This window comes from Pseudomonas sp. 9_2_1 (assembly GCF_059295275.1).
In genome coordinates this window covers 4951276-5008182 of the sequence record NZ_CM181239.1, presented here as the reverse complement: position 1 = coordinate 5008182, position 56907 = coordinate 4951276, and the positions used below count along the sequence as shown (strand labels likewise).

Here is a 56907-nt window from a genome sequence, read left to right as displayed (position 1 = left end):
CTTGGTGTCGTCCGGGTTGTTGCTGTCCCAGTTCCAGACCAGGTGGCCGTCATGCACATCGTAGGCGCGGATCACGCCGGACGGCTCGTTGGTCGACTCGTTGTCGGTGACATGGCCACCGATGATCACCAGGTCACGGGTCACGGCGGCAGGCGAGGTGGAGTAGTAGCCGCCGGCCGTGAACGGGCCGATGCCGGTGGTGAGGTCGATCACGCCCTGGTTGGCGAAGCCTTCGCAGACCTTGCCGTTGTCGGCGTTGATGGCGATCAGGCGAGCGTCTGCGGTCGGCAGGTAGAGGCGGCGCGGGCAGGCCTGGGCCACGGCCTGGCCAGCGTCGGTGATTTTCGGTGCCGGGCTGCCGTCACGGCTGACGTAGCGGTTTTCGTCATAGTACGAAACGCCGCGGCAGGTCATGTGGGCGAAGCCTTTGAAGGTGCCGACCGGGCTCTTGACCTGTGGGTCGTAGCGCCAGATTTCTGCGCCGGTGTCCGGATCCAGTGCCAGCAGGCGGCTGTGCGCGGTGCAGGCGTAGAGCATGCCGTTGACCTTCAGCGGGGTGTTCTGGTTGGTCAGCTCCACCGGGTCATTGTCGGTCGGCAGGTCACCGGTGCGAATGCGCCAGGCTTCTTCCAGGCGATACGCATTCTGCGGGGTGATCTGGCGCAGCGGCGAGTAACGGTCGCCATGCTCGGTGCGGCCGTAAGCCTGCCATTCGCCGTCGGGCATGGCCGGTGCGGCACTGGCCATTTCGCTGCTGTCGCGGCCCACTTCGCCAAACACTTCACCGGGGTGGGTGAACTGGCTGCCCAGGGCGCAAGCACCCGACGCGACCACGGCAACGCCGAGCAGTGCAGTGTTGGCTTTGCTGCCTGGGCCGATCAGCGGGCGACGTGCCCACGGCAGCAACAGCACCACACCGATGGCGAACCAGATGGCCAGGCGCGGCACCAGCTGCCACCAGTCCAGGCCCACTTCCAGCAAGGCCCACACGGTGCTGCCCAGTAGCACCAGGCCGTACAGGCCGAGGCCGATGCGGCGCTGGGCCAGCAGCAGGATGCCGGACAGGGCAAAGCCGATACCGGCGATCAGGTAGTACAGCGATCCGCCCAGCTGGCTCAGCTTGATGCCGCCGGCCAACAAGGCCAGGCCCATCAGCAACAGCAACGCGCCGATCAGGCGCGGTAGCCAGCGGCTTCCATTGTTGGCACCTTCAGTGCTCATCGTAGGTTCTCCGTCAGGTCAAAAAGGGGTTAGAAACTGCTCTGGATCTTGAGGCCGCCGACCAGGGCGCCATCGACCTGCGACACCCCGCCCGGGTGGCGGATGTACTGCAGGTTGGGGCGTACCGTGAGCCAGTCGGCCAGGTGGATGCCGTAGTACAGCTCGGCGCTGTACTCGGTGTCCTGCACCGGCAGGAAGCCGGGGTTGTCATAATCGTCGAGGCCGGCGGCCTGGTTGGCCAGGCGGGCGTTCTTGCGATAGGCAGGGTTGACGTGCACGCGCGCGAGGGCGAAACCGATGTCGTCCTTGGCGCGGGCGTCGAAAGGCCCTTTGTATACCAGTCCTGCCTGCACATAGTTGTCGATGGCATTGGTCTTCTTGTCATGCACCGTGGCGTTGGCGAACAGGCTCAGGCCACGCGACTGGTCGGACGCCAGCGAGGTCACCTGCTGCTGGGCGCCGAGCCACAAGCCGTGCTTGCTCGAGCTGCTGCGGTAGGCGGCGCCGCTAAGGGCTGCCGGCTGGCCGCTGCTGTCCTTGAGAACATCTTGTGCCTTGGCATTACTGTAGTAGTAGCCGGCGCGATATTCCCCTTTCAGGCCTTGGATACGTGGGCTCCATACCAGTTCGATCGGCATTACGGCACCCTGGGTGCCGCTGCCGCTGAGCTTGAACCCGTTGCCCGATTCGAGGTTGGACGGATTCTGCTCGAACACCCCGACTTGGGCATAGAGTGCGTCGCTGAGGTTGTAGCGCACGCGCAATGCCCACTGGCTGACCGGCCAGTTGTACCAGATGCCACCTACCCAGTTGCCCACTTGCGAGCCGCAGAACGCCAGGTTCTGGAAGTCGCAGGGGAAGCTGTTGAAGTCCTCGCCTTCGCCGAAGCGGCCGAATTTCACGTCCAGCGCGCCGTCGAAGTACTTCTGCTTGATCCACATCTGCGTCAACCGCCAGGTTTCGCCACGGCCCCAGACTTCCTGGGCCGAGGTGAAGCCACCCACGCGCGGGTCGTTGATGCGGTCGTTGCTGATGTTGTCGCCGTGGCGCTCGGTAATGGTCAGTTGGAATTCGGAGTCTTCCCAGCCGAGGATCTTTTCCAGGTCCAGGTGGCTACCGAAGGTGAACTGGTCGCTGTAGCGCGCGGTGCGGTCGTGGTCGTAACCGCCGTGCAGGTTGCTGCCCATCTCGCCGGTGTAGCCGAGGGTGAAGTCGTAGCCTTTTTCCAGCAACTGGCTGCGGGTGCCGCCCCAGTCGCCGAGCATCCACGGGGAGTCGCTGGCGAACATTTCAGTGGCGCTGGCGGGGGTTGCCAAGGCGCCGAGGGCAAGGCCGATGTAGCAGGGTTTGGGCAGTTGGAACATGAGATAGCGCTATCTTTTGATTATTGAAAAAATGGCAAGCGTATCGAAGAGCGAGCTCCTCAATGGATAGGACGACAAGTTGGGGTCGATGAAGCGTTTCAGCTTGCGGCGGGGAGGATATAGCGGAAGTTGTAAGAAAAAAAGACAAATTGTCGCAGTGGATTGTTGCGGGTTTGGCAACAGTCCTGGTATTTGCGGGATGTACATAACCTGTGGGAGCGGGTTCACTCGCGAATGCGGCGGTGGCTCCACCATTGCATTCACGGGTGAACCCGCTCCTACACAGGCCGCGTCTGATCAGAAGGTGGTACGCAAGCCGACCTCCACACTACGCCCAGGGGCTGGCGCGATATCCCGCAGGATCGAACTGGCGTAGCGCACGGTCTGGTCGGTCAGGTTCTCGCCGCGCACAAATGCCAGCCACTGGCTTTGGCCGATGTCGAAGCGATAGCCGACGCTGGCGCCCAGGGTGGTGTAGCCATCGGTGCTGGTTTCATTGGCCGGCTTGCGCTGCTGCGAGGCGGCATGCTGGACATCCACCCGAGCCTGCCAGCGATCCAGCTCCCAGACCAGTCCACTGTTCAGCCGTAGCGGCGCGATGCGGGGCAGCGCCTCGCCACTGTCGAGGTTCTTGGCCCGGGTGTAGTCACCGGACAGCTCCAGGGCGAAGCTGCCATAGCGGTTCTCGGCCAGCTGCCAGCGGTCTTGGGCCTCGATGCCGTAGAAGCGCGCCCGCACGCCCTGGTACTGGTATTCCGGGAAACCGTCGTGGTCATGATCGTGGTCGTGATCATCGTCGTCATGGCCGTGGTCATGCCCGCCCTCGCGCAGGTTGCCGGTGCCGATCAGGCCGATGTAGTTGCGAAAGTGGCTGTAGAACACCCCGACACTGCCCTTGTGGGTGCCATTGTCGAAGCGCAGCGCGAGGTCGGCGGAAATGGCCTTTTCCTTGTTCAGGCTGGCGTCGCCCACTTCATAGGCACCGGTGGCCACGTGGGCACCATTGGCGTACAGCTCGTAGAAGGTCGGGGCGCGTTCGGTATAGCCCAGGTTGGCGGCCAGCGACCAGACCGGGTCGAGCTGGTACACCGCACCCGATGACAGGCTGAAGGCGTTGAAGCTGCTGGCGCTGTCGGCGTTGACGAAGTTCTCGTTGCCCTTGGCGTCCGGGTCGACCCGGGTGTGCTCCATGCGCGCGCCCAGGCTCAGGTTCAGGCGCTCGGTGGCCTGCCACTGCTCCAGCATGAACAGCGCCAGGCTGTCGGTATCGGTGTGCGGGACAAACGCTTCCTCGCCCAAGGCCGAGAACTGGTTGCGGCTGACCTGGGCCCCGATCACCCCTTCTACCGGCCCGAGCGGTTGATGACGGGCTTCGATGCGCGCTTCGTAGCCCTTGTTCTTGAACGTGGTGTGGACCTCACCTTCTTCTATTTCACTGTGCTCGTAGTCGGTGTAGCCGGCGTCGACCTTGATCGAACTGAACGGGCCGTTCAGGTCACGCAGCTCGGAGGCGAAGGCGTAGTGGTCCTGTTGCATGTCCAGGCGCACACCGGGTTCGGCCACTGAGCCGTAGTTGCTGTCATAGCGGCTGTACGACAGCCCGGCGTAACCATGATCCCAGTGGTAGGCGCCGCCCAGTGCGCCACCGTCCTGGCGGCCGTCACTGTTCTCCAGGCGGTGCTTGCTGCCGGGCTCTTCGGCATCGCGCACCTTGGCGCTACGGGCATAGCCGGGAATGCGCAGGTCGTTGAACTGGCGGCTGTTGGCATCCAGGTGCAAGGCGAAGGCACCGTTGCCGGCCTCCAGCTTGCCGGCGCTGCTGCGGGTGGTGTCGGCGCCGCCGTAGCGCAGCTCACCGGCACCGTGGATGCCCTCGATCGGCGCGTCCGGGATACGGTTGTCGAAGGTGTTGACCACGCCGCCAATGGCGTTGCCGCCGTACAGCAGGGCGGCGGGACCGCGGACGATTTCGACCCGGTCGACGGTTACCGGGTCCAGTGGCACGGCATGATCGTAGGAAAGCGACGAGGCATCCAGGGCGCCGACGCCATTGCGCAGGATGCGAATGCGGTCGCCGTCCAGGCCGCGGATTACCGGGCGGCTGGCACCAGGGCCGAACCAGGTCGAGGCGACACCGGGCTGCTTGTTCAGGGTTTCACCGAGGCTGCCATGCTGCTGTTGCAGCAGGTTGTCGCCTTCGAGCACGGTGCTGGGAGCGGCCAGTTGGCTATTGCCCAGCGGGTTGGCGGTGATGACCTGGGGTTCGAGTTCCACGGCCTGGCTGGGTGATGCGGCAAGCCAGAGCGCGACGGTGAGAGAGGAGAAGCGAAGGGGTGAATACAGCATGGGGGTCGGGCGTTCCTTGGCAGATGCTTTCATAGTGTTACAAGATAACATAACTATTTCAGCATAGAGGATTTGCGCCTGGCCAGCGATTTTTCTGTCGACCCGATTGATCCCACCCGCCACTACACTCGTGTAAGGTGCGCATCTTTCCTACGGAGCACAGCATGAGCACGGCCCAACACAACGCGCTGCACGGCAAGACCCTCGAACAGATCCTCACCGAACTGGTGGCGCACTACCAATGGCAGGGGCTGGCCGAGCGCGTCGATGTGCGCTGCTTCAAGAGCAACCCGACCATCAAGTCGAGCCTGACCTTCCTGCGCAAGACACCGTGGGCGCGGGAAAAGGTCGAGCAGCTGTACGTGAAGCTGCAGCGCCAGGCCTGACATGCCGCGGCGCCCGTGGCTGACCGGCATGGCTGTACTGGGCTGGTTCGGCCTGACCGTTCAGGTGTACCTGGTGCTGCTGGCGCGTTGGCACGATCAGGCCAGCCTGATCGGCGGTCTCATCAACGTCTTCGGCTATTTCACCGTGTTGACCAATACCCTGGTGGCAACGGTGCTCAGTTATGCGGCGTTCGGCCGGGAAGGGCGGGGCAAACGCTTTTTCCTGTCACCTTCGGTGAGTACGGCAGTGGCTGCCAGCATCGTGCTGGTGGCGCTGGCCTACAGCCTGTTGCTGCGCCATTTGTGGCAGCCGCAGGGCTGGCAATGGCTGGCGGACGAGCTGTTGCACGACGTGATGCCCGCACTGTATGCGCTGTATTGGTGGTGCGAAGTGCCCAAGGGCACCCTGCGGCTGCGGCATTTGGCGGTTTGGGCGTTGTACCCGGCTGTGTATTTTGCCTATGCGCTGTGGCGGGGGAGCGATATTGGCGTGTATGCCTACCCGTTCATCGATGTGGCGAGCCTGGGGATTGGGCAGGTGATGCTCAATGCGCTGGGGGTGCTGGCAGGGTTCTGGGGGATCGGGCTGGTGTTGTTGGCGGTGGACAGGTATATGGCACAACATTTTCAGCGTCTGTGAGATCGAGCGCCGCCCGCGCGGCGCTTGATCTCACAGACGCTGCATATCCTGTGGCGAGCACCTGTCAGCCCTGATGCAATCCCTGCTGCAACTGGCCTGCCGACGACAAAGCCAGTCCTGGGACTAACAGTCACTCGTCCTCCGCAGTCCCGTCAGCACGCCAGTATGCCGCAGCCTTCAGCGCATCCTCAGCCACGCCTTTCTCCAGCAGCACTGCCTTGGCCTGGCGGGTCAGGGCTTTTTCCAGCGCCACCCAGCCATACAGCCGGCCTTGCGGCAAGCTCAGGTTCTTCACCAGCGTCAGCAGGTCCTCTTGCCTACGGCGCACCCAGATCACTTCCACCTGGGCCTTGCTCGGCAGCGGCTGGCGCTCTTGCTCGTCTTCGATCTGGATAACCGCCAGAACCTGGCGGCCTGCGGGCAACTCCTCCAGCCGCCGGCCAATCGCCGGAATGGCAGTTTCGTCCCCGATCAGCAGATAGCTGTCGAAAATGTCCGGCACCACCAGCGAAGCCCGAGGCCCGGCGATGTTCAGGGTGTGCCCAGGCGCGGCCTGAGCGGCCCAGGTTGAGGCAGGGCCATCGCCGTGCAGCACGAAGTCGATGTCCAGTTCATTGGCCACCAGGTCGATGCGCCGTGGTGTGTATTCGCGCATGGTCGGGCGCGGGCCGCCGTCGGGGCGCAGGTTGCGCGCGTCGATGGCCTGCTGTTGCTCCGGTGTTTCGGCGAACAGCAGCTTGATATGGTCGTCGCTGCCCACGCTGGTGAAGCCTTCGAGTTCGGAACCACCCAAGGTGATGCGGCGCATGCGTGGGGTCAGTTCGGTCACCCGCAGCACCTGCAGGCGGCGCTGGCGAATTTCGTGGTTGACGCGGTGAATGGTGTCACTCATGGGGAGTCTCCTTGACGCGTTCGGCCGGCCCGGTGGCGATGGCCTTGGCGGTATGGTTGAGCAGATCGCGGACCCGCTCGATTTCTTCGGCGGTCCAGCGGCCGCTGTGCATGTGCAGTGCGTGGCGCAGGTTGCCGACCGCTTCATGGATTTCTGGTGGGCGATCGTGGCCGCGCAGGGCGCGCTTGCTGACTTCGATGCGCATGCGCACGCCGTCAAGGGCCACGGCCTGCTCAGCCAGGGCGCTGCGGCCGGCATCGGTGATGGCATAAAGGCGCTTGCTGCCTTGCACCTGGCCGCTGATCAGCTCGGCTTCCTCAAGAAAGTTCAGCGTGGGGTAGATCACCCCCGGGCTTGGGCTGTAGCTGCCATCGAACAGATTTTCGATCTGCCGGATCAGGTCGTAGCCGTGCCCGGGTTGCTCGGCGAGCAGGTCCAGCATCAGCAGCTTGAGATCACCGGGGGCGAAGACGCGGGGGCCACGCTCGCCGCGGCCTGGGCGCCGCTCGAACGGATCGTGGGGGGTGTGTTCACGCATGGGCATTGAGCTCCGTCGTTTGCGATATATCTTAAGATATTACTCAAGATATATCTAAAGACAAGCCCTTTGTTGCGGATGATTATCATCTAGTTAGTCGATAGGTTTCCTGAAGGTGCCGGGGTATGAACGGCCACCTGTGGCGGTTTGCACTCATTCGGATTGCCCGGCTGCAGGTAAGGCATCAGGATCGGCGCCATGCCCTTGAGCACCTGAACTGGCAGCGCCGAGGTAAATTTGAAGGCTTCTGCCGAGCGCCCAGGGACGAAGGCGGTCAAGGTGCCAAAGTGGTTGTCGCCCAGGAAGAACACGAACGTGGCGGTTCGGTTCAGCGAGCGGGAGCCGATCAGCCGCCCGCCGGCGCCAAAGCTTTCGATGCGGTTATCACCCGTGCCGGTCTTGCCACCCATTACCAGTGGCGTGCCGTCCTGCAGCTTGAAGCTGCCGGAAATCCGCCGCGCCGTGCCTGCATCCACCACCTGCGACATGGCGCCTTTCAGGGCTCGCGCCACCTCCACTGGCAAAATCCGCACGCCGCGGTCCGGGTCGGTGAGCAGCTTGGTTTCGTAAGGGGTGTTGGCCGCAAAGTGCAGGGTGTCGATGCGCAGCGTCGGCAGGCGAATGCCATCGTTCTGGATGATGCCGACCAGCTCGGAAAGGGCGGCAGGGCGGTCGCCCGAGCTGCCGATGGCGGTGGCCAGCGACGGCACCAGATGGTCGAACGGATAGCCCACGCGCTTCCAGCGCTGGTGGATGTCGAGGAACGCTTCGATCTCGACCATGGTGCGGATGCGGCTGTCGCGGGCGCCCTGATGGCGGCTTTTGAACAGCCAGCCGTACACCTCCTGGCGCTCGAAGCGGCTGGCATTGACCATCTCGGTCAAGGTCGAGCTCGGGTTCTTCAGCAGGTAACCCAGCAGCCACAAATCCAGTGGATGGACCTTGGCGATATAGCCCTGGTCGGGTAGGTCGTACTTGCCCGGGCCGTAAGCGTCGTACATCTCGGACAGGCGCCCGTCGGTGAGTTTGCCGAGGGTGATCTTGTCGCCCTTGAGGTGGGCCCGGACAAAGGCGTTGAAGGTTTCCTGGCCGGCTTCGGGAAACAGGTAACGGTGCACCGCGGCCAGCCGTTGCGGGGTGACACGCATGCTGTCGAGGAACGTGTCCAGGCGCTGCTGCGAGGTTTTGCGCTGGTATTTTTTCCAGAAGCGCATCAGGTAGTTAGTGCCCTCCTTGTCGGCGAAGCGGGCCAGGTATTCCTGGCGGCGCGGGTCGGCGTCGTCCTTCAGCAGCGGTACCCGGTTGAACGGCTGCTGGTACGTCACGTAGCGCACCAGGTCGCGCATCAAGCGGATGAACGGCAGGTTGATCGACTCGCGCAGGGCGTCCTTGAGCGTCGGGTTGCGGTTGTTGTCTTCCTTGCGGAAGTTGTTGAACACATGCATGCCGCCGCCGGTGAAAAAGGCTTCGCCGGTGTTGGCCGAGTACTTGCGCTCCAGCGCTGCGTCGAGCATGGCATCAAGGCTCTGGTTCTTGCTGTTCTGCGCCAGCCATTCCAGCGACCACTGGGTGATGCGGTCGAGTTCGGCGACCTCGACTTTCTTCAATTCGGCGGGGGGCTTGCCGGCGTACTTGTCATGCAGTTCGGCAATGATTTCCAGATAGGTAGTGAGTACTCGCAGCTTGGCAGTGGAACCCAGCTCCAGCTTGCTGCCCTCGTTGATGTCGAAGGGCTGGTTGGTGCTGTCGGTCTGCACCCGCACCCGCGAGCCATCGGCGGTGCGCTCGAACAAGGTGAAGCTGTAGCTCACCTGGTCGGTGGTCTTGGTGGTGAGCAGGCGTTCGCCGATCAGGCCCATTTGTGCGGCGAATGCGGGGTCGGCGAGGTTTTTCAGGTACTGGCTGACCTGCAACTGCAGGTCGGCCTGCAAGGTGCTGGTGGCTGACAGGTCGAGCCGGTCGAGGTCGTACAGTGGGCGGTTGAGCATGGCTGCCAAGCGGTTGCGCGCCAGGCTGATGCCCTTGTTGGTGACGATTGGGACGATGGTCGGTTGCGCGACCCAGTCACGATAAACCGCCTTGCTGGCCAGCGCGGCGTCGGCCAGCGGCTGTTCAATGACGTTGTTGGCGGCGAGCACGCGGATGTGTGAGTCGGTGAGCTCGGCCAGTTCGATCCGGCCTTTGGACAAGTAGTGCGAGGGCCGGCGCTGGGCAATCATCAGCGACAGCACCTGGCGCAGGGCCAGGCCGCGTGTGGCCAGGCTCTCGGCGTCGCTGGCGGTGGACGTCAGGGCCTGGTTGACCTGGTCGAAGTCGGCGCCGTACCACACCCGCAGCCCTTCGGCCATGCCATGCACCTCGCCATGCCCAGGCACTGCCGACAGCGGCACGCTGTTGAGGTAGTCGCGCACGATACGCTGGCGTGCCTCGGTGGTATCGGGGCCGCCCTGGTAGGCGCGAACGCTGGCAGAAACCATCTGGCGGATCTTCTCGGCGCCTGACACGGTCAGGCCGTCTGGCGAGTGGCGGTATTTCTCCAGCTGGGTGGCCAAGGTGCTACCGCCGGCCGACTGCCCCGGCAGGGCCAGGTATTTGGCGATCTGGCTGTAGGCGGCCTTGGCGAAGCGCGGCCAGTCCACGGCGGGGTTGTTGCGTGGGTCCTTGGCGTCGAGCAGGTCGCGGTTTTCGATGAACAGCAGGCTGTTGACCATCACCGGCGGGATCGCCGCAAAGTCCGGGTACAGGTGCTGCGGATAGTTGTACTGGTACAGCGTGTCGCCGCGGCAGTCGGTGATCGACAGGCCCGCCTGGATTTTCTCGATATACGGGGCGAACAGCCCATGATCGACGTAGTTCATCAACGCTGGCGAAAACCTCACCTGCTCGCTGATCAGGTAGTCGCGCTTGAGCAGGCGTGGCAGGAACTCGCCCAGCGCGCTGTAGCCCAGGCGTTTGTCGAACGGCCCTTCACCGGGGTAGACGATGGCATCGCTGGGGCCGGGCTGCAGTGAATAGGTGAGGGTGCCCGCCAGTTTGCTGAATTCCCGCGATTGCAGTTCGGACGTGCGAAATTCGTCATACGCGGCAAACCCGATGGCCACCAGCGCCACCAGCAGGATCAGGATGATCAGCCGCCACCATAGCCGACGCTGACGGGGTGACTGGGGTTGTGGCGTCTCGGCCGGAGGTATCTGGGGTGCTTCCGTTCTGCTTGGTTCCGATTGCCACAGTGCGCCCATAGTCTTCAATCCGGCCAGGTGTTTTCGTCTTGCTTGTCTGAAGCTTAGACGTTGAGCGCATCAGGTGAAAAATTTGTAGGACGCGACGGAAAGTGGCGTAAGGCTATGCGGCTTTGGTGTGGGTTTCCTCGTTCGCCGATATTGCTATGGTGCCCGAGTTTTGCGGCCGCTGCGCCCCGCTCGCAGGCAAGCCAGCTGCCAAAACCCCAGAGAACTCGCTGATTTTTCCTGTATATACAGCGAAAAACCCTACACCGAGCTTCCTATACTGCTCGCCCCCTTCGCCCCGCCGGGTGCTCTACACCGGCATACGGGCCGGCCCACGAGGCCAGCCTGGCAAGCCACCGCCACGCCTATCGGCATGGTCAGTGCTGCACGAAGGTCAAATCCAATAACAAAATGAGGTTGTATTGCTATGCCAGTCGGCAACCACCCTGCCCACGGCCAAGCCACTGAAGGCGGCCCGCTCAAGCGTGAACTGGGCGAACGGCACATCCGCCTGATGGCGCTGGGCGCCTGTATCGGTGTCGGTCTTTTCCTGGGTTCGGCCAAGGCCATCGAAATGGCCGGCCCTGCCATCATGCTGTCCTACATCATCGGCGGCCTGGCCATCCTGGTGATCATGCGCGCCCTGGGCGAAATGGCCGTGCACAACCCGGTCGCCGGGTCTTTCAGCCGCTATGCCCAGGACTACCTCGGCCCGCTGGCGGGCTTTCTTACCGGCTGGAACTACTGGTTCCTGTGGCTGGTAACCTGCGTGGCCGAAATCACTGCGGTGGCCATCTACATGGGCATCTGGTTCCCCGATGTACCACGCTGGATCTGGGCCCTGGCGGCCCTGGGCAGCATGGGTGCGGTCAACCTGGTGGCGGTGAAGGCCTTCGGCGAGTTCGAGTTCTGGTTCGCCCTGATCAAGATCGTCACCATCATCGCCATGGTCCTTGGGGGCATTGGCGTGATTGCCTTCGGCTTCGGTAACGACGGTGTGGCACTCGGTATTTCCAACCTGTGGAGCAATGGCGGCTTCATGCCCAACGGCATGACTGGTGTGCTGATGTCGCTGCAGATGGTCATGTTCGCCTACCTGGGCGTGGAAATGATCGGCCTGACCGCCGGCGAAGCGCGCAACCCGCAGAAGACCATTCCACAGGCCATCGGCTCGGTGTTCTGGCGCATCCTGCTGTTCTACGTTGGTGCACTGTTCGTGATCCTGTCGATCTACCCGTGGAACGAAATCGGCAGCCAGGGCAGCCCGTTCGTCATGACCTTCGAGCGCCTGGGCATCAAGACTGCGGCGGGCATCATCAACTTCGTGGTCATCACTGCGGCGCTGTCGTCGTGCAACGGCGGTATCTTCAGCACCGGGCGCATGCTCTACAGCCTGGCGCAGAATGGCCAGGCCCCGGCGGCGTTCGCCCGTACCTCGAAAAACGGCGTACCGCGCAATGCGCTGCTGCTGTCGATCGGCGCGCTGCTGCTGGGTGTGCTGGCCAACTACCTGGTACCGGAAAAGGTCTTCGTCTGGGTGACTTCGATCGCCACCTTCGGTGCAATCTGGACCTGGGTGATGATTCTGCTGGCGCAGCTCAAGTTCCGCGCTGGCCTGAGCACCGCCGAGCGCAAGGCACTCAAGTACCGCATGTGGCTGTGGCCGCTGAGCTCCTACCTGGCGCTGGCCTTCCTGGTGCTGGTGGTTGGCCTGATGGCGTACTTCGAGGATACCCGCGTGGCCCTGTACATTGGCCCGGCGTTCCTGGTGTTGCTGACGGTGCTGTACTACACGTTCCGCCTGGCACCGAAAGAGGTGCAGGGTGTGGCCAGTACCGCTTCCTGATCTGAGATAGCCGGGGCCGCTTTGCGGCCCATCGCCGGCAAGCCAGCTCCCACAGTTACAGCATATCGCTCCAGGGCAAAGCGGTCAGTGTGGGAGCTGGCTTGCCGGCGATGGGCTGCAAAGCAGCCCCAGGTGCCTGTCAGGCCGCCACCTCACTGTGCGGCTCAAAGCTGTCCGCCCGCGCCAGTTGCCACATGCGCGAATAGAACTGGCCATTCACCTCGCCAGTCAGCAACTCCCCCGGCTTCAGGAACACATGCATCTGCGAGAACAGCTTGATCTCGGTGGCCGATACCCGCCGTACCAGGTGCTTGGCTTCCAGCTGCTCGGGATGGTTCAATCCCGCCGCAGCCAGCATTTCGGCCAATGCACGCAAGGTGTTGTGATGGAAGTTCAACACCCGCTGGGCCTTGTCCGGCACCACCAGGGCGCGCTGGCGCAACGGGTCTTGCGTGGCCACGCCGGTCGGGCATTTGTTGGTATGGCAGCTTTGCGACTGGATGCAGCCAATGGCAAACATGAAACCGCGCGCCGAGTTGGCCCAGTCGGCGCCAATGGCCAGCACGCTGGCAATGTCAAAAGCACTGACGATCTTGCCGCTGGCCCCTAGCTTGATCTTGTCGCGCAGGTTCAGGCCGACCAGGGTGTTGTGCACGAACAGCAAGCCTTCGCGCAACGGCACGCCGATATGGTCGGTGAATTCCACGGGCGCCGCACCCGTGCCCCCTTCCTTGCCATCGACCACGATGAAGTCGGGCAGGATGCCGGTTTCCAGCATGGCCTTGGCGATGCCCATGAACTCCCACGGGTGGCCCAGGCAGAACTTGAACCCCACCGGTTTGCCCCCCGACAGTTCACGCAGCTGGGCGATGAACTGCATCATTTCGGTGGGGGTGGAGAAGGCGCTGTGGCGCGACGGCGAGATGCAGTCTTCGCCCATCAATATGCCGCGGGTCTCGGCGATTTCCTGGGTGACCTTGTGCTTGGGCAGGATGCCGCCATGGCCGGGCTTGGCGCCTTGGCTCATCTTTATCTCGATCATCCGCACCTGCGGGCTGCGTGCTTGCGTGGCGAAGCGCTCAGGGTCGAAACGGCCATCCGGGGTGCGGCAACCGAAGTAGCCGCTGCCCAGTTCCCACACCAGGTCGCCACCGTGCTCGCGGTGATAGGGGCTGATGCTGCCTTCGCCGGTGTCATGGTGGAAATTGCCCAGCTTGGCGCCCTGGTTGAGGGCGCGGATGGCATTGGCGCTGAGTGAGCCGAAGCTCATGGCCGAGATGTTGAAGATCGACGCCGAGTACGGCTGGCTGCACTGTGGTCCGCCGACGATGGTGCGGAAGCTGGACGGGTCGGCCAGCGGTGCCGGGCGCATGGAGTGGCCGATGAACTCGAAGCCGGACTCGTACACGTCGATCAAGGTGCCGAAGGGTTTGTCCGAAGCCTCGTTCTTGGCCCGGGCGTACACCAGCGAGCGCTGGGCGCGGGAAAATGGCAGGGCGTCGCTGTCGGACTCCAGCAGGTACTGGCGAATTTCCGGGCGTATGGCCTCGACCAGGTAGCGGATGTTGCCCAGGATCGGGTAGTTGCGGCGCACGGCATGGCGTTGCTGCAGCAGGTCGAACAGGCCGATCAGGCTGAGGATGCCGGTGGTCAGCGTGAACGGCCACAGCCATTCGTGGTGGGTGAAGGGCAGGCTCGCCAGGGTGAACAGTACACAGGCGGCGAAGAAGGCGTAGCGGCTGAGAAGTGACAGGCTCATACAGGGTCCTTGCGATGGCGCGGTCAGGCTCAGGGCCTGGGGCAAACCCCGACCATAGCCAAGTTGCCGGGCTGTGCAAATTAAAATCGGGGTAGCGAAAATCATTCTCGCCAAGCCATTGCTGCATCAACGGCCTTGGCGCCCGCGAGCCCGCTAGCATTTACCCCGCCGCAGCAAATACCGCTCAAATCGTGTTGCGCAACAGCATCTGTCGCCAGCCCTCCTGCTCCTGTACCGGCGCCTCGACCATGAATGTGTAGCGCCCGGCCACCCGCATCGCCACCGGCACCCCATCCCGATACAACAAGCGGTTGCCGCTCACCGCAGGTACCTTCGCCCCCGGCAGCAATGACCCGATCAGGTTCAGCGGGTCAGCGGCACTTACCACCAGCAGCGCCCCGTCGGGCTCGCGTCGGCGCACCTGCCGCAGCAACCCCACTGCTTCCGGCAAGGCGAACTGTTCGCCGGCCAGCCCGGCAATGAAGCGCCCGCCACGAATCTCGCCACGGGCTTCCAGCCGGTGATAGCAGCGCAACAGTTCACGCCAGGGCGGCAGCACGTCGCTCTCGCGCTCCAGCAGCCGCCAGCAGATCACCCCATAGCGGCGCAGCAGGCTGCGGGCAATATGCTCCAGGCGCTGTTCGTGGTCAGGAGGCGTATCGCTGCGGCGCAGCAGGGCCCAGCGCCCGGCATGCGCCATGCTGCTAGACAGCGGCGGGTGGCCGCGGCGGCTGTTGCGTGCAGTGCGCTTGGCCGCAGGCGTGATCAGGCTGCGCAAGCCGGTGAAGCTGTCAGCACCGACCAGCCCCGAGCCCACCAGCTCCTGCAGCGCATTTTCCAGTTCGCTGGGTAGCAGATGTGCCTCATGCGCCAGCTCATCGAAGAACAGCGCCCCGTGGGTTTTCAGGGCTTCATGAACCCGCTGCGCGCGCAGGCCGAGGGTATCGACGGCGGGGGCGGGCGCCAGGCTGCGCCAGCTGTTCAATGGGTCGCGCGGTAGCAGCACCAGTGGTGTGCTGAACAGCGTGCTGCTTGCCACCGTAGCCGCCAGCCGGCTCCAGGCAAACTGCCCGCTGCGGCAGGCTTCGTCGAGCCAGTGCGGGCTGTAGTCCTTGATACGCGCCGGCAGCAGCGCTGCTTCCCAGGCGCCGGCGGCACTCGGAAACCCCTGCAACTGCCCGAGCACCTCGGCCACCGCCTGCGGTCCGCGCAGGCGTTCGTCCGGGGCCAGGTGTTGCCAATCGAACAGAAACCGCATGAAGTCCTGCAGGCTGACCGGTTCGATCTCCCGGCGCAGGCGCTTGACCGTGTAGCGGTGGATGCGCGCCAACAGGTGGCGCTCGCACCATTGCAGGTCGGTCGCAGCGGGGCTGAAGTGCCCGCGCAGCACATAGCCTTCGGCTTCCAGGCGGGCCAGGGCCTGTTCGATGGCCTGCAGCGGTTGGCCAAGCGGTGCTGCGATCCGGGGCGCGGTTTGTGGACCATGACCGCTCAGGCGGGCCCGCAACAGTTCGACCAGCGCACTGTCAGGCTCCACGGCCTGATCGAAGCCTGGCAGTACCGGTAGCGCAGGCTCCAGCCGAGCGCCCGGGTATAGCACGTTCATCAGGCTCAGCCGCTCACGCGCCACCCACAGGTTTTCATCCACCACGCGCAACGCCCGTCCAGCTTTGGCCAGCTGCTTGAGCAGCAGCGCCCAATCGGGGTTGGCCTGCACTTCGTCCTGGCTGATACAGCCAAGCCCCATCAGCGCCTCGTGCATTTCATCGGCGTTGCCGGGTTCTGGCCAGGCCTCGGCCTCGACGGCCGCGATGGCGTCTGCGTCCAGCGCACCCAGGTCGTCACCACTGCGCACCTCGCTCCAGCGCCGGTTCAGCACCGCCTGGGTGCGCCGCTCTTCCAGCGGTGCATCGTCGAGGAAGGCATACGGCCTGGCATTGAGAATGGCCGCAGCCAGCGGAGAGGGGGCGGGCAGGTCACGGCACAGCAGACGCACTGCGCCGCTTTCCATGCGCCGCAACAGCGCCAGCCAGCCTTCGCAGTCCATCGCCTCGTGCAGGCAGTCATCGAGGGTTTGTTCGACCAGCGGGTGATCGGGTACCTGCCGCTCGCCGACAATGTTCTCCAGGCAGGCGATCTGGTCGGGGAACACGGCGGCCACCAGGTCTTCGCTTTTCATCCGCTGGATCTGCGGTGCCACCTTGCGCCCGCCGACGAAGCGCGGCAGGGCCATCGCCACACTGGCGTTCCAGCGCCAGCGCACGCCGAACAACGGCGCCTCGAGCACTGCCTGAATCAGGATTGGCTCGGCGCTGCGGCTGTTCAGGTAGCGCCACACTTCATCGAGCTCGAAGCTATGGCTGGTCGACAGCGACAGTACGATGGCATCCTCGCTGGCGGCGGCCTGCAGCTCGAAGTTGAAGGTGCGGCAGAAGCGCTTGCGTAGCGCCAGGCCCCAGGCGCGGTTGATGCGGCTGCCGTACGGCGAGTGGATGATCAGCTGGGTGCCGCCGGATTCGTCGAAGAAGCGCTCCATCACCAGGGTCTCCTGCGAGGGCAGGGCGCCAAGCGCTTCGCGGGTGCGGGCCAGGTAGTCGAGCAACTGGCCGGCGCTGTCTTCGCCCAGTTCGAATGCGCTCTGCAACCACGCCAGCACTCGGTCCAGGTTACCGTCAGCCAGTGCCAGTTGCTGGTCAACCTGCCCCTGCAAGCGGGCCACCGCAGCCGACAGCTCGTCACTGCGCCCCGGCGCTTCACCCAGCCAGAACGGGATGGTCGGCGGCAGGCCCTGGGCATCCTCCACCCGCACCCGGCCCGGCTCGACCCGCAGGATGCGATAGGAGGCATTGCCCAGCTGGAAGATATCGCCGGCAATGCTTTCCACGGCAAAGTCCTCGTTGACGCTGCCGATGTTGAGCGACTGCGGTTCGAGCAGTACCGAGTAGTCGGCGTTGTCGGGGATGGTGCCGCCGCTGGTCAGCGCCGTCAGCTGGCTGCCGCGGCGGCCACGCAAGGTGCCACTCACGGCGTCGCGGTGCAGGTAGGCACCGCGCACGCCCTGGCGGCCGTTGTAACCCTCGGCGAGCATGCGCAGCAGCGCCTGGTAATGGGCGTGGTCGAGTGCGGCATAGGGCGCGGCCTGGCGCAGGCAGTCGAACAGCGCCTGCTCATGCCAGGCCTGGTTGCTGGCTTCGGCAACGATCTGCTGGGCCAGCACGTCCAGCGGCGCCCGGGGCATGTGCAGCTCGTCCAGTTCGCCGCGGCGTACGCAGTCCAGCAGCGCCACGCATTCGATCAGGTCGTCGCGCGAGGTGGGGAACAAGCGCCCCTTTGGCACGCCGTCCACCTGGTGGCTGGCGCGGCCGACACGTTGCAGGAACGCCGCGATCGAACCCGGCGAGGCGATTTGACACACCAGGTCGATATCACCGATGTCGATGCCCAGTTCCAGTGACGCGGTTGCCACCAGCATCTGCAGCTTGCCGTTTTTCAGGCGCTGTTCGGCATCCAGACGCAGCTCCTTGGACAGGCTGCCGTGGTGCGCGGCAACGGCCTCTTTGCCCAGCCGGTCGCTGAGGTGGCGGGTGATGCGTTCCGCCAGGCGGCGGGTGTTGACGAATACCAGGGTGGTGCGGTGTTCCCTGGCCAGGGCGGCCAACCGGTCGTACACCAGGCCCCAGACATCGGTGGCCATCACTGCACCCAGCGGCACGGGCGGGACCTCGATGGCCAGGTCACGCTGGCGCGCATGCCCCACATCGACGATGGCGCAAGGCCGAGCGCTGCCGACCAGAAACTGCGCCACCCGCTCGACCGGCCGTTGCGTGGCGGACAGGCCGATACGCCGCAGCGGGCGGTTGCTCAAGGCCTGCAGGCGCTCCAGGGTCAGGGCCAGGTGGCAGCCGCGCTTGTTGCCAGCCAAGGCGTGGATTTCGTCGACGATCACCGTGTGTACGTTGGCCAGGCCTTCGCGGCCAGACGCCGAGCCCATCAGTACGTAAAGCGATTCGGGGGTGGTCACCAGAATGTGCGGGGCCAGCTTGCGCATGGCAGCACGCTCCTTCTGCGGGGTATCGCCGGTGCGCACTGCCGTGGTGATGCGCGGCGCTTTCAGGCCCTCGTCTGCGAGTGCCTGGCTGATGCCTTCGAGCGGCGCCTGCAGGTTCAGGCGGATGTCGTTGGACAAGGCCTTGAGCGGCGAGACGTAGACCACCTGCGTTTGCGCGGGCAAGTCGCCGTGGCGCTCCAGACCTTGGCGAAACAGCTCGTCGAGCACCGCCAGGAATGCGCTGAGGGTCTTGCCCGAACCGGTTGGCGCGGCCAGCAGCAGTGACTGGCCGGCATGGATCAACGGCCAGGCCTGCGCTTGCGCATCGGTGACGGTGGCGAAATGGCCACGGAACCAGGTACGCACGGCGGGGTGGAACAGCTCGAGCACCGGGTGGTGTTTGGCGGGCAGGTTCATGTTCTGGTTATGGCGGGTGCGGGGCGGGTTGGCAAGGGGCCGTTCGTCTGGGAGGTCTGGTGAAAACTGATGCGGCCTTTTTGCGGGCTTGCCCGCAAAAAGGCCGGGGACAGGAGGCCGTGGACTTGTCAGGCCAATGACCCCATGGGATCCTCCCCGGCCATTGTCCTTGGTGAGCCCAGCCCATGCCCAACACCATCCGCATCGCCGCTGCCCTGCTGATCGACCCTCAGGGCCGCACCCTGCTGGTGCGCAAGCGTGGGACCCAGGCATTCATGCAGCCTGGCGGCAAGATCGATGCCGGCGAATCACCCGTTCAGGCACTGGTGCGCGAACTGCATGAGGAGCTGGGCCTGCAGATCGACCCGGACCAGGCCGTGCACCTGGGACAGTTCAGCGCCCCGGCCGCCAACGAGCCAGGCTTCGAAGTACAGGCCGAACTGTTCCGGGTCGACAGCGCCGCAGCGGTGGTCCCGGCCGCCGAGATCGAAGAAGTGGTGTGGCTGGCCGGCGATCAGACGCCCGCGATGCCACTGGCGCCCCTGACCCGCGACCTGATCCTGCCGCTGTACCGCCAGGTGCTCAACGAACCGCGCTGACACCGTCCAGCGTGGCGAAAGAGGTGTCCTTGGCCGTCAGCAGGAAGTCGCGCATGTACGGCGCATCGAGCATGTCAGTGCGCACGGCGGCGTACAGCGTGGCAAACAGGCCCTTGTCGCCCAGGCGCTTGCCCTTCACATAACCGCGAGAGCTGTATTCATGCAGCGCCCAGTGCGGCATGCCACAGACGCCGCGGCCGCTGGCCACCAGCTGCATCATCATCACCGTCAGCTCGGAGGTGCGCACGGCTGCGGGCTCGATGTCTGCCGGCTCCAGGAAACGGGTGAAGATGTCCAGCCGGTCGCGCTCCACCGGGTAGGTGATCAGGGTCTGGTCGAGCAGGTCCTGCGGCACGATATACGGTTTGCTGGCCAACGGATGCTGGTTGGCCACGGCCAGCATCGCTTCATAGGTAAACAGCGGCACATAGGTGATGCTGGGCAGGTCCAGCGGGTCGGAGGTCACCACCAGGTCGAGGTCCCCGCGCGCCAGCGCCGGCAGCGGGGCAAAGGCGAAGCCGGAGGCCAGGTCCAGCTCCACTTCCGGCCATGCGTCGCGGAACTGGTCGATGGTCGGCATCAGCCACTGGAAGCAACTGTGGCATTCGATGGCCATGTGCAGGCGCCCGGCGGTACCTCCGGCAAGGCGCGCGATGTCGCGTTCGGCGCCGCGCAGCAGTGGCAGGGTGGCATCGGCCAGTTGCAGCAGGCGCAAACCGGCGCTGGTGAAGCGGATCGGTTTGCTCTTGCGCACGAACAACGGCAGGCCAAGTCGCTCTTCCAGTTCCTTGAACTGATGCGACAGCGCCGACTGAGTCAGGTGCAGGCGCTCGGCAGCCTCCACCAGGCTGTCGGCTTCGCGCAGGGCATGAAGGGTTTTCAGGTGACGGATCTCCAGCACTGCTGACTCCGGGGTGATGATATGAGAAAAGAGCAATAGAGTTGAGTTTCCCTCATGTTGCGGTCGCTGTCGACTGGACGTTCAGCTGCACCGCCTGGCGGGAGTCATCAAACTGTCACTGAACTGTGGCAGCGCGACCGAAAAGAATTCATCAGACTCGCGCTCTACTGGGTATCTGCATTCTGGTGTTTCTTCCATGCGGGCTTTTCTGCTTTTTGTTTTCTTCATATTCAGCGTACCTGCGAGTTTCGCCGATCAACGTTGTGACACCCACGTGCCGGTGCAGCGCGCCGAGCTGGGCGCGGTCAGCCTGGTGTACCAGAGCGTCGGCGCGTCGCGTGACCCGGTCCTGCTGTTGGTGATGGGCCTGGGTGGACAACTGATCCACTGGCCTGATGACGTGGTCGAGGCGTTGTGTCGCCAGGGTTTTCGAGTGATCCGCTATGACAACCGCGATGTCGGCCTGTCACGCTGGAACCAGCTGCCACCGTCAGCCAACCTCACGCTCGAACTGCTGCGTTACAAGGTGGGCCTGCCGGTGTCGGCACCCTACACGCTGACGGATATGGCAGATGACGGCTTGCGCCTGATGGATGCCTTGGGCGTGCGGCAGTTTCATGTGCTGGGTGTGAGCATGGGCGGCATGATCGCCCAGCACCTGGCGGCCATGGCCCCCGAACGCGTGCGCAGCCTGACGTTGGTCATGTCCAGTTCAGGGGCTGCCGGGTTGCCAGCGCCGGACCCGGCGCTGGTGCAGTTGCTGGCGCGGCGCAGTGCGCCGAACCGCGAAGTGGCCATCGAGCAGCAGGCCGACCTGCTCGCCGCCCTGGGCAGCCCCGAAGTACGTGACGACCGTGCGGTATTGCTGCAGCAGGCGGCTGTGGCTTACGACCGGGCCTTCAACCCGGACGGGGCCAAGCGCCAGATAATGGCGATACTGGCCGAGCCCAGCCGGGTGGAATTGCTGAACCAGCTTCGGGTGCCGACCCTGGTGGTGCATGGCACCGCCGACCCGTTGCTGCCGGTGATGCATGGTGTGCACCTGGCAGCGCATATCCAGGGCAGCCAGCTGCGCTTGATACCCGGGCTGGCGCACCGGTTTCAAGAGCGCTTCAAGGCACCGCTGCTGGGCGCGGTGTTGCCCTACCTGCAGGCGCATCGGCAGGATGTCACACATATCGCCGGGCTTTGAGGCAGGGACTGGCCCTCAGTGCATCCGCAGCCACAAGGTCACCAGCACGGTCGCGGCCATCAGCCAGGCCACCGTGGCCAGCGCCAGCGACGCCTCCAGGCGCAGGCGGTCGACCAGCACATACAGGGTCGCCAGGTACACGAAGTACGGAATGATCGACCACATGCCAAACAGGATGGTGGTCTTCAGGTCGGCAATGCTGCGCCCCTTGCCGACAATGTAGTGGGCAATCAGCGCAAAGGTGGGGAACAGCGGTACCAGCCCGGCGATGTAGTAGTTGCGCGTCTTCGACAGCATCGCCAGCAGCAGTACCACGCCAGCGCCAAGGGCAGCTTTGAATACCAGGTCCACATCGTCTTCCAGGTCAGGGTGCGGGGTCAGCCGAGGCCGTATTTTTTAACTTTGTCGAACAGCGTGGTCTTGGCCATGCCCAGCTCCTGGCTGGCCTGGCTGAGGTTGCCACCGGTGCGCTGCAGGGCATCACTCAGCAGGTTGCGCTCGAACGCTTCCACGGCCTCGGCAAAGCCCAGGCCCTGGCTGGCGGCCCCGCTGGGGCCTTTCTTGAATGCTGGCAGGCCGAGCGCATAGCGTTCGGCCACGTTGCGCAACTCGCGCACGTTGCCCGGCCAGTCGTGGGCCATCAGGCGTGACAGCGTCTGGCTGTCCAGCGTTGGCATCTCGCGGTCGAAGCGCAGGGCCGACTGCTGCAGGAAGTGTTCGAACAGCTGCAGGATATCTTCACGGCGCTCGCGCAGCGGGGGCAGCTCCAGAGTGACCACGTTCAGCCGGTAGTACAGGTCGCTGCGGAACTGGCCAGTCTGGCCCAGGGTGTCGAGGTCGGCCTTGGTCGCAGCGATCACCCGGCAGTCCACCGGGATGCTCTGGTTCGAGCCCAGCCGCTCCAGGGTGCGCTCTTGCAGCACGCGCAGCAGCTTGATCTGCAGGTTGATCGGCATGCTCTCCACTTCATCGAGGAACAGCGTGCCACCGTTGGCGTGTTCGATCTTGCCGATGCGGCGTTTACCGGCACCGGTGAACGCATTGGCCTCGTGGCCGAATATCTCGCTCTCGAACAGGTTTTCTGGCAGGCCGCCACAGTTCAGCGCCACGAACGGCTGCCCCTGGCGGCGGCTGAAGTCGTGCAGGCAGCGGGCGACCAGCTCCTTGCCGGTGCCGGTTTCGCCTTCGATCAGCACGTTGGCCGAGGTATCGGCAACGTTGACAATCAGTTCGCGCAAGTCCTGCATGGCCGATGAGCGGCCAATGATGCGCCCCTCCAGGCTGCTCTGTTCGGCCAGTTGCCGGCGCAAGGCCACCACTTCGCGGGACAGGCCACGGTGTTCCAGTGCGCGGCGCACCACGTCGACCAGGCGTTCCGGGGAAAACGGCTTTTCCATGAAGTCATAGGCGCCGTTGCGCATGGCGCCTACCGCCATGTCGATATCGCCGTGGCCGGTGATCAGCACCACCGGCAGGCTGCGGTCACGGGCCTTCAGGCGGTTAAGCAGCTCCAGGCCATCGATGCCTGGCAAGCGGATGTCGCTGACGACGATGCCGGCGAAATCCTCGCCGATGCGCTCCAGCGCCTGTTCGGCGCTGCCCACACCTTCGCAGGCGATGTCCTCCAGGGCCAGTGCCTGTTGGCAGCCGAGCAGCACATGCGGGTCGTCTTCGACGATCAGGACAGTAAGAGGCGCTTGGTTCATGGGTGCTCTGCCAATTCGCTAGGGGGGGAGACCAGCGGCAAGGCCAGGACAAAGGCCGTGCCGCCAGTGGCGGGGTGCTCGACGTTGAGGCTGCCCTTGGCGGCCGCCGCAAGGCTCGCCGACAGGGTCAGGCCCAGGCCCAGGCCATGCTCGCCCGGTTTGGTGGTGAAGAACGGTTCGAACAGGTGCTTGCGCGCTTCTGCGTCGATGCCGTGACCATTGTCGCGCACTTGCAAACGGTACTTGTCGCCCTGCAGTTCGCCTTCCAGCCACAGCTCGGGCGACGGCTGCGCGGCCATGGCATCCAGGGCGTTGCCGATCAGGTTGACCAGGATCTGCTCCAGGCGGGTCTGGTCGATGGCCAGTTGTTGGTCCTCGAACTGGTGATGCAATTGCAGGTGGCAAGCGCTGATGCGGTTGGCCAGCACCTGCAAGGTGGCTTCCACCGCCTTGGCCAGCGAGGCCTGGCCGCTGTCGTCACCGCGCCGGGCAAACGAGCGCAGGCTGGCGGTGATGCGGCCCATGCGGTCGATCAGGTCATTCATGGTGCGCAGGTTGGTACTGGCAGTGTCCAGCGCCCCGCGTTCCAGGAAACGCACGGTGTTGCCGGACAAGGTGCGCAGCGCGGCCAGCGGCTGGTTCAGCTCGTGGGCGATGCTGGTGGACATCTGCCCGATGGCCGCCAGCTTGCCGGCCTGTACCAGCTCGTCCTGGGCGTGGCGCAGGGTCTGCTCGGCATGCCGGCGCTCGCGAATCTGGCCTTTCAGGCGTTCGTTGCTGGCGCGCAGGTCGGCGGTGCGTTCGGCGATTCGCCGCTCCAGCTGACTGTTGGCTTCTTCCAGCGCCTCGCGGGCGGCCAGGCGGGTGGCGATGACCTTGCGCCGCTCGTTCCAGGCAATGCCGAGGATGGCCAGCAAGGCGAAGGCCACGCCTACCAGGATGCCTTGCACCATGGATTCGCGGCGCAAGTCCTGCAGCGGGGTCAGGAGGGTGAAGTGCCAGGGGGTATCGGCCAGGCGGCGGGTCTGGGCCAGGTACGCCACTTCGTGGGGCTTGCTCTGGGCGGTTTCAGTGTTGGCCGGGAAGGTCAGCTTTTCGACGCCGTCGGCCAGGGTTTCCCGGGCCAAGGGTTGCAACTCGTTCAGCGGCCACCAGTAATACTGCAGGCTGCGCGCCAGGCGCTCCTTGATTTGCGGGGTCAGCGGACGCACCGACTTCAGGCGCCGGGCCGGGTCGCTGGAAAGGATGATGATGCCGTTCTCGTCGCTGACGAAGGCTTCCAGGCGGGCACGCTGCCAACGCTCCTCCAGGGTGTCCAGGCGCACCTTGATCACCGCCACGCCAATGATCTTGCCGTGTTCTTCCAGGCCGTGGGCCAGGTAGTAACCGGCTTCGCCCGTGGTGCTGCCGATGCCGTAGAAGCGCCCGGGCTCCCCACGCACGGCGGTCTGGAAGTAGGCGCGGAACGACAGGTCTTCACCCAGGAACGAGTCGGCATCGCGCCAGTTGCTGGTGGCCTGCACCCGTCCATTGGTATCGAGGACGAAGATGGCCCGGCTGCGGCTGCGCCGGTTCAGGCCTTCAAGGTATTCGTTGACTGCCTGTCGCGAGCCACCGTCAGGTTCGGTGAGCAAGTGCGAGACGCTGTCTTCGAGCTCCAGCAGGCTCGGCAGGTAGGTGTACTTGCTGATTTCGCTCTCTACCGTGCGCGCGTGCAGCTCCAGCTGGCGTTCGCCATTTTCGCTGAGGCTGCGGATGCCGTTGCTTTCGCTGATCAGATAGCCAGCCAGGCCCAGGCCGACCATCAGCAGGATGATCAGTGGCGGTATCAGCAATTGGCGTATCAGGCGGGAATTCACGGCAGGCTTGGCAGGGAGAAGAAGCGAAGGGTCGCATTTCATCACAGTGGCCTTGTCACGACCAGCGCCTGCTGCCCGAAAGGCAGCGGCGCCGACCGTTTCAGTGAAGCAAAATCAGTGTTGCAGGATCTTGCTGAGGAAGTGCTGGGTGCGTTCGTGGCGGGCCGTCGGGTCACCGAAGAAGGCTTCTTTCTGGCAATCCTCGATGATGTTGCCCTTGTCCATGAAGATGACGCGGTTGGCCACCTTGCGGGCAAAGCCCATTTCGTGGGTCACGCACATCATGGTCATGCCCTCGTGGGCCAGCTCGACCATCACGTCCAGCACTTCGTTGACCATTTCCGGGTCCAGCGCCGAGGTTGGTTCGTCGAACAGCATGACGATCGGGTCCATCGACAGCGCGCGGGCGATGGCCACGCGCTGCTGCTGCCCGCCGGACAACTGGCCCGGATGCTTCTTGGCGTGGGCGCTGAGGCCGACGCGCTCGAGCAGGGCCAGGCCCTTCTTGGTCGCTTCCGCTTCGCTGCGGCCCAGGACCTTGCGTTGGGCAATGGTCAGGTTTTCGGTGATGGTCAGGTGCGGGAACAGCTCGAAGTGCTGAAACACCATGCCCACCCGCGAGCGCAGCTTGGGCAGGTTGGTCTTGGGGTCGGCGATCGAGGTACCGTCGACCACGATATCGCCTTTCTGGAACGGCTCCAGCGCGTTGACGCACTTGATCAGGGTGGATTTGCCCGAGCCCGAAGGGCCGCAGACCACCACCACTTCACCCTTTTTCACCTCGGTGGTGCAGTCGGTCAGCACCTGGAAGTCGCCGTACCACTTGTTGACGTTCTTGATGGAAATCATACGGTGATCCTTTTTTGCAGGCGCTTGACCAGCCACGAAGCGGAGAAGCTGATGATGAAGTACACGACACCGGCGAAGATCAGGAACTCATGGGAGCGCCCGATGATGTCGCCGTTGGAGCGTGCCGAGTTGAGGAAGTCCACCAGGCCCACGGTGTACACCAGCGAGGTGTCCTGGAACAGGATGATGCTCTGCTGCAGCAGCAGCGGGGTCATCTTGCGGAATGCCTGCGGCAGGATGATCAGGCGCATGGTCTGGCTGTAGGTCATGCCCAGGGCCTGGGCGGCGCCCATCTGGCCCTTGGAGATCGACTGCACGCCGGCACGGACGATTTCGCAGAAGTACGCGGCCTCGAACATCATGAACGCGACCACGCACGAGGTGAAGGCCCCGACCGGGGTGTCTTCGCCAGTGATCCAGCGCAGCACGAAGGGTACCGCCAGGTAGAACCAGGTGATCACCAGCAGCAACGGGATGGAGCGGAAGTAGTTGACGTAGGCGCCGGCTACCCGCGACATCAGCTTGCTGGACGACAGGCGCATCAGGGCCAGGATGGTACCGAGCACGATACCGCCGACCACGCCCATGGCCATCAGCTGCAAGGTCATGATCATGCCGTCCCAGAGGGCAGGCAGGGCCGGGATGATTTCGCTGAAATCCATTTCCATTTATTTGCCCCCCACGGAAATCAGGCCGGGCACGGCGACTTTCTTCTCGACCATACGCATCAGCAGCATCAGGCCCATGTTCAGGGTGAAGTAGATCAGCGTGGCCAAGGTGAAGGCCTCGAACAGGTTGGCGGAGAACTCGGCCGTTTGCTTGGTCTGCGCCAGAAGCTCCATCAGGCCGATCAGCGACGCCACCGAGGAGTTCTTGAACACGTTGAGGAATTCTGACGTAAGCGGCGGAATGATGATCCGGTAGGCCTGCGGCAGCAGCACATTGGTGTAGATCTGCGACAGGCTGAAGCCCATGGCCCTGGCGGCCGCTTCCTGGCCACGGGGCAGCGCCTGGATGCCGGTCCGCACCTGCTCGCAAACACGGGCGGCGGTGAACAGGCCGAGGCAGACAACCACGCTGATCAGCGCCGAAGTGGTCGGGTTCAGGTCTTGCTTGAACCATTCCTGCAGGCCTTCGGGCAGCAGGTCCGGCACCAGGAAGTACCAGATGAACAGCTGTACCAGCAGTGGCACGTTGCGGAACAGTTCCACGTAAGCGGTGGCAATACCCGACACCAGCCGGTTTGGCACCGTACGCATGACGCCCAGCACCGACCCCAGTAGCAAGGCGATGATCCAGGCGGAAATGGCGATGGCGATGGTCCAGCCCAGACCGGTGATGTACCAGTCCAGATAGGTTTCGCTGCCCACGCCGGTGGACTTGAAGAACACGCCCCAGTCCCAGTTGTAATTCATCGGGATTTCCCCTCAGACGGTTGTTTCACGGGCACCTTCCAACATCCGAGGGCGCAACGCCCTCGGATGAAAGGTTAGACACTAACGGGTGGCCTGCAGGTTTAATTCGCGCTTTGCAGCGCATCAGGCCACTGGCTGGGGGTCAGGATTTCTTCTCGTCCGCTGCCTTGTCGGTCGGCTCGGCGATCAGCTTTTTCAGCTCGTCGCTCATCGGGAAGCTCAGGTTCAAGCCCTTTGGCGGGATCGGCTGGTTGAACCACTTGTCGTAGCTTTTGTTGACTTCGCCCGACTTGAAATAGCCGACGATGGCGTCATCCACCGCTTTCTTGAATGCCGCGTCATCCTTGCGCACCATGCAGCCGTAGATTTCGTACGATTGTGGGGTACCGGTGATAACCCAGTCAGCAGGCTTGCGCGCCTTGGCCATTTCGCCGGCGAGCAGTGCGTCGTCCATCATGAAGGCCACGGCGCGGCCGCTTTCGAGCATGTTGAAGGCTTCACCGTGGTCCTTGGCGGAAATCACGTTCATCTTCATCTGCTTGTCAGCGTTCATGGCCTTGAGCAGGCGCTCGGAAGTGGTGCCTGCGGTGGTCACGACGTTTTTGCCAGCCAGGTCCGGGAAGTCCTTGTAGGCTGGCTGACCGTCCTTGACCTTGGTCAGCAGGCGGGTACCGACTTCAAAGATGCCCACGGTGAAGCCGACTTGCTGCTGGCGCTCGACGTTGTTGGTGGTGGAGCCGCATTCCAGGTCGACGGTGCCGTTCTGCACCAGCGGGATGCGGGTCTGGGAGGTGACCAGGTTGTACTTGACCTTGATGTCCGTACCCAGTTGCTTCTTCAGGGCGTCGACGACAGCCAGCTGGATGTCATGCGAGTAGCCCACGGGCTCGGGCTTGCCGGCCAGGTAGGAAAACGGAATGGAGGAGTCGCGGTGCCCCAGGGTGATGGTGCCTGAGTCCTTGATCTTCTTCAGGGTGCCGGTGAGCTCCTCGGCCATGGCCGGCGAAGCGATGACTGCAGCCGCGATGGCGGCGCCCAGCAATTGACGAACGATACGCATCAAATTTCCCTCGACGTGTTTGTTTTTTTTATGGAGCCGTTGGCGGACTCTTTCGTTCAACGAATACCGCATGAAGCGGGTGCATTCGGCTACCAAGTGTAGAGCATGAGTCGTGCCAAGCTCTGGTTCAGATCATAACGCTGTGTAAACACTGGGAATTAATCTTTTTTGACCATTAGATGTTGCGGCGCTTGGTACGGCTTTCCGAATGATGGCTCGATCATCGTTCGGCAATCCGAATGAGTGCTCGCGCCTTGCAGTGGGTAGGATCTATCTACCGCTGAACTGATCCCGGTACGTGATGTTCTGGCAGGCCCAACTCATGGAGGCCAGCCATGGCGCCGCCAAGCAACGTAATACCCACCGGTTCGGTAGATCACCTGATAGCCCGGCAATTACCCGCGTGGATGACCAACGGCTGGGAGGAGCAAGTCCTTGCACTGCGCCAGGCAATGCACGCACAGCAAGCCTGCGCGGAGCGCATGCAGCGTTTCTTTGCAGATATTCCCGCGCTTGATGCGTTCGCAGCGCCATTACTGGAGGCGGCGTTACGTGAGCAGGGGCTGGTGGGCGACGTGCGTGTGATGAAGGTCGTGATCACGCAGGATATCCAGTATCCGTCTGCTGCCGAAAAGCTCTACCAGCCCATGGTGACCTTCAGCTCTCGGCAAAGTCTGCTTGCGGCCGCAATGCATAACTTCGCCAGCGATGAGCTGCAGCCCTCCATCCATCGCCACGCCCACCTGACCGGCGAGCGGGGAGAGCGCCTGCCGCTGAGTTTCGAGCGCTTCGCCGGTCTGTGTCGCACGCTGGATATCGGGGCGCGCTACCAGGCGAAACTGATGTCGGTGCTGCGACCGACCCGCTCAGGTCGTGGCCAGACCACGGCACAGGCGCGCCGAGAGGTAGAGGAGCTGTTCGAGAATGCGCTGCGGTCGCGGCTGGATGTCGCGGTACGTGAAGGCGTCTTCAAGGGGCAATTGAGCAGTTTCGAACATGACTGCATGTCAGCCTTCTTCACATCGCAGCCTGCTATCGCCGCGCCCTCGTCGTCGGTCACGCCCCGCCAGCTTTACCTGCTGGGCAAACGCATCGTCGGCGTGATCACGGTGGAGATCCGGCGCAAGGTGGATGACAGCCTGGAAAGCGTGATCGCCTGGATCCCTGGCAGCCCTGGCCAGGCATTGTTCCGACATGCTTCCTGGCAGGCGTTGTACGAGGCGATCGGGTTGGCACTGCGTGCGTCTGCGTACCGGGAATTCTTCGGCCGGTTCATCCGGGCGCAGGATCGGCCCGCATTCAACAAGGCGGTGGGAGCGCTGCTGGCGAAGGATGCAAGCAAAGCGGCCATCGAGCTGGACGGGCGCAACCTGAGCATCGACAAGCCGTTGTTTGCCTACGCAGGCACTCAGCAGATAGACAAGATTTTTGCCGACGCCCGCTACCTGGCTGTACCGACCGGCGATGAGGACCTGGCCGCCCGCCATGAGCGGCTGCGCAGCATGGTATCGGCCTGGCTGGACCTGTTGGGCTGGGCAGGCCTTTTCGTGCCTGTGCTGGGTGAGCTGATGCTGGTGGTCAGTGCGGCGCAATTGCTCGATGGCATCTATGAGGGCTATCAGGACTGGCGCCTGGGCGACCGCCAGGCAGCTCTGGGTCACCTGTTCGACGTGGCGCAAGCGCTGGTGGTTGCCGGTGCTACTGCAGGCGCGATTCACACCATAACGCGTACCCCGTTTGTCGATGAGCTTGTTCCAAGGTTCCGGGACGGCGTGGTGAAACTGGGGTTCGAGCGGGATCTGCCGCACATGGAGAGCAACTCGGCCGTATTGCTGCAAGACCTGCAGCCTGCGGCACTTTCCCGCCTGATCTCGGACGATGCCCTGGACCTGTTACGCGTTACTGGCCTTGACCTGGAGCGAGTTCGCCGGTTGCGAGTGGAAAATGCGCCAGCGCCTGCTCGCTTGCTCGATGCCCACGAGCGCTGGCAACTGCATAAAAGCGACCCCACCCTGACGGGCGCAGCGTTCGAGCAGGCACTGGACGGCCTGCGTGAACCAGCCACTGAGCAGCAGGCCTTGCTGATGGCTGCTTTCAAAGGGCTGAGCCCGCGAGCCGCCCAGGAAGTCATCGATCATTCGAGCAGTGCTTTGCTCGAACGCCTCGGCCCGGGCAAGCCAATCCCTTTGAGCCTGGCCGAGCGTGCGCGCTGGTCTGTGCGCGAGAGCCGCCTGGACCGTGCCTGCCTGGGGATCAGATTGCCGCAGGCGATCAACGTCGACAGTGAAAGCCTGGTATTCGGGCTTCTTGCTCGCAAGGCGCCCTGGCCGGATAACGTGCGCATCGAGTTGCGAGAGGGCAGTTCGCAAGGGCCGGTGTTGTTCGCCACCGGTGATGGCGGCAGTGAGCTGACCCGGATCGTGGTCAGGAACGAATGGCGGTACCGCTTCGCAGAGGCTGCCGCCACGCTGGAGGAGCCGCTGCTCAAGGTGGTGCTTGAATGCCTGGATGGCAGTCAGAAAGCCGTTTTAGGCGATCCCGGCCTCACCGTGAAGCAATTGCGCGCGTGGCTTCTGGAACAAGCCAAGGGGGACCGGGATCTGGCTGCGCAGGCCATGGGGTTGCCTGCTGCCGAGACGCGCCTGCGGCCGCCGCGACGTTTTGCCGACGGCCGCTTGGGCTATTCACTGAGCGGAAGAGGCGGGGAAAGCAGCTACCAGGCGATCAGGCGTGGCATTCATCAGATCTTCCCGACACTCAGCGAACTGCAACTGGATGCCTACCTGGCTGCAGTGCGGGCCCGGGGAGTAAACATCTGGGATCATTACCTGGCGTTGCAACGCCAGCTCGAGAGCTTGCGAAACGCGTTGACCGAGTGGCAAGCCGCATGGAGTACTCCGGTGGAAGCGCTACGTCGCAGGCGTGTTGCCGACACACTGCGACGTAGCTGGCGGCGCAAGCTGGTTGATGTGAATGATCATTACGAACTGCTCATCAGCGGCGAGCACATCGCCGGCTTGCCCACGTTGCCCGAAGGCGTCGACTTCGCCCATGTCAGGCGGCTGGTACTGCGGGACATGGGGCTGCAGACAATTGATGAGGACTTCCTTCGTCGCTTTCCCAACATTGTCGAGCTTGATCTCAGCAATAACAGGCTTACGGCCATTCCAGCAGGCATTGAGCGGCTGGTGCAGTTGCGCAGGATCGACCTTTCCAACAACCGCATAACCATCGACGCTATTGGCAATCGACAGCTGGCTCAGTTGTCACTGCTCGAGTCCATCGAACTGAGTTTCAACCCCGAATTGCAGGCGCCGGACCTCTCCGGCTTGCGCCACGTGCGTCACCTGTACCTGCGCTCTACTGGCCAGGTCGATATCCGTCAGTTACTGGAGCGGGCTTCGTGGCGGGCGCTGGTGGACTTGCGTGATAACCGCATTACCGAGCTGCAAGACGAGGTGCATGGGCTTACGCGCCGGTTGCAGCAATTAGAGCTGCATGACAACCCGTTGAACGACACCAGCCGCAATTACCTTGAGCAAGTGCGGGCGGGGGAGCAGAGTCAGGGCGGGGCGCGCGGCCGTCCTGCCCGCCAGCATGCCCAGGCCGATGGTGAGGTGCGTGAAGCGCTGGTAGAAAGCCGCCAGGCACAGCGACGCCTGCGACGCGAGGGGATATGGAACCGTCTTTCCAGCGAGCCAGGCTCCGAAGACTTGTTCAGATTTCTCGCCGAACTCACTCATTCTGAGGACTTTGCCGAGAGTTCAGCTCTTTATCGCAGGCGTATATGGCGCATCCTTGAAGCCTGTGAACAGAGCGAGGAGCTACGCGAAGCGATTTTCCGCGAAGTTGGCAGCGTGCTCACCTGCGAGGATCGCCTGTTGTACCTGCTCAACCAGCTGGAGGTAGGTGTGCTGGTGCAGCGCGGAATTTCCGGGCTGCCAGCGGCCATGGTGGAGCAGCGCCTGGTTGAGTTGGGGCGACAGCTGCATCGTCTTGACCGCGTCGATACCATCGCCGCTCGACATGTCGAGCGGCTACGCAACCAAGGTGCGCGTAACGTTGACGAGGTTGAAGTGCGCTTGTACTTCCGCAACCAGCTTGCTCGAGTGCTGGAGTTGCCCGTGCATGCGGACGAAATGCATTACGCATCCGTGGCACAGGTAGGTGAGGCCGACCTGATCAAAGCCCAGGTCGATGTATTGCAACACGAAACCCCTGAGCAAGTTCTCGATTCGCTGGTTCAACGCCCGTTCTGGCAGCGTTATGTGCGCAGGCATTATACCGAGCGTTTCGAAGCGCTTGCCGAGCCTTACCATGCACAGCTGGTCGAGCTGGAGGGGAGAGCGCATACCGAAGGCGATCAGGTCTATCTCGAAGGCGCCGATATTTTGATGCACGCTCTGCAAGCGGAAGAGGAGGTGCTCATCCGCACATTGGCCAGGGAGGCCTGGGAGCGGATGAGCCGGTCGTGACCAACCGCAGCATCTGGTTTCCAGTGCTGCGGCGTAACCCATTGTGAATCAGGCGGCGTGAGTGCGCGCCTGGTTCTCTTCGAGCCGCTGCAGGTAGTCTTTCAAGGCCTGCTGCTCCTGTGCGGTAGTGAAAAGACCCAGCTTGGTACGACGCCAGAGAATGTCCTCGGCAGTGCTGGCCCATTCGCTGCTGCGCAGGTAATCCACCTCGCGGCAGAACAGACCACCGCCGATGGATGCCCCGAGGTCCTGCGGCCCGTGCACGCCTTCGAGCAACTGCCAGACGCGGCTGCCATAGGTGACCGCCCAGCGTTTGGCGATGTCGGCTGGCAACCAGCCACAGCGAGCCAGAATTGCGTCGACCAGCGCCTGGGGCGTAGTCATTTCCTCTCCGCCCGGGAGCGCGGACGTAGCAGTCCAGCTTGCGCTCATTTGGGCAAAATACGGCTTCAACTCGGCCATCGCCGATTCGGCGAGCTTGCGGTAGGTGGTGAGCTTGCCACCGAATACCGACAAAAGAGGCGCCTGGCCTTCACCTGCAGACAAGGCCAGGGTGTAGTCACGGGTGACGGCTGACGGGTTGTCCGATTCGTCGTTGCACAGCGGCCGAACCCCAGAATACGTGTGCTGGATATCGCTGCGGCCGAGCTGATGGTTAAAGTGCTCATTCACCACTTTCAGCAAGTAGTCGGTTTCTTGCTCCGTGATCTTCACCTGTGCGGGGTCACCGCTGTATTCCCGGTCGGTGGTGCCAATCAGGGTAAAGCGTTCCAGGTAAGGAATGCAGAAGACAATGCGCTGGTCTTCGTTCTGCAGGATGTAGGCGTGTTCGCCTTCATACAGCCGCGGCACGATGATGTGGCTGCCCTGGATCAGGCGGATACCGTAAGGCGCCTCAAGCTTCAGGTCGTCCTTGATGAAGCTGGCGACCCACGGGCCGGCGGCGTTGACCAGGGCACGGGCGCGAATGCTTTGCAGGCTGCCATCGGCGTGCTGCAGGTCCACCTGCCACAGCCCATCGATACGCTCGGCGCGCAAACAGCGGGTACGGGTATGCACATGTGCACCGTGCTCGCGGGCCGCCATGGCATTGAGCACCACCAGGCGGGCGTCATCCACCGCACAGTCGGCATATTCGAAACCGCGGGTGATGGCAGGCTTGAGCGGGTAGCCCGGGCCGAATCGCAGGCTACGCGAAGCGCCCAGGCGCTTGCGTTTGCCCAGGTTATCGTAGAGGAACAGGCCGGCGCGGATCATCCAGGCAGGGCGCAAGTGCGGGCGGTGCGGCAGCACGAAGCGCATCGGCCTGACGATATGCGGCGCCTTGGCCAGCAGCACTTCACGCTCGGCCAGTGCTTCACGCACCAGGCGGAACTCGTAGTGCTCCAGATAGCGCAGGCCGCCGTGGATCAGCTTGCTGCTCGCAGAAGAGGTGTGCTGGGCCAGATCATCCTTTTCGCAAAGGAATACCTTCAGGCCGCGCCCGGCGGCGTCGGCAGCGATGCCCACGCCATTGATGCCGCCGCCGATCACGGCGAGATCATAGCAGTCGGCGATGGGGGGCTGGGACGGAACGGGCTGGGACACGGGCAAGGCCTCCTGAGGCTGTTCATAGCGAATATGAACATTTATGTTCGTTTCCGAAAATATTAGCGCAACAGGAAGCCGGTCGCCAGTCAGTCTTTATAGAAAAAACTGATCAGATGACAGGAAAATGAACATTTACGAAAATTTTCGCGTTCGGGGTGTCCCGTTTCGCAGCTGTGGCGCCTGACCGATCGGGCGCCGCCCCTCAGCACGGCTCAAACCACCTCAACCCGGACTTTGTACTGGGTAAGCAACTGACCGAGACCGTCCGTCGGCGGCTGGTCGGTGACCAGGCAATCGACCAGGCTGATCGACCCCAGGCGCACCATGGCATTGCGCCCGAATTTGCTCGAGTCGGCCGCAAGGACCACCTGGCGGGCATTTGCGATGATGGCCTGGGATACCCGTACTTCCTGGTAATCGAAGTCCAGCAAGCTGCCGTCCTCATCGATGCCACTGATGCCCACCAGGGCGAAATCGACCTTGAACTGGCTGATGAAATCGACGCTGGCCTGGCCGACCACGCCGCCATCTCGGCGCACCGTGCCACCCGCGATCAACACTTCGAAATCTTCCTTGGCGGCCAGGATCGCTGCCACGTGCAGGTTGTTGGTGATGACCTTGAGGTGATTGTGGTTGAGCAGCGCCCGGGCAATGGATTCGGTGGTGGTACCAATGTTGATGAACAGCGAGGCATGGTCGGGAATCTGCCGGGCCACGGCTTCGGCGATGCGTTGCTTTTCGTCGCGCATCTGGTCAGCGCGCATGGCATAGGCAGTGTTTTCGATGCTCGAATCATACGCTGCACCCCCGTGGTAACGGCGCAGCAGGTTGAGTTCGGCCAGTTGATTGATATCACGGCGGATGGTTTGCGGCGTAACGACAAACAGCTGCGCCATTTCTTCGATACTGACGTAACCGCGCTCGCGCACCAGTTCGAGGATTTGTTGTTGGCGGGGAGGCAGATTCATGGGCGGTCCTTTGGGGCAGCCGGACAAATTCTGCAATGATGCCGTAGGAAGCGGATGACAGCCAGTAGACGATTGGGGCCGCGTGACGGCCCCACGTCGTGTTACGCCTCGTGATCTTCCCAGTCACGGGTACGTTCGACGGCCTTTTTCCAGCCGGCATACAGCTTTTCTTTCTGCGCCTGATCCAGTTGCGGGCTGAACTCGCGCTCGATGATCGCCTTGTCGCGCAGTTCGTCCAGGCCGCTCCAGAAGCCGCAGGCCAGGCCGGCCAGGTAGGCAGCACCAAGGGCGGTAGTCTCGCGCATCTTCGGCCGCTCCACGCAGGTACCGAGGATGTCGGCCTGGAACTGCATGAGGAAATTGTTGGCGACCGCGCCACCGTCCACACGCAGTTCCGACAGGCGCTGGCCGCAGTCCTGTTGCATTGCGTCGAGCACATCGCGAGTCTGATAGGCGATCGACTCCAGCGCGGCGCGGATGATGTGATCCACCTTCACCCCGCGGGTCAGGCCGAACAGCGCCCCGCGGGCGTACGGGTCCCAGTACGGTGCACCCAGGCCGGTGAAGGCCGGGACCAGGTACACGCCGTTGCTGTCCTTGACCTTGCTGGCGAAATACTCGGTATCCAGCGCGTCATTGACGATTTTCAGCTCGTCACGCAGCCACTGTACGGTTGAGCCGCCGTTGAACACGGCACCTTCCAGCGCATAGGCCACTTCGCCACGGGGGCCACAGGCGATGGTGGTGAGCAGGCCATGGGACGATTTCACAGCCTTGTCGCCGGTGTTCATCAGCAGGAAGCAACCGGTGCCGTATGTGTTCTTGGCCTGGCCTGGCTCTACGCACATCTGGCCGAACAGGGCAGATTGCTGGTCGCCGGCGATACCGGCGATGGCAATCCCGCTCTTGGTGTGACCGTACACTTCCGAGGAAGGGCGCACCTCGGGCAGCATCTGCCGCGGGATACCGAGGATTTCCAGGAGCTTGTCGTCCCATTGCAGGCTATGGATGTTGAACATCAGCGTGCGCGAGGCGTTGGTGTAGTCGGTGACGTGCACCTTGCCACCGGAGAACTTCCAGATGAGCCAGGTATCGATGGTGCCGAACAGCAGTTCGCCACGCTCGGCGCGTTCGCGGGCACCTTCGACATTGTCGAGGATCCACTTCAGCTTGGTACCGGAGAAGTACGGGTCGGTGACCAGGCCGGTGGTTTCGCGAATATAGTCTTCATGGCCGTCACGCTTGAGTTGGGCACATATCTCAGTGCTTCGGCGGCACTGCCAGACTACCGCGTTGTACACCGGGCGACCGGTTTCCTTGTCCCACACCACGGTGGTTTCGCGCTGGTTGGTGATACCCAGTGCGGCAACCTGTGCGTGGCTGATACCTGCCTGGGCCAAGGCCTCGACCATGGTCGCGCTCTGGGTGGCGAAGATTTCCATCGGGTCGTGTTCGACCCAGCCCGCCTGCGGATAGTGCTGGGCGAACTCGCGCTGGGAGGTGCCCACCACATTGGCGTCACGATCGAAGATGATCGCTCGCGAACTGGTGGTGCCCTGGTCCAGGGCGATGATGTAGTTCTTGTCCTGGGTGTCTGTCATGGTCTTAGGCCTTGCATGAATAGGGGGTCAGGGCTGGGCGTGATGCCGGCATCAATTGACTTGAGTATCGCCCTGGCGATTGTCATTTGTCTCAGGGTTTGCGGCTGTTGCCGTTGGCAGGTTGCGGGCAATCAGGCCACGATAGGTCGCGGCACCCAGGCAGGCGCCAAGAATCGGTGCGAACAGCGGAACCAGGAAGTAAGGGATGTCTCGTCCACCCGTGAAGGCGACTTCGCCCCAACCGGCCAGAAAGGTCATGAGTTTTGGCCCGAAATCGCGGGCCGGGTTCATGGCGAAGCCGGTCAACGGGCCCATGGCGCTGCCGATCACTGCAATCAGCAGGCCGATCAGCAGCGGGGCCATGGCGCCGCGCGGCAGGCCGTTGTTGTCATCGGTCAGGGCCATGATCACGGCCATCAGGATGGCGGTGATCACCACTTCCACCAGGAACGCCTGGCCGGTGGACAGCGAGGGATGCGGGTAAGTGGAGAACACCGAGGCCAGCTCCAGGCTGGCTTCGCTGCCGCGCAGCATGCTGTGCGCCTGTTCGAAATCGAAGAACAGGCTGCTGTACAGCGTGTAGACAAGTGCCGCCCCACAGAACGCGCCGCAGACCTGGGCCAGCATGTAGAAAGGCAGCTTGCGCTTGTCGAAGTCGGCAAACAGGGTCAGGGCGATGCTCACGGCCGGGTTCAGGTGAGCACCGGAAATACCGGCCGTGAGGTAGATGGCCATGCTGACGCCAACGCCCCAGATGATACTGATTTCCCACAAGCCAAAGCTGGCGCCCGCGACCTTCAGCGCAGCGACGCAGCCGGTGCCGAAAAAGATCAGCAGGGCAGTGCCGAGAAATTCGGCAAGGCATTGGCTGGACAACGTGGGTTGGCGTAGAGCAGTCGTCATGTATGACCTCGTTTTTTTTGTTGTGAGGCGCGTGGCGCTCGACAGCAAAGCCCGGTGTCTATCCCCTTGACCCCAGGCAGATGTAGGAAATGCACGCTAAAAGTGCACCGTTTATTCGGAAACGAAAAAATATAGACAAGAAACGCTTATGTCAAAGGTCGAAAGTGAACGATCAGTCACGATCTGGCTGCGTATTTCTACTGCGTAGCCCCGTTGCAGCCGCGTTGTAGAGCGGCGCGATTGCGGTGCGCTGGCTGGGAAGTGGGAATTGTCCTAAAGTAGCCGCCGAGCCGTCCCAGCCCGGAGCCCGTGCATGACCCCCGCCCTAGATCTGCTGAAAAAGCATCGCGCCGAACACCGCGTGCACAGTTATGAACATGACCCGAAGTCGGCCTCCTACGGCCTGGAGGCAGCGGAAAAGCTTGGCCTCGACCCACAGCAGGTTTTCAAGACGTTGCTGGCGAGCAGCGAGAAAGGCGAGTTGCTTGTAGCGGTGGTACCGGTGGTGGGCACGCTGGACCTCAAGGCCCTGGCCCATGCTGCCGGGGTGAAGAAGTGCGAGATGGCTGACCCGGCGGCGGCGCAGCGAGCCACGGGTTACCTCGTCGGCGGCATCAGCCCGCTTGGGCAAAAGAAGCGCCTGCGCACCTTCATCGATGACTCGGCGCAGAATTTTGCAACCATCCATGTCAGTGCTGGACGGCGTGGGCTGGAAGTGGAGTTGGCGGCGGTGGTGCTGGCCGAGCACACCCAGGGCAAGTTTGCCGGGATCGGCCGGGGCTGAGATTTTTGGGGCCGCCAAGCGGCCCCATATGTCGAGTCAGGTCGCCGAGCTGTGCCGACGAACCCCATTCTCCTGCCGCGGGAGCTGCGCCGCGACACTGCCCGGCACCGGGAACAGCACGAGGTGATCGGCCTTCACCGCAATACCCACATCGCCGCCGACCTGATGGTCGACATGGCTGGGGAAAATCGCCTCCAGCTGGCTGCCGGTGGGCAACTGCAGGCGATACAGGGTCGATGCCCCGAGAAAGCTCTTGCCGACGATGCTCGCCCGCAGCTGGCTATCTGGCGCATGCACGATATCGTCCGGGCGCAACAGCACATCTACCGAGCTGCCCGGCGCCATGATGTAGGCACGGTTGCCGCGCAATTCACCCAGCTCGGTATTGACTGCTTCGTGGCTGCTCATCTGGCCACGGATGAAGTAGCCCTGGCCGATGAAGCTGGCCACAAACGGCGTCTGCGGCTCGTGATAAAGGTTGTAGGGCGTGTCCCACTGCTCGAGGCGGCCTTCCTTGAACACGCCGACCTGATCGCTGACGGCGAAGGCTTCTTCCTGGTCATGGGTGACCAGGATGGCGCTGGTGCCACGGCTCTTGAGGATGTCGCGAACCTCATGGCTGAGGCGCCGGCGCAGCTCCACGTCAAGGTTGGAGAACGGCTCGTCGAGCAGTAGCAGCTGCGGCTCGGGCGCCAGCGCCCGGGCCAGTGCGACCCGTTGCTGCTGGCCGCCGGACAGCTCATGCGGGTACCGCCCGCCCAGCCCGCCCAGCTTGACCAGTTCGAGCATCTCGTCGATGACGGCGGCTTGGCGTGGGTGCTTGGCAATGCCAAAGGCAATGTTCTGCGCAACGGTCAGGTGCGGGAACAGCGCGTAGTCCTGGAACACCATGCCGATACGGCGTTTTTCCGGCGAGAGGGTGAAACCCGCCCGGGAAATGACCTCGCCGGCCAGCTGGATCTCGCCGTCATGCACCGGCTCGAAACCGGCGATGGCGCGCAAGGTGGTGGTCTTGCCGCAACCGGATGAGCCCAGCAGGCAACCAATGTCGCCTGCGTTCAGGTGCAGGTTGAGGTTCTGGACGATGCGCTGGTCGCCATAGCCGCAGGCCAGGTTGCGCAGGTTGAGCAGTAGGGGTTGACTCATGCGTGGTGGTAAGCCGGTTCGACAAGGAATTCGAGAAGGGCCTTCTGTGCATGCAGGCGGTTTTCAGCCTGGTCCCAGGCGACCGAACGTGGGTCGTCGAGCAGGTCATGGCTGATTTCCTCGCCACGGTGGGCGGGCAGGCAGTGCATGAACAGGGCGTCGGGTGCGGCCAGGTCGAGCAGTTCGCGGGTGACCTGGTAAGGCGCGAAATGCGCCAGGCGCCGTGCAGTTTCCTCCTCCTGGCCCATGGAAGTCCAGACATCCGTGGTGACCAGATGGGCATCGCGCACGGCTTCCTTCGGGTCGCGGACGATTTGCACGCTGTCACCGCCAATGGCCATGAAGCGCGGGTCCGGGTCGTAACCTTCCGGGCAGGCGATGCGCAGCTGGAAGCCAAACTGCCGGGCGGCCTCGATATACGAGTTGCACATGTTGAAGCCATCGCCGATCCAGGCCACGGTCTTGCCCTGGATCGAGCCACGCTGTTCGAGGAAGGTCTGCATGTCGGCCAGCAGCTGGCATGGGTGCGACTCGTCGGACAGGGCATTGATCACCGGTACGCGCGAGTTGGCGGCGAACTCGGTGAGCGTGCTGTGGGCGTGGGTACGGATCATTACCACGTCAAGCATGCTCGACAGCACGATGGCGCTGTCGCTGATCGGCTCGCCCCGGCCCAGCTGGGTGTCGCGCGGGGACAGGAAAATCGCCTGGCCGCCGAGCTGGATCATGCCGGCTTCGAACGACACCCGGGTACGGGTCGAGGATTTCTCGAAGATCATGCCCAGCACGCGGCTTTTCAGCGGCTCGAACAGCACGCCTCGTTTGCGCAGGTCCTTCAGCTCGATGCCGCGGCGGATCACCCCGAGCAATTCGTCGGTGGTGAAGTCCAGCAGGGAGAGAAAGTGCCTAGCGCTCATGATTGACTACCTTATCTGCAACGGTATGCAGGTCGACCGTATGGTTTTTTTTGACAACGGGAGTGACCTGCGGCGTAAGCCGCACGGGGCGGACGAAATAGGGAAAGGCGCAATACTATAATTAAATGTCGCCTGAAACCAAGAGGGGAAACAGCTGCCGATCGCTAAGGATGTTGCAAAGGGTGTCTCGACCCGCAGGGCGGTGCTGTTTTTTATTTGCTACAGACGGTTGTACACGGCTTGCTGGCAATTTGGCAAATGGCTGTCGCGAATCGTGCGCCTGATGACGCTGGATTCACGCGGCGAAGCGCGCTGGCGGGGGGGAGGGGCCGGGCGCATAGTCATTGCTCGACACCAACAAGGCAGAGGCGGCCATGACCAAGACCCTGCATCACCGTGCCTGTCACCTGTGCGAAGCGATTTGCGGGTTAAACATAGAAGTCAGCCACGAGGACGACGGGCGGGCGCTGATTACCTCGATCAAGGGCGATCCCCTGGATCCGTTCAGCCGTGGCCATGTCTGCCCCAAGGCCGTGGCCCTGCAGGATATCCAGAACGATCCCGACCGCCTGCGCCAGCCGCACAAACGCGTGGGCGAGGGCTGGCAAGCCATTGGCTGGGATGAAGCCTTTACCCTGGCCGCCGACAGACTGTGGGCAGTCCAGCAAGCCCACGGGCGCAATGCCGTGGCGGTCTATCAGGGCAATCCAAGCGTGCACAACTACGGCTTGATGACGCACAGCAACTATTTCCTCGGCCTGCTGAAAACCCGCAACCGTTTCTCTGCCACTTCGGTGGACCAGTTACCGCAGCACCTCGTCAGCCACCTGATGTACGGCCATGGCCTGCTGCTGCCGGTCCCCGATATCGACCACACCGACTTCATGCTGATCCTCGGCGCCAACCCACTGGCTTCCAATGGCAGCATCATGACCGTGCCAGACGTGGAAAAGCGCCTGAAGGCCCTGCGGGCACGTGGCGGGCGCCTGGTGGTGATCGACCCGCGGCGTAGCGAAACGGCTGCGATGGCGGACACTCACTTGTTCATGCGCCCAGGCGGGGATGCTGCCCTGCTCGGCGGCGTGCTCAACACCCTCTTCGCCGAAGGCCTGACGCGGGGCTCGCATTTGCCCATCAACGGGCTGCAGCAGGTGCGCGAAGCGCTTGCGCCGTTCACTGCAGAGGCCATGAGCGCGCATTGTGGCATCGCGCCAGCGCAGATTCGGCAACTGGCACGCGACTTCGCCGCTGCTGAGCGGGCGGTGTGCTACGGCCGCATGGGTGTTTCCACCCAGGCCTTCGGTACCCTCTGCCACTGGCTGGTGCAACTGATCAACCTGGTGACCGGCAACCTCGACCGCGAAGGCGGCGCGTTGTGCACGGAGCCTGCCGTCGACCTGGTGGCGAGCACTTCCGGTGGCCACTTCAACGCTTGGCAGAGCCGGGTTTCGTGCTTGCCGGAGTATGCCGGCGAACTGCCCGTGGCGGCCTTGGCCGAGGAGATGCTGACCCCCGGCGACGGGCAGGTGCGTGCCTTGGTGACGGTGGCCGGCAACCCTGTGCTGTCCACGCCCAACGGCCGCCAGCTGGATGCCGCGCTCGCAGGCCTCGACTTCATGCTGAGCATCGATCTGTACATCAACGAGACCACGCGCCACGCCGACCTGATACTGCCGTCCACTTCGGCACTGGAGAACGACCACTACGACACTACCTTCAACCTGCTGGCCGTGCGCAACGTGACGCGTTTCAACCGGGCAATCCTGCCCAGGCCGCAAGGCGCGCTGCACGACTGGGAGATATTTGTCGGTCTTGCACAGGCATTCGCCAAGCGTGCCGAGCGGGAGTTGAAACCGACCTTGGCGCCAGCACAGATGATCGACCTGGCCCTGCGCAAGGGGCGTTATGGCGAGGCCACGCCATGGCAGCTTTCGCTCATGACACTGGACAATCACCCGCATGGCCTCGACCTTGGACCGTTGCGTGCCAACCTCGCGGCGCGCCTGGCGACGGTCGGCAAGGCTGTGGAAGCGGCGCCGCAGGTACTGCTGGACGACCTGCAGCGGCTGGCGCAACAGCCGCCCCCGGTACCGGGCGAATTGCTGCTCATCGGACGTCGCCACGTGCGCAGCAACAACTCATGGATGCACAATTTCCAGCGCCTGGTCAAAGGCAAGCCACGCCATCAGTTGTTGATGCACCCGCAAGACTTGCAGCAGCGCCAGTTGCAGGATGGCCAGCGGGTACGCATCCGCTCGCGCACCGGCACCCTTGAAGTGGAGGTGCAGGCCTGCGCGGATATCATGCCCGGCGTGGTCAGCCTGCCCCATGGCTTCGGCCATGCACGCAAGGGCGTGCAGTTGCAGGTAGCCCGGGCCCAGCCGGGGGTGAGTGCCAACGACCTCACCGATGAGCGCCTGCGCGATCAGGTTTCCGGCAATGCTGCACTCAATGGCGTGCCCGTGCAGGTGGAGGCCGCGTGAGGAACGGTAAGGCCGAGCATGCTGCCTGGCTTTCCGATACAATGCGTCACCGTGCCGACGACGACGTCGGAAAGTTCAGCCGAGGTGCTACATGGATATCATCGAAACGATCAAAGAGCAGATTGCCAACAACACCATTCTGCTCTACATGAAAGGCTCGCCGAATGCCCCGCAGTGCGGGTTCTCGGCAAAGGCATCGCAAGCTGTGATGGGTTGTGGCGAAAAGTTCGCCTACGTCGACATCCTGCAGAACCCGGAAATCCGCGCAAACCTGCCAAAATATGCCAACTGGCCGACCTTCCCGCAGCTGTGGGTAGCCGGTGAGCTGGTTGGCGGCAGCGACATCATGCTGGAGATGTTCGAGAACGGCGAGCTGCAGACCCTGATCAAGGACGCCGCTGCAAAGGCGAAGGCCTCCGAAGCCTGATCTGCCTGCAGACATGAAAAAACCCGCACTTGGCGGGTTTTTTTATGCGGGAAGCTTTTACTCTTCGCCCATCTGCGATTGCAGGTAGTTCTCGATGCTGATCTTGTCGATCAGACCCAGCTGGGTCTCCAGCCAGTCGATGTGTTCTTCCTCGGACTCGAGGATGTCTTCGAGCATGTCACGCGAACCGAAGTCGCCAGCCGTTTCGCAATGGGCGATGGCTGCCTTGAGGTCGGCCAGGCCTTTCTTTTCAAGTTTAAGGTCGCACTCGAGCATTTCCTTGGTGTGCTCGCCGATCAGCAGCTTGCCCAGGTCCTGAACGTTGGGGATGCCTTCGAGGAAAAGAATACGCTTGATCAGTTTGTCAGCGTGCTTCATCTCGTCGATGGATTCCTTGTACTCGTGCTTGCCGAGTTTGTTCAGGCCCCAATCTTCGTACATGCGAGCGTGCAGGAAGTACTGGTTGATCGCGACCAGCTCGTTTCCGAGGATCTTGTTGAGATGCTGGATGACGCTTACGTCGCCTTTCATTACGGGTTCCTGCCCTGTAGAAGTGTGCCAATACAGTGAAGTTTGAGCCCGATAGTTAGTAGTGTCAAACCTAAGTTATTGAATAATAAATGAAAATTAATAGGAATAAGAATGTTTGTGAACCGCGTTGGGACGCTAACTTATTGAATTACAGGCATAAAAAAACCGGACACGAGGTCCGGTTCTTCAAATTCGGGGTAATCAGGCCGCAGTGAATTCCACCGGGTAGGGCAGGGCTGCCTGGCTGACCTGGAGCTCGGTCAGGGTCTCGCGGACCACTTGCTTGGCCACGCAGGCGCATTTGCCACACTGGCTGGCGACGTTGGTCGCGGCTCGCACTTCCTTGTAACTGCAGCATCCTTCATAGATCGCATCGCGGATCTGTCCGTCGGTAACGCCGACACAAAGACACACATACATAAGGGCTGACCATCGCTGGTTGAGTCGATGGGGTGGAGCTTAATGTTAATGAGAATGCTTGTCAAAGGACTTTCTGAAAGGGCCGTGCTTGAGCGACCGATGGTTGACTGCCTGATGGATTCGGCCTGTCATCAGAAGCCGTGTATGATGGTCGGCCTTTGTTGGATGTCGGGCAAGCCCGTCTGGCCCGGCAAACGGTTTTTCACCCTCATCAGGAGATTACAATGAGCGTACTCGTTGGTAAGAAAGCCCCCGATTTCACCGTGCCAGCCGTGCTGGGCAATGGCGAGATCGTCGACAGCTTCAACCTGGCTTCGGCCATCAAGGGCAAGTACGGCCTGGTGTTCTTCTACCCGCTGGACTTCACCTTCGTCTGCCCGTCCGAGCTGATCGCCCTGGACAACCGCATCCCTGACTTCCAGGCCCGCAACGTGGAAGTGATCGGCGTGTCGATCGACTCGCACTTCACCCACAACGCCTGGCGTAACACCCCGGTCAACAACGGCGGCATCGGCCAGGTGAAGTACACCCTGGCTGCCGACATGACCCACGAGATCTGCAAAGCCTACGACGTCGAGTCCGAAGGCGGCGTTGCCTTCCGTGGCGCGTTCCTGATCGACACCAACGGTGTTGTCCGCTCGCAGATCATCAACGACCTGCCACTGGGCCGTAACATGGACGAACTGCTGCGCCTGGTCGACGCCCTGCAATTCCACGAAGAGCACGGCGAAGTCTGCCCTGCCAACTGGAAAAAAGGCGACAAAGGCATGAACGCTTCGCCAGAAGGCGTTGCTGCCTACCTGAGCGAGAACGCCGGCAAGCTGTAATTGCTGCGTGCATGAAAAAACCGGCCCATGTGGCCGGTTTTTTTGTGCCTTTCTGTGCCGGCCTCTTCGCGGGCATGCCCGCGAATGGTTTGGCAACTCAGTCGTTGAAGTCGCGCCAGCCGCCCATTTCTTTCCAGCGGTTGACGATGCCGCAGAACAACTCGGCCGTCTTCTCGGTGTCGTACCGCGCCGAGTGCGCTTCACGCCCGTCGAAGTCGATGTCGGCGCTCTGGCAGGCCCGTGCCAGCACGGTCTGGCCGTAGGCCAGACCCGCCAGGGTGGCGGTGTCGAAGCTGGAGAACGGGTGGAACGGGTTGCGCTTCAGGTCAAGGCGCGCGACTGCTGCATTGAGGAAGCCCAGGTCGAAGCTGCTGTTGTGGCCGACCAGGATCGCCCGCTTGCAGCCATTGGCCTTGAGTGCCTTGCGTATGCCGCGGAAGATGTCGGTCAACGCGGTTTCCTCGCTGACGGCCATGCGCAGCGGGTGGTCCAGCTTGATCCCGGTGAATTCCAGTGCGGCCTGTTCGATGTTGGCCCCTTCGAACGGTTCAACCCGGTGGAAGTAGGTGTGCTCGGGGAACAGGAAACCCTTGTCGTCCATGCCGATGGTGACTGCGGCAATCTCCAGCAGGGCATCGGTGGCGCTGTTGAAGCCGCCGGTTTCCACATCCACCACAACCGGCAGGTAGCCGCGGAAGCGCTCGGCCATCGGGTGACGCGAACCGCTGTTGCCCTGGGTGTCCTGGTCGTCTTCGTAGAGGTCTTCGCTCACGCGTTTTCCTCCAGCAGGCGCCAGCGCAGCTTTTCGCCAGCGCGCAACGGGATCACCGTCTGCTCGCCAAACGGCAGGCTGTCCGGCGCGGTCCATTCTTCACGAACCAGCGTGATGCTGTCGGTGTTCGCCGGCAGGCCATAGAAGGCCGGGCCGTGCAGGCTGGCAAAGCCTTCCAGCTTGTCCAGAGCGTTACGCTGTTCGAATGCTTCGGCGTACATCTCGATGGCCGCATAGGCGGTGTAGCAACCGGCGCAACCGCAGGCGGCTTCCTTGGCGTGACGGGCATGGGGTGCCGAGTCGGTGCCGAGGAAGAACTTCGGGTTGCCGCTGGTGGCCGCGTCCAGCAGCGCCACCTGGTGGGTGTTGCGCTTGAGGATCGGCAGGCAGTAGAAGTGCGGGCGAATGCCGCCAACCAGCATGTGGTTGCGGTTGTACAACAGGTGCTGCGCGGTGATGGTCGCGCCAACGTTGGCCGGGGCCTCGGTAACGAACTGCGCGGCATCGCTGGTGGTGATGTGCTCGAATACCACTTTCAGCGTCGGGAATCGCTCGACTACGCGGCGCATGTGTTCGTCGATGAAGCGTTTTTCACGGTCGAAAACGTCGATCTCGCTGCGCGTCACTTCGCCATGCACCAGCAGTGGCATGCCAACTTCCGCCAGCGCCTCGATGGCCGGGAAGATGTTGTCGATGCTGGTAACGCCCGAATCGGAGTTGGTGGTGGCGCCGGCCGGGTATAGCTTGGCGGCGTAGACAATGCCACTGGCCTTGGCCGCGCGGATGTCTTCGGGGCTGGTGCGGTCGGTGAGGTACAGCACCATCAGCGGCTCGAAGCGGCTGCCGGCAGGGCGCGCGGCCAGGATGCGCTCACGGTAGGCGCCGGCCTCGTCGGCATTGCGCACCGGCGGAACCAGGTTGGGCATGATGATGGCACGGGCGAAGGTACGCGCCACATCGCCAACGGTGTGGGGCAGGACGGCACCATCGCGCAGATGGATGTGCCAGTCGTCGGGGCGCAGGAGGGTCAGGCGATCGGACATTGGGGATTCCAGGCGGGTCGAACTCAAGCGCCAATGCTACCGGAAAACCCCCGGGCGAGCACGGGTATCAAGTTTTCCGGGACGCGTCCGATAGCCTGCAGGTAAGCCGTCAGAATTTGTGGAGCCGCCCGTGCGCCAGCGTTACATAGCCCTGTTGACCCTGTTCGCCAGCCTGCCTGCCGGCGCACTGACATTCCAGACGCGCATGGAAAACATTGCCTGGAAGGTTGAAGGTGACCAGTTCGAATGCCGCCTGATCCAGCCGATCGACGGCTTTGGCAGCGGCGAGTTCGTGCGCCGGGCGGGCGAGCAGCCGGTGTTCCAGCTGCGCTCGGCCGGCAATGTGCTGGGCGCGGGCAACGCCAGCCTGCTGGCGGCAGCGGCGCCGTGGCAGCCCGGGCGTGGTGATATCAACCTTGGCAGCGTCCGCCTGGCCCGCACAGGCGTGCTGTTCAGCTCGTCACAGGGTCAGGCCAGCCGCCTGATCAACGGTTTGCTCGATGGCCGCAGCACGGTGGTGCGCAACTACACCGGTGAGGCGGGCAGGCCGATGGAAGTGCGCGTGTTGCCGGTCAGCTTCGCCAAGGCCTACAGCGATTACCAGGTGTGTGCTGCCAAGCTCCTGCCGATGAACTACGACCAGGTACGCCAGACCCAGGTGGGCTTCCCGGGGGGGGGTATCGAACTGGATGATTCCGCGCGCGCGCGGCTGGATGTGATTCTGGATTACATGAAGGCTGATCCGTCGGTTAACCATGTCGAGCTCAATGGGCACTCGGACAACAGTGGTAACCGTTTGACCAATCGCGACCTGTCGCGCCGCCGGGCGTTGGCCGTGGCTGATTACCTGACGGCGCATGGGATTGCGCAGGAGCAGATTACCGTGCGTTTCCATGGCGAGCGGTACCCGCTTGCGAAGAACAACAGTGCGGCGAATCGGGCGCGCAATCGGCGGGTGAATATCGAGCTGGATCGGGGGGTGGTGCCAGAGAAACCGGTGGAGCAGGCTGCGCCTGCGCCTGCTGCAGCAGCGCCGGGGGCGAAGGCTCCTTGAGGGTGGAGGGCCGGGTGTATGGAGGTGGATTGCAATGAGGCCTCCATGTGTTCGGCACAGCATTTCCGGCGCTCGATCTCACAGCCGCTGAATATGGCAAGGCATGCACCTTGGGGCCATGATCCCATCCATCCATCCATCCATCCAATCCAAGCCATGCACCTGGTGCCTCGATCATCAGCCCCCTCCAACCCCGTCGCCCTTCCGACAGTTCCTGTCGCTTTGTCGTCAGAAGCTGTCGCCCCACTGTAAATTTATCCTCAAGGCCGTTAGAATCGATCCCTTTCCGTACAACCCCGTGGAGTGATGGCATGGCGGACGTAAATAAGGTCGTACTGGCGTATTCCGGCGGCCTTGATACTTCGGTGATTCTCAAGTGGCTGCAGGATACCTACAACTGCGAAGTGGTGACCTTCACCGCTGACCTGGGGCAGGGCGAAGAGGTCGAGCCGGCCCGCGCCAAGGCTCAGGCAATGGGCGTTAAAGAGATCTACATCGACGACCTGCGCGAAGAGTTCGTGCGTGATTTCGTGTTCCCGATGTTCCGCGCCAACACCGTCTACGAAGGCGAGTACCTGCTGGGTACCTCCATCGCCCGTCCGCTGATCGCCAAGCGCCTCATCGAAATCGCCAACGAAACCGGCGCTGACGCCATTTCCCATGGCGCCACCGGCAAAGGCAACGACCAGGTTCGTTTCGAGCTGGGTGCCTATGCCCTGAAGCCAGGTGTCAAGGTTATCGCCCCATGGCGTGAGTGGGACCTGCTGTCCCGCGAGAAGCTGATGGACTACGCCGAGAAGCACGGCATCCCGATCGAGCGTCACGGCAAGAAGAAATCGCCTTACTCGATGGACGCCAACCTGCTGCATATCTCATACGAAGGCGGTGTCCTGGAAGATACCTGGACCGAGCACGAAGAAGACATGTGGCGCTGGAGCGTCTCGCCAGAGAACGCCCCGGACCAGGCAACCTACCTCGAGCTGACCTACCGCAACGGTGACATCGTCGCCATCGACGGCGTCGAGAAAACCCCGGCCACCGTCCTGGCCGATCTGAACCGTATCGGTGGTGCCAACGGTATCGGCCGCCTGGACATCGTCGAAAACCGTTATGTCGGCATGAAGTCGCGTGGCTGCTACGAGACGCCTGGCGGCACCATCATGCTCAGGGCTCACCGGGCCATCGAGTCGATCACCCTGGACCGCGAAGTCGCTCACCTGAAAGACGAGCTGATGCCGAAGTACGCCAGCCTGATCTACACCGGTTACTGGTGGAGCCCGGAGCGCGTCATGCTGCAGCAGATGATCGACGCTTCGCAGGTCAACGTGAATGGTGTTGTTCGCCTGAAGCTGTACAAAGGCAACGTCACCGTAGTGGGCCGCAAGTCGGACGATTCGCTGTTCGATGCCAACATCGCTACCTTCGAGGAAGATGGCGGCGCCTACAACCAGGCGGATGCTGCCGGCTTCATCAAGCTCAACGCCCTGCGTATGCGCATCGCTGCCAACAAGGGCCGTTCGCTGCTCTGATCATTGGCGTGTAGCAAGAACCCCGGCTTTGGCCGGGGTTTTTTTTGCCTGCGCAAAGGCCTGCGGTTTCAACTTCCAGGGTCTACCACATCGGCATCCAGTGGGCTGATCGACAGCTGAACACATTGACGTTGATCCAGGTTGCAAAAGCGCCAGATGCGCGCTGGCACGGCTGGCTGGGCAAGCGCAAACAGCAGCTGTTGCTCCATCAGGCGGTTGGCGTCAGGGCCGGAGAACGTGAAGGTGACAGGCTCCTCATGCGCAGACTCCTGGGGGTTATTGGCGATGGACGGAGTGGCTGCGGCGCTGGATTGCGGGGGGGCGTCGGTTGCTGTTTCACGTGCTGACGGGTTGTAGAACGACTTGTAATTGAAGTTCAGCGTCAGGAAAAACAGTGCCGTCAGAAAGAACGGGAAGCCTACCAGGAACCAAGTGTAGAGCTTTTGGCTGGACTCGCTTAGAAACGGCAGTGTAGCCAGGGCGGATGCCTCGATGATCCCCGCGAAGATGGCAATGATGGTCAGCGGGGCGACAGGTTGTGATGGGGTCATGTGGGCCGTCTCCAGCGATTTTGCCCATCTTCACCTCTGAGGTGCAATCAACTGAAGACTGGAGCGCTTCCGGGTGTGGACGCCAGCATGCTCTGCAGCAGTATTTTTTCTGACTGAGAAGTTGGATGCTTCTTCAAATCAAGGTGAATGTTCAATAGGGTCATTGTTGCAGCCGACTGATACCGTTTTTGGGTAATAAAGAAGTTGGTTGTTACAACTACTGCCGTTGTGTGTAGGAAATTTCTGTAAGTGATGTAGGTTTCATCTGTTCATCCGTTTCGCCCGGAAATCGCCGCGCCAGCAGGCGCCCCGTCGGTTATCTTGGCGTGCCAAAGCAATAATGAATGAATGGATATCGCATGAATAAAGTGCTTATCGTGGATGATCATCCGGTCATACGCCTGGCCGTACGCATGCTGATGGAGCGGCATGGGTACGACGTCGTGGCGGAAACCGACAATGGGGTGGCTGCGCTGCAGCTGACAAGGCAACACCTGCCGGATATCGTGGTTCTGGATATCGGTATCCCGAAACTCGATGGCCTGGAGGTGATTGCCCGCATTGCGACTTTCAGTCCGAAGAGCAAGGTACTGGTGCTGACATCGCAGGTGCCCGGCAACTTTTCGATGCGCTGCATGCAGGCGGGGGCTGCGGGGTATGTATGCAAGCAACAGGAGCTGACCGAGCTGCTGAGCGCCATCAAGGCCGTACTGTCGGGCTACAGCTATTTCCCCAACCAGGCCTTGCATGCGTCACGTGGCAGGGGAGGGGGTAGCGAGACGGACATGGTCAACCGCCTCTCGGCGCGCGAGATGACCGTATTGCAGCAGCTGGCCCGGGGGCGTTCTAACAAGGAAATCGCTGACAGCATGTACCTCAGCAACAAGACGGTCAGTACCTACAAGGCGCGGTTGTTGCTCAAGCTGAATGCGCGATCACTCGTCGACTTGATCGAACTGGCACAGCGGCAAGGACTGAACTGACGGCGAAGCCGTAAAGCCTCCAATCGGGAGGCTTTGCCAGGGTTGCCGGCCCGGCGCTACAGATCGTAGTCGAAATCGGCCAGCTGCTTTTGCAAGCGTCGCTCTTCGAGCATGTTGTCGATGGTGCGGCGTTTGCTGAGGTTGGTCTTTGCGGTTTCCACTTGGGGCTCCGCTTCATCCTCTACGGCAACAAAATCATCTTCGATCGACAGGTCGTCTTTATCGCTACTCATGAGTCGCTCCAAGCCAAGGGGCCATTGGCCGTCCTTATAACCAGAAAGCAGACGTTGGTAAAAAAGATTTTTTCAATCGTGCTGGGTGGTTTCTGCCTATTGGCTCAATCGTCAGAGGTTTTGTGCTTGTATTCGCACAAATCTTCGATCCGACAGCTGCCGCACCTCGGCTTGCGCGCCTGGCACACGTAACGCCCGTGCAGGATCAGCCAGTGATGAGCGTCCAGCAGGTAATCCTTCGGTACGAACTTCATCAGCTTTTTCTCCACTTCCAGCACGGTCTTGCCTGGGGCAATACCCGTGCGGTTGCTGACGCGGAAAATATGCGTATCCACTGCCATGGCTGGCTGGCGGAACGCGGTATTGAGTACCACGTTAGCGGTTTTGCGACCCACACCAGGCAGCGCCTCCAGGGCTTCGCGGGTTTGCGGCACCTGGCTGTCGTGAAGTTCGATCAGCAGCCGGCAGGCTTCAATCACGTTCCTGGCCTTGCTGTTGTATAGCCCGATGGTCTTGATGTACTCGCTTAGGCCTTCAACACCCAAGGCATGGATAGCCTCGGGGGTATTTGCAACCGGGAACAGGCGGGCGGTAGCCTTGTTGACCCCGACGTCGGTGGATTGCGCGGACAGCGTCACGGCCACCAGCAGCTCGAACGGAGTGGTGTAGGCCAGTTCGGTCTTGGGGTCGGGGTTGTCTTCGTGCAGCCTGCGAAATATCTCCAGGCGTTTGGCGGCATTCATGAAATCAGAGCTTTCCTTGACGGCGTGGATGGGCGGGGCCCGGACGCAGGCGATTGTACAAGGCCACCAGCAGTCCGAGCAGTAGCAGCGCGCCGGGGGCCAGGTTGGCCAGGTGTACATCTGTGATGTTGGCCAGCCACTGGCGGCACGCGCCAAGCAACAGGCAGCAGGCAAACACCGCGCCAAGGTGCGTGGCAAGCAGGCGCCAGCGGCCTTGTTCGGGTAGCAGGTGGTCAACGGCCAGGCATTGCAGGCACAGCAGGAGCGGGTAGGGGCCGAGGGTAATCGCCAGCGGTAGCAGCCAGGCACGCAGCCCCAGTTGCAAGCAGGTGAGCAACGCCGCCAGCAGCAGCAAGCTGGCCAGCACATACGCCCAACGGGCCAGCCGCTTGCGCAGCGGTGTCAGCAACAGTTGGTGCAAGCTGGCTGTCAGCACTGCGCACAAGCCAATGGCGACACCTTCGCGCAGTGTCCGGGTGGCGCCCAGCAAGGACACCAGGCTTGCAGCCAACAGGTAGAACCTATTCATCCACGGCGCCCTCCAGCAGCCCGCCACGTTGTTCATCGAAATAGCCCAGCGCTTCCTGCAAGGCGGTGATCACTGCCCGCGAGGTCACGGTTGCGCCGGCCAGCTGGTCAAAGTCACCGTGGTCCCGTTCAAGCGCCCAGTGATCGCCCAGATGGCGATTGGCAAATTGGTCCAGCCAGTGCACCTGCGGGTCGCCCAGGCGTGCCCCCAGCCCCGGGCTTTCCTGCTGTTCGACCACCTGGCTGGCAATCAACCGGCCGTCTGTGGCGATGGCGACGCTCAGTACGATTGGCCCGGCGTAGCCCTGGGCCTGGGTGACCAGAATGATCGCGCTTGGCTTGCCCGTCAGGGTGGCCCGGTAAGCCGCCAGGACGCGGCTGGCTGGCCGCTGTGCAGCAGGTGTTGGCAAAGGGTTGTCCAGCGGCTGGTTGTCGTAGCTGCCGGCGGGCAGCACCGCCAGCCGTTGGCGAGTTTGCAGTTGCTTCTCGGCGCTGACGATCGCCGGCCGGGTCCACTGCCGCCATGCCAGGGTAGTGGACACAGCAATGGCTGCGGTCAGCAGCAACAGGCCCGCGTCGCGCGCCAGGCGGTTCATCGAGCGGCCTGCTGGCGCTGCAGGGCCAGGCGGTCGAGCGCCGGTGCCATGAGGTTCATCAGCAGGATGGCGAAGGCCGTGCCATCCGGGTAGCTGCCCCAGGTGCGAATGAGGTAGATGAGCAGCCCTGTGCCCACCCCGAAGTACAGCCTGGCCCATTCGCTCCTGGGACCGGATACAGGTTCGGTGGCAATGAAGAACGCCGCCAGCATGGTCGAACCGGAGAACAGGTGCAGCAAGGGCGAGCCATTGGAGTCCGACCCCGAACCGTTCCAGCCCAGCAGGCTGAACAGCGCCAGCCCTGCCAGCAACCCCGCAGGGGCATGCCAGCTGATTACTCTGCGCTGTAGCAAGAAAAGGCCGCCCAGCAGAAAGGCCAGGTTCACCCATTCGCTGCCCCGCCCGCCAATGCTGCCGAAGCCTGGGTGACTGGCGAACAGTTCATCGATGGTCAGGCTGCGGTTGTGGCGCAGGCCGTCGAGCAGTGTCGGCCGGGCCCAGGCATCGACCTGGTCGCCCCCGGCAAACACCTGTTGCAGGCTGTCCAGCAGGCCGGGTGCCGGCCCTGGCCAATGGTTCATCTGCAGCGGGAAGCTCAGCAGCACGAAGGCATAGCCGACCATGGCCGGGTTGAACAGATTGCGCCCGACACCGCCAAAGGCCTGTTTGCCAATGCCAATGGCAACGCTCGCGGCAACCACGGGTAACCACCAAGGGGCCAGGGCGGGCAAGGAGGCCGCCAGCAATACGGCGGTTACCAGCGCGCTGCCATCGTTCAGCGCCGCACCCGGCGGTTGTGCCCGTACCGCCACCAGCAACGCTTCGCACAGCAGGGCGGCACTGGCGCTTAGCAGAAGGTTCAGCAGCACTCCCCAGCCTTGCAGCCACAGCAACGTCAGCAGGCCAGGGCTGCAGGCCAGCAGTACCAGGCCCATGCTGGTGCGCAGCCGCGGGTCGGGAACGGTTTTCATGGTGCGAACAACCCGTTGAAAGCGGAAAATGCCATGGCCATTATCCCAGCCCCCAGCAATTCGATGGGCAGACCGCGTAGTGCGCCAGGGATGTCGGCGTGGGCACAGCGCTCGCGCAGGTCGGCAAACAGCGCCAGCGCCAGCCAGAAGCCGGCACCGGCCAGCAGGGCTTGCAGCAGCGTTGCCAGCCATGTGCTGTCGCTGCTTGTCTGCTGCAGGGCCAGGCCCAACACTGCGGCATTTCCCAGTAGCAGTGTCGGTCGACCCACCATGGCCCAGGCCGGACGCCACACGGCCAGCAATTGCGGTACGCCCCAGGCGAGCAGCGCCAGCCATGGCAACAGCAGAAACAGGACAAAGTCCTGCGCCTGCAGCGGCACAAGCACTGCGCGCACCAGCAGCTGACCACCGATCACGCCCAGGGCAATGCACAATGCGCAGGCCAGGCCGTGCACATGCACGTGCAGCCTGGGAACGGGCTGTTGCAGCAGGCACAGTTGATTGACCAGCGCGGCACTGACCAACACCAGAATGTAGTCGTTCATGGCATGACGATAGCCGGAAATCGTGGCGAGGGTCCGGTCACCAAGGGCTGAAAGCAATGCCCCGGCACGAGGGCCGGGGCAGGGAGCTTACTTGATGCGTTGACCTGGCTTGGCGCCGCTGTCCGGGCTCAGCAGGTAGATTTCCTCACCGCCAGGGCCCGCAGCCATGACCATACCCTCGGACACGCCAAAGCGCATCTTGCGCGGTTTGAGGTTGGCCACCATCATGGTCAGGCGGCCTTCGAGTTGGGACGGGTCGGGGTAGGCCGACTTGATCCCGGAGAACACATTGCGGCGCTCGTCACCAATGTCCAGGGTCAGTTGCAGCAACTTGTCGGCACCCGCCACGGCTTCGGCCTTGACGATCAGCGCCACGCGCAGGTCGACGGCAGCGAAGGTATCGAACTCGATCTCCGCCGACAGCGGGTCCTTGGTCAGCTCGCCATTGCCCGCCGGGGCCTTGGCTTCGGCAGCCAGCAGGTCTTCCTTGCTGGCAGCGACCATGGCCTCGACCTTGGCCAGTTCGATGCGGCTCATCAGCGCCTTGAACGGGTTCAGCGCATGGTTTTCCAGGCGCGACAGGTGGTCGTTCCAGGTCAATGGCGCCACGTTGAGGAACGCTTCGGCGTCGGCGGCCAGCACCGGCAGCACAGGCTTGAGGAAGATCACCAGCTGGCGGAACAGGTTGATACCCTGGGCGCAGATGGCCTGCACTTCATCCTGCTTGCCTTCCTGCTTGGCCAGCGACCACGGTGCCTTGTCGGCGATCCAGGCGTTGGCACGGTCGGCGAGTGCCATGATTTCGCGCATGGCGCGGCCGAAGTCGCGCGCTTCATACGCTTCGGCAATGGACGGCGCGGCGGCCAGGAAAGCTTCGGTGAGCTCTGGCGCGGCATCGCCGGCTACCATCACGCCCTCGTTGCCCTTGTGGATGAACCCGGCGCAGCGGCTGGCGATGTTGACCACCTTGCCGACCAGGTCGGAGTTGACCTTCTGCACGAAGTCTTCGAGGTTCAGGTCGAGGTCATCGACGCCACGGCCCAGCTTGGCCGCGTAGTAGTAGCGCAGGTATTCCGGCTGCAGGTGGTCGAGGTAGGTGCGGGCCTTGATGAAGGTGCCGCGCGACTTGGACATCTTGGCGCCGTTGACGGTCAGGTAGCCGTGTACGTTGACCGCGGTCGGCTTGCGGAAGCCGGCGCCTTCGAGCATGGCTGGCCAGAACAGGGCGTGGAAGTTGACGATGTCCTTGCCGATGAAGTGGTACAGCTCGGCCTTGGAGTCCTGGTTCCAGAAGGCATCGAAATCCAGCTCCGGGCGGCGTGCGCAGAGGTTCTTGAAGCTGGCCATGTAGCCGATCGGCGCATCCAGCCACACGTAGAAGTACTTGCCCGGCTCGCCCGGGATCTCGAAGCCGAAGTACGGCGCATCGCGGGAGATGTCCCACTCCTGCAGGCCCGAGTCCAGCCATTCGGCCAGCTTGTTGGCGACCGCGTCCTGCAGGGTGCCGCTGCGGGTCCACTGCTGCAGCATGGCCTGGAAGTCTGGCAGCTTGAAGAAGAAGTGCTGGGAATCACGCAGTACCGGGGTGGCACCCGAGATGGCCGACTTGGGATTTTTCAGCTCGGTGGGCGCGTAGGTGGCGCCGCATTTTTCGCAGTTGTCGCCGTACTGGTCTTCGGCCGCGCATTTCGGGCAAGTGCCCTTGATGAAGCGGTCGGCGAGGAACATGCCCTTTTCCGGGTCGAAATACTGGGTCACCGAACGGGTGGCGATGTGCCCGGCTTCACGCAGGCGCGTGTAGATCAGGCTGGACAGTTCGCGGTTTTCTTCGCTGTGGGTGGAGTGGAAGTTGTCGAAGTCCACCAGGAAGTCGGCGAAGTCGCTGCTGTGCTCGGCCTGGACGTTGGCAATCAGCTGTTCCGGCGTGATGCCTTCCTTCTCGGCGCGCAGCATGATCGCCGAACCGTGGGCGTCGTCGGCGCAGACATAGATGCACTGGTTGCCGCGCAGCTTCTGGAAGCG

Annotated in this window: 47 protein-coding genes (2 of these 47 cut by a window edge); 13 read left to right on the top strand and 34 right to left on the bottom strand. The window is 62.9% G+C overall.

Annotation, left to right across the window (positions count from 1 at the left end; all coding sequences use genetic code 11):
• From AC5O5I_RS22705 to AC5O5I_RS22695, 3 genes are all read right to left on the bottom strand, one after another.
• Positions 1-1221, bottom strand: the 5' portion of a protein-coding gene (locus tag AC5O5I_RS22705; RefSeq protein ID WP_172230287.1) for a glucose/quinate/shikimate family membrane-bound PQQ-dependent dehydrogenase. 1191 nt of this gene lie to the left of the window's left edge; only the first 1221 of its 2412 coding nucleotides appear in the window; its start codon is at positions 1219-1221; its stop codon lies beyond the left edge, outside the window.
• Positions 1222-1250: 29 nt separating this feature from the next.
• Complete coding sequence (locus AC5O5I_RS22700) at positions 1251-2585, bottom strand: carbohydrate porin (RefSeq protein ID WP_494511610.1); 1335 nt, start codon at positions 2583-2585, stop codon at positions 1251-1253.
• 297 nt (positions 2586-2882) lie between these two features.
• Positions 2883-4931, bottom strand: coding sequence for a TonB-dependent receptor (locus AC5O5I_RS22695; protein WP_494511609.1), 2049 nt, complete (start codon positions 4929-4931; stop codon positions 2883-2885).
• A gap of 164 nt (positions 4932-5095) precedes the next feature.
• Between AC5O5I_RS22695 and AC5O5I_RS22690 the strand changes: the two genes are divergently transcribed.
• The gene (locus AC5O5I_RS22690) at positions 5096-5317 is read left to right on the top strand and encodes a VF530 family protein (protein ID WP_008093990.1); all 222 of its coding nucleotides are present in this window, start codon (positions 5096-5098) and stop codon (positions 5315-5317) included.
• 1 nt (position 5318) lies between these two features.
• On the top strand, positions 5319-5957 hold the full coding sequence (locus AC5O5I_RS22685) for a Pr6Pr family membrane protein (RefSeq protein WP_172230242.1): 639 nt from the start codon (positions 5319-5321) through the stop codon (positions 5955-5957).
• 130 nt (positions 5958-6087) lie between these two features.
• Here AC5O5I_RS22685 and AC5O5I_RS22680 read toward each other — a convergent pair whose 3' ends face one another.
• The 3 genes from AC5O5I_RS22680 to AC5O5I_RS22670 form a co-directional block, all read right to left on the bottom strand.
• Positions 6088-6849, bottom strand: a complete 762-nt coding sequence (locus tag AC5O5I_RS22680) for a siderophore-interacting protein (protein ID WP_172230245.1) — start codon at positions 6847-6849, stop codon at positions 6088-6090.
• The gene (locus AC5O5I_RS22675; RefSeq protein ID WP_172230248.1) at positions 6842-7387 is read right to left on the bottom strand and encodes a PadR family transcriptional regulator; all 546 of its coding nucleotides are present in this window, start codon (positions 7385-7387) and stop codon (positions 6842-6844) included. The genes AC5O5I_RS22680 and AC5O5I_RS22675 overlap by 8 nt, the downstream gene beginning before the upstream one ends.
• Positions 7388-7476: 89 nt before the next feature.
• Entirely contained in the window at positions 7477-10626 is a 3150-nt protein-coding gene (locus tag AC5O5I_RS22670; protein ID WP_494511608.1) for a transglycosylase domain-containing protein, read from the bottom strand.
• Between the two features lie 415 nt (positions 10627-11041).
• On the opposite strand from AC5O5I_RS22670, the gene AC5O5I_RS22665 reads away from it, so the two are divergent.
• A complete protein-coding gene (locus tag AC5O5I_RS22665) occupies positions 11042-12460 on the top strand; it encodes an amino acid permease (protein WP_172228354.1) in 1419 nt (472 codons plus the stop codon).
• 139 nt (positions 12461-12599) lie between these two features.
• On the opposite strand, the gene AC5O5I_RS22660 is transcribed toward AC5O5I_RS22665, so the two are convergent.
• Both AC5O5I_RS22660 and AC5O5I_RS22655 read right to left on the bottom strand, forming a co-directional pair.
• Positions 12600-14219 (bottom strand): FMN-binding glutamate synthase family protein, encoded by a 1620-nt coding sequence (locus AC5O5I_RS22660; RefSeq protein ID WP_172228352.1) that lies wholly within the window; start codon positions 14217-14219, stop codon positions 12600-12602.
• A 184-nt stretch (positions 14220-14403) separates the two neighbouring features.
• A complete protein-coding gene (locus tag AC5O5I_RS22655; protein WP_494511607.1) occupies positions 14404-18684 on the bottom strand; it encodes a DEAD/DEAH box helicase in 4281 nt (1426 codons plus the stop codon).
• Between the two features lie 185 nt (positions 18685-18869).
• Between AC5O5I_RS22655 and AC5O5I_RS22650 the strand changes: the two genes are divergently transcribed.
• Positions 18870-19283 (top strand): NUDIX hydrolase, encoded by a 414-nt coding sequence (locus AC5O5I_RS22650; RefSeq protein ID WP_172228348.1) that lies wholly within the window; start codon positions 18870-18872, stop codon positions 19281-19283.
• Here AC5O5I_RS22650 and metR read toward each other — a convergent pair.
• Positions 19267-20184, bottom strand: a complete 918-nt coding sequence (gene metR, locus AC5O5I_RS22645; RefSeq protein ID WP_172228346.1) for a transcriptional regulator MetR — start codon at positions 20182-20184, stop codon at positions 19267-19269. The two genes, AC5O5I_RS22650 and metR, sit on opposite strands and share 17 nt — an antisense overlap.
• A gap of 196 nt (positions 20185-20380) precedes the next feature.
• Here metR and AC5O5I_RS22640 point away from each other — a divergent pair, with 196 nt between their 5' ends.
• Positions 20381-21376, top strand: coding sequence for an alpha/beta fold hydrolase (locus tag AC5O5I_RS22640; protein ID WP_494511606.1), 996 nt, complete (start codon positions 20381-20383; stop codon positions 21374-21376).
• Between the two features lie 15 nt (positions 21377-21391).
• On the opposite strand, the gene AC5O5I_RS22635 is transcribed toward AC5O5I_RS22640, so the two are convergent.
• The 7 genes from AC5O5I_RS22635 to AC5O5I_RS22605 all read right to left on the bottom strand — a co-directional run bounded on the left by AC5O5I_RS22635 (position 21392) and on the right by AC5O5I_RS22605 (position 28265).
• Positions 21392-21727 (bottom strand): GlpM family protein, encoded by a 336-nt coding sequence (locus AC5O5I_RS22635; RefSeq protein ID WP_172225299.1) that lies wholly within the window; start codon positions 21725-21727, stop codon positions 21392-21394.
• 26 nt (positions 21728-21753) lie between these two features.
• Positions 21754-23082: a two-component response regulator AauR gene (aauR, locus tag AC5O5I_RS22630; RefSeq protein ID WP_172225296.1), complete on the bottom strand. Its 1329-nt coding sequence runs from the start codon at positions 23080-23082 to the stop codon at positions 21754-21756.
• Positions 23079-24983, bottom strand: a complete 1905-nt coding sequence (aauS, locus tag AC5O5I_RS22625) for a two-component sensor histidine kinase AauS (protein WP_172225293.1) — start codon at positions 24981-24983, stop codon at positions 23079-23081. Before aauS ends, aauR begins: the two co-directional genes overlap by 4 nt.
• A 72-nt stretch (positions 24984-25055) precedes the next feature.
• Positions 25056-25790, bottom strand: a complete 735-nt coding sequence (locus tag AC5O5I_RS22620) for an amino acid ABC transporter ATP-binding protein (protein WP_172225290.1) — start codon at positions 25788-25790, stop codon at positions 25056-25058.
• Complete coding sequence (locus AC5O5I_RS22615; RefSeq protein WP_172225287.1) at positions 25787-26458, bottom strand: amino acid ABC transporter permease; 672 nt, start codon at positions 26456-26458, stop codon at positions 25787-25789. Before AC5O5I_RS22615 ends, AC5O5I_RS22620 begins: the two co-directional genes overlap by 4 nt.
• Complete coding sequence (locus AC5O5I_RS22610; RefSeq protein WP_172225284.1) at positions 26459-27205, bottom strand: amino acid ABC transporter permease; 747 nt, start codon at positions 27203-27205, stop codon at positions 26459-26461.
• Positions 27206-27347: 142 nt separating this feature from the next.
• Positions 27348-28265 (bottom strand): glutamate/aspartate ABC transporter substrate-binding protein, encoded by a 918-nt coding sequence (locus AC5O5I_RS22605; protein ID WP_172225281.1) that lies wholly within the window; start codon positions 28263-28265, stop codon positions 27348-27350.
• A gap of 335 nt (positions 28266-28600) precedes the next feature.
• On the opposite strand from AC5O5I_RS22605, the gene AC5O5I_RS22600 reads away from it, so the two are divergent.
• Positions 28601-32740, top strand: a complete 4140-nt coding sequence (locus AC5O5I_RS22600) for an NEL-type E3 ubiquitin ligase domain-containing protein (protein WP_494511605.1) — start codon at positions 28601-28603, stop codon at positions 32738-32740.
• Positions 32741-32788: 48 nt separating this feature from the next.
• Here the strand turns inward: AC5O5I_RS22600 and glpD are convergent, their stop codons facing one another.
• The 4 genes from glpD to AC5O5I_RS22580 form a co-directional block, all read right to left on the bottom strand.
• A complete protein-coding gene (gene glpD, locus AC5O5I_RS22595; protein ID WP_494511604.1) occupies positions 32789-34327 on the bottom strand; it encodes a glycerol-3-phosphate dehydrogenase in 1539 nt (512 codons plus the stop codon).
• Positions 34328-34542: 215 nt separating this feature from the next.
• The gene (locus AC5O5I_RS22590) at positions 34543-35298 is read right to left on the bottom strand and encodes a DeoR/GlpR family transcriptional regulator (RefSeq protein WP_172225272.1); all 756 of its coding nucleotides are present in this window, start codon (positions 35296-35298) and stop codon (positions 34543-34545) included.
• Between the two features lie 101 nt (positions 35299-35399).
• On the bottom strand, positions 35400-36899 hold the full coding sequence (gene glpK, locus AC5O5I_RS22585) for a glycerol kinase GlpK (protein ID WP_172225269.1): 1500 nt from the start codon (positions 36897-36899) through the stop codon (positions 35400-35402).
• Between the two features lie 51 nt (positions 36900-36950).
• On the bottom strand, positions 36951-37802 hold the full coding sequence (locus tag AC5O5I_RS22580) for an MIP/aquaporin family protein (RefSeq protein WP_172225266.1): 852 nt from the start codon (positions 37800-37802) through the stop codon (positions 36951-36953).
• A gap of 313 nt (positions 37803-38115) precedes the next feature.
• Here AC5O5I_RS22580 and ybaK point away from each other — a divergent pair, with 313 nt between their 5' ends.
• Complete coding sequence (gene ybaK, locus AC5O5I_RS22575; RefSeq protein WP_105945838.1) at positions 38116-38586, top strand: Cys-tRNA(Pro) deacylase; 471 nt, start codon at positions 38116-38118, stop codon at positions 38584-38586.
• 36 nt (positions 38587-38622) lie between these two features.
• Here the strand turns inward: ybaK and AC5O5I_RS22570 are convergent, their stop codons facing one another.
• Together AC5O5I_RS22570 and argF are read right to left on the bottom strand one after the other, a co-directional pair.
• Positions 38623-39732, bottom strand: coding sequence for an ABC transporter ATP-binding protein (locus AC5O5I_RS22570; protein WP_172288648.1), 1110 nt, complete (start codon positions 39730-39732; stop codon positions 38623-38625).
• Positions 39729-40649 carry an ornithine carbamoyltransferase gene (gene argF, locus AC5O5I_RS22565; protein WP_172288646.1) on the bottom strand — a complete coding sequence of 307 codons (921 nt, stop codon included), beginning with the start codon at positions 40647-40649 and terminating at the stop codon, positions 39729-39731. The genes AC5O5I_RS22570 and argF overlap by 4 nt, the downstream gene beginning before the upstream one ends.
• 374 nt (positions 40650-41023) lie before the next feature.
• On the opposite strand from argF, the gene AC5O5I_RS22560 reads away from it, so the two are divergent.
• Positions 41024-43132 (top strand): molybdopterin-dependent oxidoreductase, encoded by a 2109-nt coding sequence (locus AC5O5I_RS22560; RefSeq protein ID WP_494511603.1) that lies wholly within the window; start codon positions 41024-41026, stop codon positions 43130-43132.
• Between the two features lie 91 nt (positions 43133-43223).
• Complete coding sequence (gene grxD, locus AC5O5I_RS22555; protein ID WP_012313029.1) at positions 43224-43559, top strand: Grx4 family monothiol glutaredoxin; 336 nt, start codon at positions 43224-43226, stop codon at positions 43557-43559.
• 57 nt (positions 43560-43616) lie between these two features.
• Here the strand turns inward: grxD and bfr are convergent, their stop codons facing one another.
• Positions 43617-44090 carry a bacterioferritin gene (gene bfr, locus AC5O5I_RS22550; protein WP_172230423.1) on the bottom strand — a complete coding sequence of 158 codons (474 nt, stop codon included), beginning with the start codon at positions 44088-44090 and terminating at the stop codon, positions 43617-43619.
• A 201-nt stretch (positions 44091-44291) separates the two neighbouring features.
• On the bottom strand, positions 44292-44510 hold the full coding sequence (locus AC5O5I_RS22545) for a bacterioferritin-associated ferredoxin (RefSeq protein WP_003254947.1): 219 nt from the start codon (positions 44508-44510) through the stop codon (positions 44292-44294).
• 224 nt (positions 44511-44734) lie between these two features.
• On the opposite strand from AC5O5I_RS22545, the gene AC5O5I_RS22540 reads away from it, so the two are divergent.
• Entirely contained in the window at positions 44735-45337 is a 603-nt protein-coding gene (locus AC5O5I_RS22540; RefSeq protein WP_012273884.1) for a peroxiredoxin, read from the top strand.
• A gap of 97 nt (positions 45338-45434) precedes the next feature.
• Here the strand turns inward: AC5O5I_RS22540 and rnt are convergent, their stop codons facing one another.
• Positions 45435-46046 (bottom strand): ribonuclease T, encoded by a 612-nt coding sequence (gene rnt / locus AC5O5I_RS22535; protein ID WP_372242459.1) that lies wholly within the window; start codon positions 46044-46046, stop codon positions 45435-45437.
• Positions 46047-46105: 59 nt separating this feature from the next.
• The gene (gene pyrC, locus AC5O5I_RS22530; RefSeq protein WP_172285584.1) at positions 46106-47152 is read right to left on the bottom strand and encodes a dihydroorotase; all 1047 of its coding nucleotides are present in this window, start codon (positions 47150-47152) and stop codon (positions 46106-46108) included.
• Between the two features lie 130 nt (positions 47153-47282).
• Between pyrC and AC5O5I_RS22525 the strand changes: the two genes are divergently transcribed.
• Positions 47283-48206: a flagellar protein MotY gene (locus AC5O5I_RS22525; RefSeq protein ID WP_172285585.1), complete on the top strand. Its 924-nt coding sequence runs from the start codon at positions 47283-47285 to the stop codon at positions 48204-48206.
• A 311-nt stretch (positions 48207-48517) separates the two neighbouring features.
• Positions 48518-49735: an argininosuccinate synthase gene (locus tag AC5O5I_RS22520; RefSeq protein WP_494511602.1), complete on the top strand. Its 1218-nt coding sequence runs from the start codon at positions 48518-48520 to the stop codon at positions 49733-49735.
• A 68-nt stretch (positions 49736-49803) separates the two neighbouring features.
• On the opposite strand, the gene AC5O5I_RS22515 is transcribed toward AC5O5I_RS22520, so the two are convergent.
• Positions 49804-50286: a hypothetical protein gene (locus AC5O5I_RS22515; protein WP_494511601.1), complete on the bottom strand. Its 483-nt coding sequence runs from the start codon at positions 50284-50286 to the stop codon at positions 49804-49806.
• Positions 50287-50645: 359 nt separating this feature from the next.
• Here AC5O5I_RS22515 and AC5O5I_RS22510 point away from each other — a divergent pair, with 359 nt between their 5' ends.
• Complete coding sequence (locus tag AC5O5I_RS22510) at positions 50646-51269, top strand: response regulator transcription factor (protein ID WP_172227923.1); 624 nt, start codon at positions 50646-50648, stop codon at positions 51267-51269.
• 56 nt (positions 51270-51325) lie between these two features.
• On the opposite strand, the gene AC5O5I_RS22505 is transcribed toward AC5O5I_RS22510, so the two are convergent.
• The 7 genes from AC5O5I_RS22505 to metG all read right to left on the bottom strand — a co-directional run.
• The gene (locus AC5O5I_RS22505; protein WP_172227921.1) at positions 51326-51502 is read right to left on the bottom strand and encodes a PA3496 family putative envelope integrity protein; all 177 of its coding nucleotides are present in this window, start codon (positions 51500-51502) and stop codon (positions 51326-51328) included.
• 104 nt (positions 51503-51606) lie between these two features.
• Positions 51607-52245, bottom strand: coding sequence for an endonuclease III (gene nth, locus AC5O5I_RS22500; RefSeq protein WP_172227919.1), 639 nt, complete (start codon positions 52243-52245; stop codon positions 51607-51609).
• 4 nt (positions 52246-52249) lie between these two features.
• Positions 52250-52774, bottom strand: coding sequence for an NADH:quinone oxidoreductase (locus AC5O5I_RS22495; RefSeq protein WP_494511600.1), 525 nt, complete (start codon positions 52772-52774; stop codon positions 52250-52252).
• On the bottom strand, positions 52767-53369 hold the full coding sequence (locus AC5O5I_RS22490) for an RnfABCDGE type electron transport complex subunit G (protein WP_494511599.1): 603 nt from the start codon (positions 53367-53369) through the stop codon (positions 52767-52769). The genes AC5O5I_RS22495 and AC5O5I_RS22490 overlap by 8 nt, the downstream gene beginning before the upstream one ends.
• Positions 53366-54340, bottom strand: coding sequence for an RnfABCDGE type electron transport complex subunit D (locus AC5O5I_RS22485; RefSeq protein WP_172227913.1), 975 nt, complete (start codon positions 54338-54340; stop codon positions 53366-53368). Before AC5O5I_RS22485 ends, AC5O5I_RS22490 begins: the two co-directional genes overlap by 4 nt.
• The gene (locus AC5O5I_RS22480) at positions 54337-54885 is read right to left on the bottom strand and encodes an Rnf-Nqr domain containing protein (protein ID WP_494511598.1); all 549 of its coding nucleotides are present in this window, start codon (positions 54883-54885) and stop codon (positions 54337-54339) included. The genes AC5O5I_RS22485 and AC5O5I_RS22480 overlap by 4 nt, the downstream gene beginning before the upstream one ends.
• 87 nt (positions 54886-54972) lie before the next feature.
• Positions 54973-56907, bottom strand: partial view of a methionine--tRNA ligase gene (gene metG / locus AC5O5I_RS22475; protein ID WP_172227909.1) — the 3' portion only. 105 nt of this gene lie beyond the right edge of the window; the window shows 1935 of its 2040 coding nt (coding positions 106-2040); its start codon lies off the right edge, out of view — the gene reads right to left on this strand; its stop codon occupies positions 54973-54975.

Excerpts from the sequence above, each read along its gene's own strand:
- AC5O5I_RS22700 (WP_494511610.1), bottom strand. The coding sequence starts at position 2,585 with ATGTTCCAACTGCCCAAACCCTGCTACATCGGCCTTGCCCTCGGCGCC.
- AC5O5I_RS22680 (WP_172230245.1), bottom strand. The coding sequence starts at position 6,849 with ATGAGTGACACCATTCACCGCGTCAACCACGAAATTCGCCAGCGCCGC.
- AC5O5I_RS22600 (WP_494511605.1), top strand. The coding sequence starts at position 28,601 with ATGGCGCCGCCAAGCAACGTAATACCCACCGGTTCGGTAGATCACCTG.
- AC5O5I_RS22510 (WP_172227923.1), top strand. The coding sequence starts at position 50,646 with ATGAATAAAGTGCTTATCGTGGATGATCATCCGGTCATACGCCTGGCC.
- AC5O5I_RS22615 (WP_172225287.1), bottom strand. The coding sequence starts at position 26,458 with ATGGAAATGGATTTCAGCGAAATCATCCCGGCCCTGCCTGCCCTCTGG.
- nth (WP_172227919.1), bottom strand. The coding sequence starts at position 52,245 with ATGAATGCCGCCAAACGCCTGGAGATATTTCGCAGGCTGCACGAAGAC.
- AC5O5I_RS22480 (WP_494511598.1), bottom strand. The coding sequence starts at position 54,885 with ATGAACGACTACATTCTGGTGTTGGTCAGTGCCGCGCTGGTCAATCAA.
- pyrC (WP_172285584.1), bottom strand. The coding sequence starts at position 47,152 with ATGTCCGATCGCCTGACCCTCCTGCGCCCCGACGACTGGCACATCCAT.
- AC5O5I_RS22505 (WP_172227921.1), bottom strand. The coding sequence starts at position 51,502 with ATGAGTAGCGATAAAGACGACCTGTCGATCGAAGATGATTTTGTTGCC.
- AC5O5I_RS22640 (WP_494511606.1), top strand. The coding sequence starts at position 20,381 with ATGCGGGCTTTTCTGCTTTTTGTTTTCTTCATATTCAGCGTACCTGCG.
- bfr (WP_172230423.1), bottom strand. The coding sequence starts at position 44,090 with ATGAAAGGCGACGTAAGCGTCATCCAGCATCTCAACAAGATCCTCGGA.
- AC5O5I_RS22685 (WP_172230242.1), top strand. The coding sequence starts at position 5,319 with ATGCCGCGGCGCCCGTGGCTGACCGGCATGGCTGTACTGGGCTGGTTC.
- AC5O5I_RS22655 (WP_494511607.1), bottom strand. The coding sequence starts at position 18,684 with ATGAACCTGCCCGCCAAACACCACCCGGTGCTCGAGCTGTTCCACCCC.
- AC5O5I_RS22485 (WP_172227913.1), bottom strand. The coding sequence starts at position 54,340 with ATGAAAACCGTTCCCGACCCGCGGCTGCGCACCAGCATGGGCCTGGTA.
- AC5O5I_RS22610 (WP_172225284.1), bottom strand. The coding sequence starts at position 27,205 with ATGAATTACAACTGGGACTGGGGCGTGTTCTTCAAGTCCACCGGCGTG.
- AC5O5I_RS22545 (WP_003254947.1), bottom strand. The coding sequence starts at position 44,510 with ATGTATGTGTGTCTTTGTGTCGGCGTTACCGACGGACAGATCCGCGAT.
- AC5O5I_RS22670 (WP_494511608.1), bottom strand. The coding sequence starts at position 10,626 with ATGGGCGCACTGTGGCAATCGGAACCAAGCAGAACGGAAGCACCCCAG.
- AC5O5I_RS22665 (WP_172228354.1), top strand. The coding sequence starts at position 11,042 with ATGCCAGTCGGCAACCACCCTGCCCACGGCCAAGCCACTGAAGGCGGC.
- AC5O5I_RS22490 (WP_494511599.1), bottom strand. The coding sequence starts at position 53,369 with ATGAACCGCCTGGCGCGCGACGCGGGCCTGTTGCTGCTGACCGCAGCC.
- AC5O5I_RS22620 (WP_172225290.1), bottom strand. The coding sequence starts at position 25,790 with ATGATTTCCATCAAGAACGTCAACAAGTGGTACGGCGACTTCCAGGTG.
- AC5O5I_RS22690 (WP_008093990.1), top strand. The coding sequence starts at position 5,096 with ATGAGCACGGCCCAACACAACGCGCTGCACGGCAAGACCCTCGAACAG.
- AC5O5I_RS22605 (WP_172225281.1), bottom strand. The coding sequence starts at position 28,265 with ATGCGTATCGTTCGTCAATTGCTGGGCGCCGCCATCGCGGCTGCAGTC.
- AC5O5I_RS22660 (WP_172228352.1), bottom strand. The coding sequence starts at position 14,219 with ATGAGCCTGTCACTTCTCAGCCGCTACGCCTTCTTCGCCGCCTGTGTA.
- AC5O5I_RS22560 (WP_494511603.1), top strand. The coding sequence starts at position 41,024 with ATGACCAAGACCCTGCATCACCGTGCCTGTCACCTGTGCGAAGCGATT.
- AC5O5I_RS22650 (WP_172228348.1), top strand. The coding sequence starts at position 18,870 with ATGCCCAACACCATCCGCATCGCCGCTGCCCTGCTGATCGACCCTCAG.
- AC5O5I_RS22695 (WP_494511609.1), bottom strand. The coding sequence starts at position 4,931 with ATGCTGTATTCACCCCTTCGCTTCTCCTCTCTCACCGTCGCGCTCTGG.
- ybaK (WP_105945838.1), top strand. The coding sequence starts at position 38,116 with ATGACCCCCGCCCTAGATCTGCTGAAAAAGCATCGCGCCGAACACCGC.
- glpK (WP_172225269.1), bottom strand. The coding sequence starts at position 36,899 with ATGACAGACACCCAGGACAAGAACTACATCATCGCCCTGGACCAGGGC.
- AC5O5I_RS22590 (WP_172225272.1), bottom strand. The coding sequence starts at position 35,298 with ATGAATCTGCCTCCCCGCCAACAACAAATCCTCGAACTGGTGCGCGAG.
- aauR (WP_172225296.1), bottom strand. The coding sequence starts at position 23,082 with ATGAACCAAGCGCCTCTTACTGTCCTGATCGTCGAAGACGACCCGCAT.
- AC5O5I_RS22515 (WP_494511601.1), bottom strand. The coding sequence starts at position 50,286 with ATGACCCCATCACAACCTGTCGCCCCGCTGACCATCATTGCCATCTTC.
- AC5O5I_RS22580 (WP_172225266.1), bottom strand. The coding sequence starts at position 37,802 with ATGACGACTGCTCTACGCCAACCCACGTTGTCCAGCCAATGCCTTGCC.
- AC5O5I_RS22570 (WP_172288648.1), bottom strand. The coding sequence starts at position 39,732 with ATGAGTCAACCCCTACTGCTCAACCTGCGCAACCTGGCCTGCGGCTAT.
- AC5O5I_RS22675 (WP_172230248.1), bottom strand. The coding sequence starts at position 7,387 with ATGCGTGAACACACCCCCCACGATCCGTTCGAGCGGCGCCCAGGCCGC.
- aauS (WP_172225293.1), bottom strand. The coding sequence starts at position 24,983 with ATGAAATGCGACCCTTCGCTTCTTCTCCCTGCCAAGCCTGCCGTGAAT.
- rnt (WP_372242459.1), bottom strand. The coding sequence starts at position 46,046 with ATGGCCGAGCGCTTCCGCGGCTACCTGCCGGTTGTGGTGGATGTGGAA.
- grxD (WP_012313029.1), top strand. The coding sequence starts at position 43,224 with ATGGATATCATCGAAACGATCAAAGAGCAGATTGCCAACAACACCATT.
- argF (WP_172288646.1), bottom strand. The coding sequence starts at position 40,649 with ATGAGCGCTAGGCACTTTCTCTCCCTGCTGGACTTCACCACCGACGAA.
- AC5O5I_RS22520 (WP_494511602.1), top strand. The coding sequence starts at position 48,518 with ATGGCGGACGTAAATAAGGTCGTACTGGCGTATTCCGGCGGCCTTGAT.
- AC5O5I_RS22495 (WP_494511600.1), bottom strand. The coding sequence starts at position 52,774 with ATGAATAGGTTCTACCTGTTGGCTGCAAGCCTGGTGTCCTTGCTGGGC.
- AC5O5I_RS22540 (WP_012273884.1), top strand. The coding sequence starts at position 44,735 with ATGAGCGTACTCGTTGGTAAGAAAGCCCCCGATTTCACCGTGCCAGCC.